At 63.9% G+C, this 57,671-nt stretch carries 44 protein-coding genes (2 of these 44 cut by a window edge); 10 read left to right on the top strand and 34 right to left on the bottom strand.

The window, feature by feature from the left end; genetic code table 11:
* On the top strand, positions 1 to 359 hold the final stretch of the coding sequence (locus JS536_RS06245) for an alpha-L-arabinofuranosidase C-terminal domain-containing protein (RefSeq protein ID WP_217625116.1). The gene continues 2,050 nt to the left of window position 1, outside the view; only the last 359 of its 2,409 coding nucleotides appear in the window; the start codon falls outside the window, past its left edge; it ends in the stop codon at positions 357 to 359.
* Positions 360 to 540: 181 nt separating this feature from the next.
* On the opposite strand, the gene JS536_RS06250 is transcribed toward JS536_RS06245, so the two are convergent.
* Positions 541 to 1,719: an anion transporter gene (locus tag JS536_RS06250; protein WP_214356246.1), complete on the bottom strand. Its 1,179-nt coding sequence runs from the start codon at positions 1,717 to 1,719 to the stop codon at positions 541 to 543.
* A gap of 756 nt (positions 1,720 to 2,475) precedes the next feature.
* Between JS536_RS06250 and JS536_RS06255 the strand changes: the two genes are divergently transcribed.
* The 4 genes from JS536_RS06255 (at position 2,476) to phnX (ending at position 8,688) form a co-directional block, all read left to right on the top strand.
* The gene (locus JS536_RS06255) at positions 2,476 to 3,312 is read left to right on the top strand and encodes an ABC transporter ATP-binding protein (RefSeq protein WP_214356247.1); all 837 of its coding nucleotides are present in this window, start codon (positions 2,476 to 2,478) and stop codon (positions 3,310 to 3,312) included.
* Position 3,313: 1 nt separating this feature from the next.
* Positions 3,314 to 6,193 (top strand): extracellular solute-binding protein, encoded by a 2,880-nt coding sequence (locus JS536_RS06260; protein ID WP_214356248.1) that lies wholly within the window; start codon positions 3,314 to 3,316, stop codon positions 6,191 to 6,193.
* 297 nt (positions 6,194 to 6,490) lie between these two features.
* Positions 6,491 to 7,699, top strand: coding sequence for a 2-aminoethylphosphonate--pyruvate transaminase (locus JS536_RS06265; RefSeq protein WP_214356249.1), 1,209 nt, complete (start codon positions 6,491 to 6,493; stop codon positions 7,697 to 7,699).
* A gap of 206 nt (positions 7,700 to 7,905) precedes the next feature.
* Positions 7,906 to 8,688: a phosphonoacetaldehyde hydrolase gene (gene phnX / locus JS536_RS06270; RefSeq protein WP_214356250.1), complete on the top strand. Its 783-nt coding sequence runs from the start codon at positions 7,906 to 7,908 to the stop codon at positions 8,686 to 8,688.
* A gap of 136 nt (positions 8,689 to 8,824) precedes the next feature.
* On the opposite strand, the gene JS536_RS06275 is transcribed toward phnX, so the two are convergent.
* From JS536_RS06275 to JS536_RS06310, 8 genes are all read right to left on the bottom strand, one after another.
* Complete coding sequence (locus JS536_RS06275; protein WP_214356251.1) at positions 8,825 to 10,543, bottom strand: PLP-dependent aminotransferase family protein; 1,719 nt, start codon at positions 10,541 to 10,543, stop codon at positions 8,825 to 8,827.
* Positions 10,544 to 10,744: 201 nt separating this feature from the next.
* A complete protein-coding gene (gene pdxT, locus JS536_RS06280) occupies positions 10,745 to 11,389 on the bottom strand; it encodes a pyridoxal 5'-phosphate synthase glutaminase subunit PdxT (protein WP_214356252.1) in 645 nt (214 codons plus the stop codon).
* A gap of 177 nt (positions 11,390 to 11,566) precedes the next feature.
* Positions 11,567 to 12,442 (bottom strand): pyridoxal 5'-phosphate synthase lyase subunit PdxS, encoded by an 876-nt coding sequence (gene pdxS, locus JS536_RS06285; protein ID WP_109057582.1) that lies wholly within the window; start codon positions 12,440 to 12,442, stop codon positions 11,567 to 11,569.
* A 246-nt stretch (positions 12,443 to 12,688) separates the two neighbouring features.
* Positions 12,689 to 12,955, bottom strand: a complete 267-nt coding sequence (locus tag JS536_RS06290) for a helix-turn-helix transcriptional regulator (RefSeq protein ID WP_346427465.1) — start codon at positions 12,953 to 12,955, stop codon at positions 12,689 to 12,691.
* The gene (locus JS536_RS06295; protein ID WP_214356253.1) at positions 12,952 to 13,599 is read right to left on the bottom strand and encodes a hypothetical protein; all 648 of its coding nucleotides are present in this window, start codon (positions 13,597 to 13,599) and stop codon (positions 12,952 to 12,954) included. Before JS536_RS06295 ends, JS536_RS06290 begins: the two co-directional genes overlap by 4 nt.
* A gap of 327 nt (positions 13,600 to 13,926) precedes the next feature.
* On the bottom strand, positions 13,927 to 16,626 hold the full coding sequence (locus JS536_RS06300) for a transglutaminase-like domain-containing protein (RefSeq protein WP_214356254.1): 2,700 nt from the start codon (positions 16,624 to 16,626) through the stop codon (positions 13,927 to 13,929).
* Positions 16,627 to 17,141: 515 nt separating this feature from the next.
* Positions 17,142 to 19,244: a DNA primase gene (gene dnaG, locus JS536_RS06305; protein WP_214356255.1), complete on the bottom strand. Its 2,103-nt coding sequence runs from the start codon at positions 19,242 to 19,244 to the stop codon at positions 17,142 to 17,144.
* Positions 19,245 to 19,480: 236 nt separating this feature from the next.
* On the bottom strand, positions 19,481 to 20,767 hold the full coding sequence (locus JS536_RS06310) for a deoxyguanosinetriphosphate triphosphohydrolase (RefSeq protein WP_214356256.1): 1,287 nt from the start codon (positions 20,765 to 20,767) through the stop codon (positions 19,481 to 19,483).
* Between the two features lie 48 nt (positions 20,768 to 20,815).
* On the opposite strand from JS536_RS06310, the gene JS536_RS06315 reads away from it, so the two are divergent.
* Entirely contained in the window at positions 20,816 to 21,001 is a 186-nt protein-coding gene (locus tag JS536_RS06315; protein ID WP_214356257.1) for a hypothetical protein, read from the top strand.
* 74 nt (positions 21,002 to 21,075) lie between these two features.
* On the opposite strand, the gene alr is transcribed toward JS536_RS06315, so the two are convergent.
* Positions 21,076 to 22,434: an alanine racemase gene (gene alr / locus JS536_RS06320; RefSeq protein WP_214356258.1), complete on the bottom strand. Its 1,359-nt coding sequence runs from the start codon at positions 22,432 to 22,434 to the stop codon at positions 21,076 to 21,078.
* A 309-nt stretch (positions 22,435 to 22,743) separates the two neighbouring features.
* On the opposite strand from alr, the gene JS536_RS06325 reads away from it, so the two are divergent.
* The gene (locus JS536_RS06325) at positions 22,744 to 24,213 is read left to right on the top strand and encodes an amino acid permease (RefSeq protein ID WP_214356259.1); all 1,470 of its coding nucleotides are present in this window, start codon (positions 22,744 to 22,746) and stop codon (positions 24,211 to 24,213) included.
* A gap of 366 nt (positions 24,214 to 24,579) precedes the next feature.
* Here JS536_RS06325 and JS536_RS06330 read toward each other — a convergent pair whose 3' ends face one another.
* The 3 genes from JS536_RS06330 to JS536_RS06340 form a co-directional block, all read right to left on the bottom strand.
* On the bottom strand, positions 24,580 to 25,065 hold the full coding sequence (locus JS536_RS06330) for a GNAT family N-acetyltransferase (RefSeq protein ID WP_214356291.1): 486 nt from the start codon (positions 25,063 to 25,065) through the stop codon (positions 24,580 to 24,582).
* 224 nt (positions 25,066 to 25,289) lie between these two features.
* Positions 25,290 to 25,796 (bottom strand): S-ribosylhomocysteine lyase, encoded by a 507-nt coding sequence (locus JS536_RS06335; protein WP_214356260.1) that lies wholly within the window; start codon positions 25,794 to 25,796, stop codon positions 25,290 to 25,292.
* 155 nt (positions 25,797 to 25,951) lie between these two features.
* Positions 25,952 to 27,610, bottom strand: a complete 1,659-nt coding sequence (locus tag JS536_RS06340; RefSeq protein WP_214356261.1) for a L,D-transpeptidase — start codon at positions 27,608 to 27,610, stop codon at positions 25,952 to 25,954.
* Between the two features lie 202 nt (positions 27,611 to 27,812).
* Here JS536_RS06340 and recQ point away from each other — a divergent pair, with 202 nt between their 5' ends.
* The gene (gene recQ, locus JS536_RS06345; RefSeq protein WP_214356262.1) at positions 27,813 to 29,744 is read left to right on the top strand and encodes a DNA helicase RecQ; all 1,932 of its coding nucleotides are present in this window, start codon (positions 27,813 to 27,815) and stop codon (positions 29,742 to 29,744) included.
* Positions 29,745 to 29,801: 57 nt separating this feature from the next.
* On the opposite strand, the gene JS536_RS06350 is transcribed toward recQ, so the two are convergent.
* From JS536_RS06350 to JS536_RS06395, 10 genes are all read right to left on the bottom strand, one after another.
* Positions 29,802 to 30,986, bottom strand: coding sequence for a cystathionine gamma-synthase (locus tag JS536_RS06350; protein WP_214356263.1), 1,185 nt, complete (start codon positions 30,984 to 30,986; stop codon positions 29,802 to 29,804).
* A gap of 126 nt (positions 30,987 to 31,112) precedes the next feature.
* Positions 31,113 to 32,135 carry a pyridoxal-phosphate dependent enzyme gene (locus JS536_RS06355; RefSeq protein WP_214356264.1) on the bottom strand — a complete coding sequence of 341 codons (1,023 nt, stop codon included), beginning with the start codon at positions 32,133 to 32,135 and terminating at the stop codon, positions 31,113 to 31,115.
* Between the two features lie 657 nt (positions 32,136 to 32,792).
* The gene (locus JS536_RS06360; protein ID WP_214356265.1) at positions 32,793 to 33,827 is read right to left on the bottom strand and encodes a twin-arginine translocation signal domain-containing protein; all 1,035 of its coding nucleotides are present in this window, start codon (positions 33,825 to 33,827) and stop codon (positions 32,793 to 32,795) included.
* A 2-nt stretch (positions 33,828 to 33,829) separates the two neighbouring features.
* Positions 33,830 to 34,771 carry an ABC transporter ATP-binding protein gene (locus JS536_RS06365; RefSeq protein ID WP_214356266.1) on the bottom strand — a complete coding sequence of 314 codons (942 nt, stop codon included), beginning with the start codon at positions 34,769 to 34,771 and terminating at the stop codon, positions 33,830 to 33,832.
* Positions 34,768 to 35,136 carry a GntR family transcriptional regulator gene (locus tag JS536_RS06370; protein ID WP_214356267.1) on the bottom strand — a complete coding sequence of 123 codons (369 nt, stop codon included), beginning with the start codon at positions 35,134 to 35,136 and terminating at the stop codon, positions 34,768 to 34,770. The genes JS536_RS06365 and JS536_RS06370 overlap by 4 nt, the downstream gene beginning before the upstream one ends.
* A gap of 156 nt (positions 35,137 to 35,292) precedes the next feature.
* Complete coding sequence (locus JS536_RS06375; protein ID WP_240544291.1) at positions 35,293 to 36,087, bottom strand: ABC transporter ATP-binding protein; 795 nt, start codon at positions 36,085 to 36,087, stop codon at positions 35,293 to 35,295.
* A 145-nt stretch (positions 36,088 to 36,232) separates the two neighbouring features.
* The gene (locus JS536_RS06380) at positions 36,233 to 37,027 is read right to left on the bottom strand and encodes an ABC transporter ATP-binding protein (protein WP_214356268.1); all 795 of its coding nucleotides are present in this window, start codon (positions 37,025 to 37,027) and stop codon (positions 36,233 to 36,235) included.
* The gene (locus JS536_RS06385; RefSeq protein WP_240544287.1) at positions 37,024 to 38,070 is read right to left on the bottom strand and encodes an ABC transporter permease; all 1,047 of its coding nucleotides are present in this window, start codon (positions 38,068 to 38,070) and stop codon (positions 37,024 to 37,026) included. Before JS536_RS06385 ends, JS536_RS06380 begins: the two co-directional genes overlap by 4 nt.
* On the bottom strand, positions 38,067 to 39,044 hold the full coding sequence (locus JS536_RS06390; protein WP_214356294.1) for an ABC transporter permease: 978 nt from the start codon (positions 39,042 to 39,044) through the stop codon (positions 38,067 to 38,069). Before JS536_RS06390 ends, JS536_RS06385 begins: the two co-directional genes overlap by 4 nt.
* A gap of 212 nt (positions 39,045 to 39,256) precedes the next feature.
* Positions 39,257 to 40,876, bottom strand: a complete 1,620-nt coding sequence (locus JS536_RS06395; protein ID WP_109057600.1) for an ABC transporter substrate-binding protein — start codon at positions 40,874 to 40,876, stop codon at positions 39,257 to 39,259.
* A gap of 152 nt (positions 40,877 to 41,028) precedes the next feature.
* Between JS536_RS06395 and JS536_RS06400 the strand changes: the two genes are divergently transcribed.
* Positions 41,029 to 41,799 carry a type III pantothenate kinase gene (locus tag JS536_RS06400; RefSeq protein ID WP_109057601.1) on the top strand — a complete coding sequence of 257 codons (771 nt, stop codon included), beginning with the start codon at positions 41,029 to 41,031 and terminating at the stop codon, positions 41,797 to 41,799.
* 245 nt (positions 41,800 to 42,044) lie between these two features.
* Here JS536_RS06400 and JS536_RS06405 read toward each other — a convergent pair whose 3' ends face one another.
* The 5 genes from JS536_RS06405 to JS536_RS06425 all read right to left on the bottom strand — a co-directional run bounded on the left by JS536_RS06405 (position 42,045) and on the right by JS536_RS06425 (position 49,643).
* Positions 42,045 to 43,466: a sugar ABC transporter substrate-binding protein gene (locus JS536_RS06405; protein ID WP_214356269.1), complete on the bottom strand. Its 1,422-nt coding sequence runs from the start codon at positions 43,464 to 43,466 to the stop codon at positions 42,045 to 42,047.
* Between the two features lie 144 nt (positions 43,467 to 43,610).
* Positions 43,611 to 44,957 (bottom strand): sugar ABC transporter substrate-binding protein, encoded by a 1,347-nt coding sequence (locus tag JS536_RS06410; protein WP_109057602.1) that lies wholly within the window; start codon positions 44,955 to 44,957, stop codon positions 43,611 to 43,613.
* Positions 44,958 to 45,288: 331 nt separating this feature from the next.
* Positions 45,289 to 47,370, bottom strand: a complete 2,082-nt coding sequence (locus JS536_RS06415; protein WP_214356270.1) for a beta-galactosidase — start codon at positions 47,368 to 47,370, stop codon at positions 45,289 to 45,291.
* A 283-nt stretch (positions 47,371 to 47,653) separates the two neighbouring features.
* A complete protein-coding gene (locus JS536_RS06420) occupies positions 47,654 to 48,652 on the bottom strand; it encodes a carbohydrate ABC transporter permease (RefSeq protein WP_214305407.1) in 999 nt (332 codons plus the stop codon).
* Between the two features lie 64 nt (positions 48,653 to 48,716).
* On the bottom strand, positions 48,717 to 49,643 hold the full coding sequence (locus JS536_RS06425) for a sugar ABC transporter permease (protein ID WP_214305406.1): 927 nt from the start codon (positions 49,641 to 49,643) through the stop codon (positions 48,717 to 48,719).
* 237 nt (positions 49,644 to 49,880) lie between these two features.
* Between JS536_RS06425 and JS536_RS06430 the strand changes: the two genes are divergently transcribed.
* Positions 49,881 to 50,867, top strand: coding sequence for a LacI family DNA-binding transcriptional regulator (locus JS536_RS06430; protein ID WP_214356295.1), 987 nt, complete (start codon positions 49,881 to 49,883; stop codon positions 50,865 to 50,867).
* Positions 50,868 to 50,871: 4 nt separating this feature from the next.
* Here the strand turns inward: JS536_RS06430 and JS536_RS06435 are convergent, their stop codons facing one another.
* From JS536_RS06435 to JS536_RS06460, 6 genes are all read right to left on the bottom strand, one after another.
* Complete coding sequence (locus JS536_RS06435; RefSeq protein ID WP_214356271.1) at positions 50,872 to 51,597, bottom strand: pseudouridine synthase; 726 nt, start codon at positions 51,595 to 51,597, stop codon at positions 50,872 to 50,874.
* A gap of 167 nt (positions 51,598 to 51,764) precedes the next feature.
* Entirely contained in the window at positions 51,765 to 53,657 is a 1,893-nt protein-coding gene (gene glmS, locus JS536_RS06440) for a glutamine--fructose-6-phosphate transaminase (isomerizing) (RefSeq protein WP_214356272.1), read from the bottom strand.
* 177 nt (positions 53,658 to 53,834) lie between these two features.
* Positions 53,835 to 54,659, bottom strand: coding sequence for an amino acid ABC transporter ATP-binding protein (locus tag JS536_RS06445; protein WP_240544288.1), 825 nt, complete (start codon positions 54,657 to 54,659; stop codon positions 53,835 to 53,837).
* Between the two features lie 20 nt (positions 54,660 to 54,679).
* Entirely contained in the window at positions 54,680 to 55,663 is a 984-nt protein-coding gene (locus JS536_RS06450) for an amino acid ABC transporter permease (RefSeq protein ID WP_214305402.1), read from the bottom strand.
* Positions 55,664 to 55,859: 196 nt separating this feature from the next.
* Positions 55,860 to 56,810 (bottom strand): ABC transporter substrate-binding protein, encoded by a 951-nt coding sequence (locus JS536_RS06455; protein WP_214305401.1) that lies wholly within the window; start codon positions 56,808 to 56,810, stop codon positions 55,860 to 55,862.
* A gap of 163 nt (positions 56,811 to 56,973) precedes the next feature.
* Positions 56,974 to 57,671: the 3' portion of an ABC transporter substrate-binding protein gene (locus JS536_RS06460; protein WP_214356273.1), read on the bottom strand. It continues 256 nt past the right edge of the window; only the last 698 of its 954 coding nucleotides appear in the window; its start codon lies off the right edge, out of view; it ends in the stop codon at positions 56,974 to 56,976.

The raw sequence follows: 57,671 nt of genomic DNA on the forward strand, positions 1-57,671 counted from the left end.
GTGACGGCGGAACCGCACACGCTTGCGCCACCGCCGCGAATATCGCCGGCAGCACCCACACGGACGCCAACGGCACGTACCGGTACATCAAAATCGTCAACACCGGCGGCGACGCGGTGGACGTGACGTTGGAGATCGCGCACGGACTCGCGGGACTGACCGCGAAACACCACGGCCCGGTGCGACTGGACGTGGAGACGCTGACCGCCGCCCCGGACGCGAAAACCGTCATCGGCTATCGCGGCGAGGCCACCGAAGTCATCGAACGCACCGCCAGAACCTATACGCTGCCTTCACCCTCGTCCCTACTGGCCATGAAAATCCGCCCCTACAGCGTCACGCTGGTCATCTCCCGATAGGAATCGGCCTGCGGCCGATGCTGGTTTTCCGCGGCCGCAGGCCGCTCCTCTACTACCCCTCAGTCGGCTACGCCGACAGCTCCCCTGACAAGGGGAGCCTAGAAAACTACATCACGCAACAGCCCGGATCGTTCCGCGCGGGACACATTGCATTGCATGAGATATGGTCAAACGTCCGCTGCTACTCGATGATCCAGCTGAGGCCTACCAGGACGATGAGGAAGAGGACGTTGACGGCGGAGTAGATGGCGAGGTAGCGGCCCTTGCGGTCCGGGTATTGGCGCACGACGTTCTTGTAGGAGATGAGCGAGGCCATCGAGGCGATGAGGGTGCCCATGCCGCCCAGATTGGTGCCGATGATGAGTTCGCGCCACTGGTCGCAGAAGCCGGAAAGCAGGATGGTGGTGGGCACATTGCTGATCACCTGGCTGGAGGCCACCGCCACCTCGAGCGGGTGGCCGCCCACCAGCGAGCGCGCCAGTTCGTAGAATTCCGGCACGCGCTTCATGTTGCCGATGAAGATGAAGAACATGCAAAACGTGAGCGGCAGACCCCAGTCCACGTAGCGGAAGACGCGACGGTCGGTGAACAGGAAGGTCACCACCACGATCACGCACATGAGCCACAGCGGGATCACGTCGGACACGGCCAGCAGGCACACGCCGAACAGTAGCGTGTAGACCACGGTGCGCCAGCCGCCGTAGCCCGCGCCGTAACCGGTGATGCGGATCTCGTCGGGCTGGTGCTTGTTGCGTTCCGGCGCCAGCACGCCGGTTTCGAGGTTGCCGAGGTTGCCGACCTCCTGCTGGCCGAACACCACGGAGATTACCACCACGAGCAGCACGGCGGCCACGCCGGAATAGGGGGCCATGATGCCGAGGAACTCCAGTGTGGGCATGCCGGTGAGGGCCTTCAAATACAGGTTGTGCGCGTTGCCGATCGGGGTGAGCATGCTGCCGACGTTCGCGCCGATGGTCATGAGCGTGACCACCAGGATCGTCTTATCGCCCTGACCGGCCATGATGAGCACGGCCACGGCGAACGGCACGAACGTGACGAGGGCCACATCGTTGGTGATGAGCATCGCGGAGAAGAACGTGAGCGCCACGAGCGTGATCACGAGCCCGCGCATGGTGCTGGTCTTCTCCAGCAGGCGGGAGCCGATGATGCGGAAGACGCCGATGCGCTGGAAGCCGCACACCACGATCATCAGGCAGATGAGCTGGCTGATGGTGCTCGCGTGGATGTAGCCCTTGTAGTCGGCGTCCGGCGGCACGATGAAGCAGGAGATCAGGGCGAGTACCGAAGCGACAATGAGAATCGTTTCACTTTTCAGCAGCTTGATCAGCATGCGCCGCATCGATTCCTCCGAGTTTTCAAGCGTTTTGCCGTGGTCAATAGTATCGGAACACGCCGCCGATTACGTAGCTTCGGCGTGCTGTTTTCCGACCGATTCCGCGGAAATCGGCCGAGACGCTTACTGCTTTCTGGGCTCCGCTCCCGACTTTTTGACCGGAGCGTGGGTTACGGAAGGATGAATGGCTGGCAAATTATGAATATATGCATGGTTGGGTTCGGTGTCGGCCGGGACCGGCCTTCGGCTGCCGTACCTGACTCCCTTCAGTCGCTACGCGACGGCTCGTCTCAGAGGGGGCTCCGAAAGCACGTCCTGCATTGGCTCTACCGCATCGAGGCATAAAACTAGGCTCTGTTAAACCAAGATTGACATGAATTCCACTGGACTACCCCTCAGTCGGCTTCGCCGACAGCTCCCCTGACAAGGGGAGCCAAGAATAAGGGGCATGTCAATCTTGGTTTAACAGAGCCTAAAACTACGCCGACTACATGTAATTCGTGTAGTTTCACTCGCTGTTCACCATCGCTTCCCCGAACTTTCCTCGATGTAAGACTCCCGTCGCCCGCCGCTGCACGACTATGGAGGTATGCGGCGTGAGGTTCAGCCGTGATAACCGAAAATCCCATAACTGAAACACATCACGATTCACAACTGAACACCGATCACGATGCCGGCGATCAGCACGGCATCACCATAACGGGCCGTCGCGCGTCCATCGCACACGCATGGCGGCCCGAACAGAAGGCAAGTTGACGAAATATGCTCGAACTCAAGAACATCACCAAGTCGTTCGGTGACACCCACGTCCTCAACGGCATCAGCCTCACGCTCGGAGAGGGCCAGATCATGTCCATCCTCGGCCCCTCCGGCGGCGGCAAGACCACGCTGCTCAACATCATCCTGGGCATCACGGACGCCACCAGCGGCCAGATCCTGTACAACGGCGAGGACCTGACCCAGGTGCCGATGGAGAAGCGCGGCTTCAACATCGTGTTCCAGGACTACGCGCTGTTCCCGAACCTGACCGCGTACGAGAACATCACCTACGGTCTGCGCAACAACCCCGGCATCTCCTCCGAGGCGGAGATCAAGGAGCTGATCTCGCTGCTCGGCCTCGAGGAGCACCTCAACAAGCGCATCGACGAGCTGTCCGGCGGCCAGAAGCAGCGCGTGGCGCTGGCCCGCACGCTGGTGATGAAGCCGAAGCTGCTGCTGCTCGACGAGCCGCTTTCCGCCCTGGACGGCGTGATCAAGGAGTCCATCAAGGCCAAGATCAAGCAGATCGTGGACCAGTACAAGCTCACCACCATCATGGTCACGCATGATCCGGAGGAGGCCTGCACGATGAGCGACCGCGTGCTCATCATCAACCACGGCAAGATCGCCCAGTACGATACGCCGGAGAACATCATCGAGCACCCGGCCTCCGACTTCGTGAAGAAGTTCATCCTGCACCAGCTCGAGGTCAAGCGCAACAACATCTACTCGCTGTTCAACGAAGCCGAGGAGGACGCGGCGAAGGCCAAGGCCGCCGAGAACGTCGCCGCCCAGTCCGAGACCGCCACCGTGCCGGCCGCCGCCGGTCAGGAGGCCTGACATGTCGGTCGAATCGATTCAGGCGGGCAAGCAGCTGCCCAACATCCGCCCGGAGATCGTCAACTACGAGCGTCGTCCCGCCAAGCCGAAGCAGACCGAACTGTGGACGCTGCTGGCGATCGTGGCATTCTGTTTCGCCGTGTTCCTGGTGGCGCCGATGCTGCTGGTCATCATCCGCTCGTTCACCACCGCATCCGGCTCGGCCACGCTCTCCAACTACGCCGCCGTGCTCTCGCGGCCCGAGTTCGTGCGCTCGATCACCAACTCGCTGGCCGTCTCCGCCACGTCCGCCCTGGTGGCCGTGCTGCTCGCGTTCCTGCTGGCGTACACCATCAACTGCACCAACGTGCCGGCCGGGTTCAAGAAGGCCGTGGGACTGCTCGCCCAGCTGCCGATGCTGCTGCCGACCATCACGTACGGCTTCGCCATCATCTACTCCTTCGGCAAGCAGGGCCTGATCACCAGGCTTTTCGGACACCAGCTGTTCGACATCTACGGCTTCAACGGCCTCTTGATGGGCTACGTGATCTACACGCTGCCCACCTGCTTCCTGCTCATCAACAACAGCTTCCAGTTCGTGGACAAGAAGTTCATCATCGTCTCCCACATCATGGGAGACAAGCCCCTGACCACGTTCCTCAACACGGTGCTGCGCCCGCTCATCGGCACGATGGCCGTGGCGTTCATCCAGTCGTTCTTCCTGGCGTTCACCGACTACGGCATCCCGACCTCGGTGGGCGGCGAGTACGACGTGCTGGCCATGACCCTGTTCAACCAGATGCTCGGCTCCATCCCGAACTTCAACCGCGGCGCCGTGATCGCCGTGTTCATGCTCATCCCCTCGATCATCTCCATCATCCTGATGACCGTGCTGGAGCGCTTCGCCATCCGCTACAAGCAGATCAGCCAGGTGGACCTGCCCAAGGGACCGCGCCGCGACTGGCTGTGCGGTATCGCGTCCGTGGTGGTGCTGGTGTGCACGCTGTCGGTGTTCGCGGTGATCCTGCTCATCCCGTTCGTCACCGAATGGCCGTTCAACGTGACGCCCACGTTCTCGCACATCGCGAACATGTTCACCGATTCCGAACTGACGCAGGTGTTCACCAACTCGCTGTACGTGGCCGTGATGACCGCCATCGTGGGCTGCCTGTTCGCCTACGCGGCGGGCCTGGTGACCTCCCGCTCCAAACTGCCGAACTGGGCCAAGCGTTCAGTGGACGCGATCAGCGCGATCATCAACACCGTGCCCGGCATGGTGCTCGGCATCGCGTTCCTGTTCGCCTTCTCCGGCTCCTCGCTGCAGAACACGTTCTGGATCCTCATCATCGCGAACATCATCCACTACTTCGCCACCCCGTACCAGATGATCAAGGACTCGCTGTCCAAGATGAACGCCGGCTGGGAGACCACGGCGAAGCTCATGGGCGACAACTGGATCAAGACCATCGTGCGCGTGGTGACGCCCAACGCCCTGCCCACCATCCTGCAGGTGTTCGGCTACTACTTCGTCAACGCGATGGTGACCATCTCCGCGGTGGTGTTCCTCACCGGCGCACGCACGCAGGTCATCACCACCAAGATCTCCGCGCTGCAGCACATCGCCAAGTTCGACGACGTGTTCGTGCTCTCGCTGCTCATCCTGGTGACGAACCTGGTGGTCAAGGGCGTGATCGCCTTCGCCACGCGCGACCGTTCCGCCGAACGCGCCAAGGCCGCCGCCCGCGTGACGGTCAGGACGCCGCAGCTGGCCGCCGCCCGCTCCACGGTCGCCGCCGATACGCGACTGACCGCCGCCGCGCAGACCGCGCACAACGGCACGCCCGACTTCCCGCTGCCGACTTCCGGCAACCGCAAGGCCTGCAACGCCTTCACCGCAGGCCTGTCCGCGGTGCTCGCCGTGCTGCTGGTCGGCTTCGGATTCGGCGCCACCGCAACCGCGAGCACCAACGGCCAGGTGGTCATCTACACCAACGCCGACGACGAGGCCGTGGTGGCCTTCCAGCATGCCCTGGACGAGAACGGCTTCAAGAACCAGTACATCATCCAGAGCTTCGGCACCTCCGAGCTTGGCGGCAAGATGCTGGCCGAAGGCAAGGCCCTCGAGGCGGACATGCTCACCATGAGCTCCTACTACGTGGATTCCGCGCAGGAGCGCAACCACATGTTCGCCGACCTGACCGACGTACGCTCCAAGCTGCTCGGCAACTCCGAGAACTCCAAGGCACCCGCATACCGCTCCCCAACCACCGCGCAGGAAGGTGCGATCATCGTGAACATCACCGCGCTCAAGGAGGCCGGCGTGCCCGAGCCGAAGAGCTTCAAGGACCTGGCCGACCCGCAGTACAAGGGCCTCATCTCCGTGCCGGACATGGAGGGCTCCTCCACCGGCTGGCTGATGATCCAGGCCATCGCGGATGCCTACGGCACCGGTGAGGAGGGCCGCGCGATCCTCACGGCGATCTACCGCAACGCCGGCCCGCACCTTGAGCAGTCCGGATCCGGGCCTTTGAAGGCTGTGCGTTCCGGCGAAGTGGCGATCGGCTTCGGCCTGCGTCACCAGGCCGTGGCGGACAAGAAGAAGGGCCTGCCCATCGACTATGTGGACCCCGAGGAGGGCAACTACTCGCTCACCGAATCGGTGGCCGTGCTGGACAAGGGCGCCAAGACCAACCCCAAGGCGCAGAAGATGGCCGGCGTGATCATCGACAAGGGCCGCGCCGAGCTGCTCAAGACCTATCCGACGCCGCTCTATCAGGGCGAGAAGGCCCCGGCCAACGCCTCCAAGCGTTCCAAGACCTTCCCCAAGCCCCTGACCGTTGACCTGCTGCAGGAGCATCAGGACTTCTCGTCCGAATGCAAGCGCCTGGCGCAGGGCGAATAGGCATGGTCCCCATTCAGCTTTGAAGTTGCGCATTGAGCAGTGTTTGGTTGGGGTGTGTGATGCCAGACCGTAAGCAGCGGAGGCGTGTGCTACGCTCCGCGAGCACGCGCCGGAGCGAGGCCGAACGGCCTTGAGTGTGTCAGGCATCACACACCCCAACCAAACACGTCAACCCCCATCACATACAGAACTACATACGACACTCCGATTGCACCTTACAAACTACGTAGAAGATTACAGAAACTACACAGCTGATTAGACTCAGCCGCAGCAACCCCAAGAAAGGAAACCGCCATCATGGCAAACGAATATAAGCTGCTGACCCCCGGCCCGCTGACCACTACCCGCACGGTCAAGGAAGAGATGCTCTTCGACCACTGCACGTGGGACGAGGACTACCAGCAGATCACCCAGAAGATCCGCCGTCAGCTGCTTGAGCTGGCCCACGTGAACGCCGACGACTACACCGCCGTGCTCATGCAGGGCTCCGGCACCTTCGGAGTGGAAAGCGTGCTGACCTCCGTGATCGGCAAGGACGAGAAGGTACTGTTGTGCACCAATGGCGCGTACGGCGACCGTCAGGCCAAGATCTGCGACCACGCCGGCATCGCCTACACGCAGTACGCCGAGCCGTACGACCGCATCCCGGACGCCGCCAAGGTCGAGGAATACCTCACCGCCGATCCGTCCATCACCCACGTCTCGATGATCCACTCCGAGACCACCTCCGGCCTCCTCAACGACATCAAGGCCGTTGCCGCCGTGGCCAAGAAGCACGGCTGCACCTTCATGGTGGACGCCATGAGCTCCTTCGGCGGCGTGGATATCCCGGTGGCCGACTGGGGCATCGACTTCCTGGTCTCCTCCGCCAACAAGTGCATCCAGGGCGTGCCCGGATTCAGCTTCATCATCTGCAACAAGGCCAAGCTCGAGGCCTCCAAGGGCAAGGCTCGCTCCCTCTCCTTGGACCTGTGGGACCAGTGGAACACCCTCGAGAAGGCCAACGGCAAGTGGCGCTACACCTCCCCCACCCACGTGGTGCTCGCATTCTCCAAGGCGCTGGACGAGATGTTTGCCGAGGGCGGCATCCCGGCCCGCTCCGCCCGCTACGCGCTCAACAACCACCTGCTCATCGCCCGTATGAAGGCGCTCGGCTTCCGCGTGTTCCTCAAGGACCATCAGGGCTCGATCATCACCACGTTCCTCTACCCGGAGGGCACCACGTTCGACTTCCACGACATGTACGAGTTCATCAAGGAGCGCGGCTACGCCATCTACCCCGGCAAGCTCACCAACGAGGACACCTTCCGTCTGGGCAACATCGGCGAGATCTACACCGACGACATCGAGAAGGTGACCGAGCTGCTGGCCCTGTACATGGGCGAGCGCGGACTGCTCAAGGCCGCCACCGGCTCCGATTCCGTGCCGGCCGCCATCGCCGCGATGGACGAGGCGGGCGCCCCGATCAAGGCCGCCGCCCCCGCCGGAGTCAAGCTCGTCGCCTGAGCTCTGTCGGCTTGGCGGTGCAATCATACGAGCCCTTACTTGGCTCCCCTCTCTGAGGGGAGCTGGCCGCGAAGCGGGCTGAGGGGAGTTACACGTCGCACTCCCCTCAGCCTCACTACGTCCGGCAGCTCCCCTCAGAGAGGGGAGCCAAAATCCGCAAAAACACAATAACATCGACCTCGATTTCACAGAATCCAGGAAATACAATGACCAACCGTTTTGAAGCTGTTATTTTCGATTGGGCCGGCACCACCGTGGATTACGGCTGCTTCGCGCCGGTGCGCGCCTTCCAGGAGGCGTTCAAGGAGTTCGGCGTCACGCCCACCATGGACGAGACCCGCAAGCCGATGGGCATGCTCAAGCACGACCACATCAACACCATGCTGCACATGAACCGCATCGCCCGCGCCTGGGAGGACGCCCACGGCGCCGCCCCCACCGACGCTGACGTGGATGCGGTCTACAGCCACTTCGAGCCGAAGCTGCTGTCCATCCTCGACAATTACGCCGATCCGAAGCCGGGCGTGGTCGAGGCCGTGGCCGCCCTGCGCGAGGCGGGCATCAAGATCGGCTCCACCACCGGCTACACGGACAAGATGATGGAGATCGTGGTGCCCAAGGCCGCCGAGAACGGCTACTCCCCCGACTTCTGGATCAGCCCGGACGGCACCAACGGCTTCGGCCGCCCCTACCCGTACATGGTGTTCAAGAACCTTGAGAAGCTGGGCGTGACCGACGTGCGCCGCGCCGCCAAGGTGGGCGACACCCTTTCCGACATCCGCGAGGGCAAGAACGCCGGCGTGTTCACCATCGGCGTGACCGAGGGCAGCTCGCAGATGGCGCTGAGCCAGGACGAGTTCGAGGCGTTGGACGAGGCCGGCAAGGCACAGGCCCGCGCCGCCGCCCGCACCGCGTTCGTGAACGCCGGGGCCGACGCCGTCATCGACACGATGGCCGAGCTGCCGACGCTGCTTGCGCAGCTCGCCTGAGCATCAGTAGCTCCGCGATAGGAGACCCATTTCCGCCTGCCGGGAAGTTTCATCCGCGCTATAAGGGATCCTTCCAAACGACAATGCCGGGTATGAGCACTGCGATCACAGCGTTCATACCCGGCATTTCTTATTTTCAGAGCTCCGCCACCGTCTCGCCGATGATTCGGATGCCTCGCTCGATGTCCGCGGCGGCCGGACGCACGAAGTTGAGGCGGATGTGGGAGTCATCCATCTCATCGACGTCGAAGACGCTGCCCGGCATAAAGGTGACGCCCTTCGCACGGCAGGCGTCCAGCACATCCAGCGAGCGCACGCCTTGGGGCAACGCGGCCCACAGGTAGTATCCGCCCTCCGGTACGGTCCAGCGCATGCCGGCCGGGGCGAACCGCTCCAATGCCGCGACCGCCGCATCACGCCTCTCCCGATATGAGGCCGTCAACGTGCGGACATGCTCGGCGATGCGGCCTTCCTTGAGCAGTTCCAGGCAGATGCGCTGCGAGGATGTGCTCGTATGCTGGTCCACCATGCGTCTCAGGCCCGCCAGACGGTTGATCACATGCGGATCCGCCACGATCCAACCGGTCCGCAGGCCCGAGGTCACGGTCTTCGAGAACGTGGACAGATACATCACGTATCCGGCGTTCTCCATGCCTTTGAGCGGTATCGGGCGCCGTTCTTTCCCCGCGGCGGCGATATGGCCGACGCCTCCGCGCGGAGCGGCTTCGACTTCGGCGATATCCTCGTCGGTTCGGTCGGCGGTTTGGAAATCACGCGAATCCGCCATCGCTGGCCCGTACCACAGGTCGCCGTAGGCGTCGTCCTCGATGATGAGGCATTGGTAACGACGCGCCACATCGATGAGTTCGCTGCGGCGTTCGGCCGGCATCGTGGTACCGGTGGGGTTCTGGAAGGTGGGGATGGTGTAGATGAGCTTGGGGTGGAATCGCGCGCAGTAACCGTCCAACAGGTCGGTGCGCATGCCGTGCTCGTCCATGGGCACGCCAATGATGCGCGCGTCGGCGGAGCGGAAGGCCTGCAGCGCCGGGAAGAACGTGGATTGTTCGACCAGCACGCAGTCGCCGGGGTTGACGAACGCGCGCACGCACAGGTCGATGCCCTGTTCGGAGCCGGAGAGCACCATCACGTTGCGTACGTCGCACTGCACGCCACGGTCGCGCATGTGTTCGGCGAGCAGGTCACGCAGTTCCGCAAAGCCTTCTATGGGCGATTCGGGCTGGCCGTCGAATTCGTGCGAGGCGAACGCCTCGATGCTCACCGCGCGCAGGAGGTCGTCCGGGATGTCGGCCGGGTTGGGCGAGCCGGTGGCGAAGTCGATCACCGTGTCGCCGCGTTGCGCACGTTCGGCGGAGGCGATGTCGTGATAGGTGAACCGGTTGGAGTAGTCGGAGAACAATACGGACCACGGCGGGCGCGCCACGGTCGGTTCAGTAGTCTCCGGAAGCTCGTGCCGTGCCAGTCGTACGGGAGATTGCGTGGATTGCGATGCATCCGAACGCGACGATGCCGATGATGCCGTCGATTGCGGCGATGGTGCCGTCATCGGCGCCGATGACGTTGCCGTGGGACGCGATGCCGCTGAGGTCGGCACCTCGCCGCGCGGTAGTACGAAGGTGCCTTTGCCGACCTTGGAGGCGATGAGGCCTTCGTCCTTCAACTGCTGATAGGCCTGCAAGATGGTGGTGCGGTTGACTTCGAGGCGTGCGGCGAGCTCGCGCTCGGGCGGCAGCCGGTATCCTTCGGCGAGTGTGCCGGAGATAATCTGTTCACGCAGTTCGGCGGCCAGTTGCCGGTACATCGGCATGCTGCTGTGCCGATTGAGTTCCAGTCGCATGTCCGCCGCCTTCCTTTTGTGTCATGGGCCGTCGCCGCACCCTGTGGACCATGATATGCGGCGCGGCAAGTGCCCATGGTGTAGGGAAGTTCCCATGATGTAGGGAGCGGTTTTAGGGAAATGGCGGAATTCCGCCGTTTTACATCCCTACATCATGCGGGAATCCCTACACCATGGGATTTCCCCTACATCATGGGGTTCCTACAGCGAAAGGAACAGCTCGTGGATGCGGGTGTCGTCCGTGAGCTCCGGGTGGAACGCGGTGGCGAGGATGTTGCCCTGACGCAGGGCCACCGGATGGCCGTCCACCTCGGTCTCCACGGTGGCGTCCGGCCCTACGGAGACCACGTACGGCCCGCGGATGAACACCAGCGGGAAATCGGCGATGTACGCCTTGCCGCCGTCGACGGACTTGCCGAAGTCGGCGGTGGCGGCGAAGCTGCCGAGCTGGCGGCCGTAGGCGTTGCGGCGCACCACGGCGTCGAGCGCGCCGAAGTACACGTTCGGGTCGTTGTCGAGCTTCTTGGCGAGCAGGATCATACCGGCGCAGGTGCCGAACACCGGCTTGCCGGCCTTGATGTGCGCGTCGATCTTCTCGAACAGACCGGTGGAACGCAGCAGCTTGCCCTGCGTGGTGGACTCGCCGCCGGGCAGGATCACGCGGTCGATGGACTCGTCGAAGTCCTCGGCGGCGCGCAGCAGCTTCCACGGCGCACCCAGCTTGTCCAGCACGGCCGCGTGTTCGGCGAACGCGCCCTGGACGGCCAGGATGCCGGTCACGCCGTGCTTCGCGGTTTCGGCGTCGTCGGATTCTTCCTTGGATATGTATTCAACAGCTACAACCATTGTTACCTCTTTGCATGCCGCTCCCCTCAGTCGGCAAAGCCGACAGCTCGTCCTGCAATTACGGACGAACTTCGTTCGCGTTGTGTTGGCTCGACTGTCGTCTCGCACATTGCCTACAAACAGCTCCGCTGTTTGCTTCACGGCAATGTCCTCACAGAGGAGACCGGGAAAGAACCGTCACTCGCCGCGGGCGGCCATGATGGTCTTGATCTCGTCCTCGTTGATGCCGACCATGGCCTCGCCCAGGTTCTCGGAGAGCTTGGCGAGCAGGTCGGCGTCCTGCCAGTTGGCGGTGGCCTTGACGATGGCGGCGGCGCGCTTGGCCGGGTCGCCGGACTTGAAGATGCCGGAGCCCACGAACACGCCTTCGGCGCCGAGCTCCATCATCAGGGCGGCGTCGGCCGGGGTGGCCACACCGCCAGCGGCGAAGTTGACGACCGGCAGACGGCCGTTGTCGTGCACGTACTTGGCCAGGTCGTACGGCACGGCGAGCTGCTTGGCGGCCTCGTAGACCTCGTCGTCGCGCAGGGAAACGAGCTCGTGGATCTGCTTGTTCATCGTGCGCATATGACGCACGGCCTGGATCACGTCGCCGGTGCCGGGCTCGCCCTTGGTGCGGATCATGGCCGCGCCCTCGGCTATGCGGCGCAGGGCCTCGCCCAGGTTCTTCGCGCCGCACACGAACGGCACGTCGAACTGGTTCTTATCGATGTGGTAGACGTCGTCGGCGGGCGAAAGCACCTCGGACTCGTCGATGTAATCGATGTCGATGGCCTGCAGGATGCGGGCCTCGGCGATGTGGCCGATGCGCACCTTGGCCATGACCGGGATGGACACGGCCTCCTGGATTCCTTTGATCATGGCCGGGTCGGACATGCGGGAGACACCGCCGGCCGCGCGGATGTCGGCGGGGATGCGCTCCAGGGCCATCACGGCGCATGCGCCGGCGTCCTGGGCGATCTTCGCCTGCTCGGGCGTGGTCACGTCCATGATCACGCCGCCCTTGAGCATCTGGGCCAGATTACGGTTGAGTTCCGCACGATTCTGCGTCATTATTGTCCCCTTGTGTGCGATGTTGAACGGTTATCGACCTGCCTATTATCAGACGCGCACACGCGGCGCATACCAAACCAGTCCAATTTGGATGGGGCCAATCCGGTGTTTCTTGACCCATCCAATTTGCGGCGATACCAATGCCAACATTGGCATGACATCTCGTAGGACTACTCTTCAGTCGCCTTCAGTGACAGCTTGTCCTGCGGAGAACCGGAGAAAACCCGCAAGGCCCGGCCAGCCGGCTCACTCCTTGATGTACTCGAGGATGTCGCCGGGCTGGCAGTCGAGGGCCTCGCAGATGGCGGCGAGGGTCGAGAATCGGATGGCTGAGACGCGGTTGTTCTTGATCTTCGAAAGGTTGACGTTGGTGATGCCCACCTGCTCGGCCAGCCAGTTCAGGGAACGCCCGCGCTCGACCATGATGCGGTCAAGTCGCAGGACGATGTGGCCGTCCGTCTCAGCCCCGTCCCGCGACGCATCCGGGCCATCGATGCCACGCGCCTCGCTCACAGCAGTCCGTCCACTTCCCGCTCCAGCGACATGCCGTAGTCGAAGATGCGCGCGAGCAGCAGCAACATGATGCCGATCATCACCAGCAAGCCGCTCATCCACAGGCTTGCGCTGCCGGATGCGCCGGCGATCGAGCAGACGATGTAGTTGACCAGCGCGACGACTGGCGCGGCGATGAGATACCAACCCATACGGGAGAGCCGCTCCGCGATCACGGCGCGGAACGGCGAGGGAGAGGCCGGGTCGGCGTGCTCCACCCAGGTTTTCAGTTCGTCGCACAACGCGGCGATCTGGCCGAACGCCAGCGCCAGCAGGGCGTAGACGGCCGTCCGCGCGAGGCCGGTGGCGATGACGGCCACCGTGTTGATCGGGGCGTCGTCGTACGGCTGCAGGAAGATCGAATAGTCCAGCACCTGCCCGGTGAGGCTGATGTTGAATACGCCTCCGACGCTGAGATCCAGCCGATTGTAGCCGGCGGTCAGTGCTCCGGATGCCACGATGAAAGCCACCAGCACGATGGCGGTCGCCGCGGCGGCGATCCAGAGGAACACCGTGCCGATGCGTGCGATGATAAGGGCCGCGGCGCCCGCGCGGCCCAGCAGATCGGCCTGCCTCGAGACCGGGCGACTGGTTTTCGTTGCCATGATGGACCTCCTTTTGGATGCTGGCCGACATTCCTTCTTGGAAGGGCACGGCTTGCGCTCCCATCAGAGAAGGAAGCCAAGGTGGTTCCATTATAGCATTTTTATCGTTTGTCGTTAAATAATTAACGACAAACGACTATTACAAAGTTGGAATCAAGAAAGAACCCCAACTCATTCGCCACCAGCGACCGAAAACCATTGGCTCTGCTAAACCACGATTGACATGAATCCATGTCTGACTACTCCTCAGTCGGCTTCGCCGACAGCTCCCCTGACAAGGGGAGCCGAGAATAAGGTCCATGTCAATCTTGGTTTAACTGAGCCAAATCATTTGTAGCGGGAGACCTGGGAGGCGAGGGTCCAGCGGTCCCAGCCGGTGAAGTGGTCGGTCACTTCGGACTGGGGTTTGAGCTGGTAGCGGTCGGACGCGGTGGTTCCGTCATCATCCCACGTGGAGTCCATGACCAGCCATTGGCCGTCGATGTTCACGAAGTTCCAAGCATGACCGGCGCTGGACCCGCTCACATTGCCCGTCACCACGCGCGTGTCCAGCCCGGAGGCCTTGGCGAGCGCCTGGAACGCATAGGCATAGGCCATGCACACGCCCTTGCCGTTGACCACGCCGAACGAGCTCCACGCATCGGGATATTCCTTGCCGGAACCGGCGTTGTCGAACGAGCTGCCCCGGCCGAAGCCGACGGCGGCATAGGCGTCGTAGTCGTAGGTGATATGCGCGGCGAGGAACTGGTCGATGGCGATGGCCTTGTCCCGGTCGCTGCCCTGGAACTGCCCGACGGCCGACTTGACGAACTGGTCAAGCTGCTGTTGACGGGACTGGTAGTCATCCGCGTACTTGACCCACATCACCAGCTTGTCGCCCTTCTTGCGCACGGTGTATTGCACGGCGTCCGTGCTCACGCGCAGGTACGGGTTCTGGTAGATCACCTCGTCCATCACGTCCTCGGTGCTGGACTGGTATTCGTCGGTGGCGTATTTGCTGATGTCGATGACCTGGTGGCCGTTGAGGATGTTGTTGGCCAGGTACTTGCCGTAGTCGTTCGAGGCGAACGTGAAGTACGGCGATTCCTTGGTGTCCGAGTCGATCTTCTTGTCGTCGTATCCGGTCCAGTCCACGTCGCCGCTGGCGGCCCGCTGTCGGTCGAGCAGGCCGCCGGCCTTCGGCAGCGATTGGAGGGCGGTCTGCGTCACCTGCGGGAACACGGCGTTGAGGTCGCCTTCGTACCATACGCTGCCGGTGTCGCTCAGGAGCGTTCCGGGCGCGCTGTACGTGAACTCCCAGCTGCCGTCGCTGCCGTCCTTGCGATGCAGATCACTGAATTCGCTCGGAACCGGCACGGTGGCGCCGTTGGCCATCTGCACGAAGGTGTAGACGTAGGCCTCCATGTCCTGTTCGACGGTGTTGTCCTCGCCGAAAACGCCCCTGAGGTTGTACGACCATTGGTTTATCTGCGCCTGTCCAGCCACCCTGATGGGGATGGACGGCACCAGATCGTTGGCGTCCACGGCGTACCAGCGTCCTTCATGCCCGTCCGCGTCCACGGCGGTGACCACGAAGTAGAGCCTTCCGGCCGAATCCGCATCCCATGACCCGCCGGCGCGCTGCAGCAGGTCGGCGCAGTATTCGTCCGAATCCTGCTGGCATCGGTCGATGCTGTCCTGGCTTTCGACCATCAACGATTGGAACGCCTCGTTCTGCCCGATGACCGCGGGGCCCACGATGTCCGAATCGCGTTCCTCCGGCTTGTCATAGTCCTTGGAGAGCAGTTGCGTGGTCTTGGAGGTGCCGAGCTTCTTGATGGCGCCGTGTTCCTCCGAGTAGAAGGATTCCCCCGGCTGGCCCACCTGCGGGTAGATGATGTAGGTGTAGACGTTGTACGACTGCGCGCCGTCCACCTTGTTCCAGGAGATGTCCACGCCGCCGTTCTCGTTGACGACGGACTGGATGTTGCGCACGACGGGCAGTCGTTCGATATCCGTGTGCTCCTTGACACGGAAGAACTGGACGATGGGCTTGGCGAGCTTCTTGCCGTCCTCGCCGAGATATTGCACATAGTAGTAGCCGTCCGAGGGCAGGAATCCGCGGTCCTTGCCGATGCTGTCGCCGTGCTGCATGTCCTCGGGGATGTCCATGCTGCCGTCGATGTCGATGGTGCCGGTGCCTTCCTTGTCGCCGATGGGTGTGCCGGCGAAGGCGTATGTGGGAATGGGCACCGACAGCGAGGAGTCCTGGAAGACGCGGGCGCTTTCCTCCGCGGACAGTTCCGCGCCCTTGAGTTCGAATCCCATGCCGTCGCCGGCCACCACTTTGGCCGGATTCTTCAGGATGATGCGGAATTTGTAGTACGTATCCACGGCGATGGGATCGCGCAGGTCGTACTGGTCAGCGGGCATGCCGGCGTAGGCCTGCTCCTTGGTGGGCAGGGTGGAGTCCGCCATGATGCCGTCCATGGCGCCGTCCGCCTTGAGCAGGAAGTAGCTCACGGTGAACACCGAGGAGAAGACAAGGACGATTGCGGCGAGGATGGCGACGGGGATGAGCCAAGGCTTGCGTTTGGTGAGGCTGAGCGTGGGACCGCCGGGATATGCGGCGGCGTTGCCGCGTCTGTTCGATTTGCGGGTTGTGTTGGCGTGGGTTTTGTGCGAGGCTCGGTTCCGTCCGGCGACGTTACCGGTGGAGAAAGAAGCGGACGGATCCACGGGAGGTGTCGTCTGCCGGGGCATTGCGGACTGGCCGGGCATGGGCTGCCATTGTTGCGGCGGCTGTTGTCCGATGGATGGTTGCTGGCCGGGGGCCGGTTGCTGGGGATATTGATATTGCGGCCATGCGGCCGGTTGCTGCTGCGGGTATTGGTATTGCGAACCGGAAGCCGGCTGCGCGAATGGTTGCTGGGACTGCGGCTGGCCTTGCGGCCCCCAAGGTGACGACTGCTGAGGTTGGGGCGGCGGCACCTGCTGCGCGGACCACGGTTGCGTCGACTGCTGCTGCGGGTAGGGCGCGCCCGTCATCGGCGGCTGTGGTTGAGGAGATTGCGGGGGCTGTTGGTGCGGGTACTGCCGAGGCTGCTGCGACGCCGGCCATTGCCGGGCTGGATTCGCCATGGGTTGGTTCGGACCGCCTTGGCCGGCCGGCTGGAATTGGTTCTGATTCGGCTGGTTTTGGTTCTGGTTATGGCTGTCTTGCTGCGGATCCGCCATGGATTCCCCTTCTCACCCGCCCGGGCCGGCTGCTTGCCGGTTCCGGGCACCCCATTGTTTGCGACCCTGCAGGACTACCCCTCAGTCGGCTTCGCCGCCAGCTCCCCTGACAAGGGGAGCCAAGAGAAGTCATTCCACGGCTAATCCAACAGAGTCATGTTCGCGTTCCACTCCACTCCTGTGTTGGGCACGAGCTTAGCACTCGGATGTTGCCTTGTCAGGAGGGTGCTGTCGCTTTCCCACGTTGACAAGATCAATCGGCGTTATAGCCCTCCCCAGTTGGCCTACGCCGAAGGCCCCTCTCCTAGGGAGCCGAGACCAACCTCTTATCCGATGGTGTTGCCGTAGACCTGGGCTTGGAGGTCCTTGCGGGCGGTCTCCATGCGGGCGATCTGGCCGAGGAGGGCGATTTTCTCCTCGCCGTCCGGCAATTGGGCCATGCGGCGCTTCGCCAGACCGATCTGGCGCATGAAGCCCATGTCCAGCAGGCGGGTGAGCAGTTCGGCGGCGTACCGCTGCTCCTCTTTGGTGGCCGGGCGCAGCTGCACGGCAGCCGCCCCTCCCGGCATGCCCTGCGCGTTCGGCTGGGGTGGTTGGGCGCCCGTACCCTTGTCGTCGCCGGGCAACGGCAACGGCATCACGGCCAGTTCGTTGATCACCTGGTTGAGCATCGGCCCGCCGGCCTTGGTGAGGTTGTGCATCCACAGGCCCTGCGGGGTGTCGTCGGACGGCAGTCCCCCGGCCGCCGCGATGGCCTGGAACAGCGTGCGGAACACCGGGCTCATGAAATGGTCCAAGGTGAGCTGGCCGAACATGGTGCGGTCGATGGCGCGCGGCACCTGGATGAGCGTGGCCATGAACTGCTGTTCGGCGATGAACACGGCATCATCGATCTTGAAATACGCCTGTTCGGCGGCGTCACGGCGTTCCAGCGCCTTGCGCGCGGCCGGATTGGCGTATGGGTTGGTGCCCGGCTCCATGCGCGGCTCGTCCTCGCGGGCGAACCGGCGGCGCGAGGCGTAGGCATCCTCATCCCTCACATGCAGCTGGCGACGCGCGGACATGACCTCGCGGCGCATCACTTCCAGATCCACGCCGATGCGGCCGGCGGCTTTGCGCGCGTAGGCATCCCACAGGGAACGGTCGCGAATCTGAGCCACCAGCGGAGCCACGGCCTTCATGGCACCCACCTGACCAGGCGTGTAGGTCAAGTCGAAACGGTTGATGGCCGCGTCGATCACGAAGTCATAGAGCGGCTTGGCCCGTGCGATCAGCGAGCGCACGGCCTCGTTGCCCCGTTCGATTCGCAGGTCGCACGGGTCGAGGTTGTCGTCCGCCACGGCCACGAAGGTCTGCGAAAGAAACGCGGAATCAAGCCCGAAGGCGTGCAGTGCGGCCTTCTGGCCGGCCGCGTCGCCGTCGAACGTGAACACGATGCGCGAGCTCAACGGCTGGTCCTTGACCTTGAGCGGCCCGACCAGCTGGACCGCGCCGAGCGAGTCGTCGGCGATGAGTCGGCGCACGATCTTGGCGTGTTCGGCACCGAACGCCGTGCCGCAGGTGGCGATGGCCGTGTCGATGCCGGCCAGATGCATGGCCATCACGTCCGTGTATCCCTCGACGATGACCACCTGGCGCTTCTTGACGATGGCGGACTTGGCCAGATCGATGCCGTAGAGCACCTGGGTCTTGCGATAGAGCTGCGTGTCCGGCGTGTTGATGTACTTGGCGGCGATCTGGTCGTCCTCATACAGCTTGCGCGCGCCGAAGCCGAGCGTACGGCCGGTCGAATCGCGGATGGGCCAGGTCACGCGGCCGCGGAAGTAGTCGTAGATGCCGCGCTGGCCCTGACGCGCAAGGCCGGCGTCCAGGATTTCCTTCTGCGTGAAGCCCTTGGAGGACAGGTGACGCACGAGGTTGTCCCAGCCTTGGGGCGCGTAGCCGCAGCCGAATCGCTCGCAGTCGGCCTGGGAGAAGTTGCGCCCGCCGAGGAGCTTGCGTGCGGGAAGGGCCTCCTTGGTGAGGATCTGCGAGACGAAGAAGCGCTGCGCCTCCTCGCAGGCCTCCAGCAGGCGGGTGCGTTTGGAACCGGTGCCGTCCGGCTGTCCGGGCGTCTTGCCGGAGTTCTCGTAATGCAGTTCGATGTGGTATTTGTCCGCGAGCAGTTCCACGGCCTCACGGAAGTCGATGTTCTCGGCCTGCTCCACGAATTTGAACACGTCGCCGCCCAAACCGCAGCCGAAGCAATGCCAGACTCCGAGCGAGGGACGCACGTTGAAACTGCCGGTCTTCTCGTCATGGAAGGGGCACAGGCCCACGAACGTGCCGGTGCCCGAAGGCTTGAGCGTTACGGTCGCGGATACGATGTCATACAGGTCCGCGGCGGCGCGCACCTTCTCAACGTCTTCCTTCTTAATCATCCCGACCATAGTTCTCTAGAGTACCGCCTGGTTCGGGACACGGTAAAATTTTACCGACTCTTCTTCGGCTCCCTTTCCTGAGAGGCGCAGTTCACCTACAGGGACTCCCCTCAGTCTCGCTTCGCGAGCCAGCTCCCCTCAGAGAGGGGAGCCTTTGCGGCACAGCCGCTCACCTCGCCTACGGAAAGTCCACCGGACTTCACGTTTCACGGCCCAGCCCTAGGAAAGAGGCACCAAGGAGCGTATCAGCACAAAATGGAGTGCAGGGCGAGGGCGGAGTTGTCGGTCAGGGTGGCGACCTGGTCGACGGCCACGCGCAGGCGTTCGTCGTCGTTGGTGGATTCGTACCAGTCGTCCAGGAACTGGTCCTCCAGCGCATCGGATGGCTTGGGCGAGCCGGCCATGAGCACGTCGATCAGGTCCTCCACGATCTTCAGCTCCTGCTCGTGGAACGGCTCGCGTTCCTTCGGTGCCATCACGAAGTACACGGCGATGCCCTTCAACGCCACGATCTCGTACGAGGTATCTTCCGGGATCACGATGTTCGCGGAGTACCGGGTCAGCGGGCCCGTACCGTACGTATCGCGGGTGGCGGTCTCGACGGCCCAGCAGAACCGGCCGATGAGGTCGGAAGTGATGTTCTTCAGTTCCGCGAGCGCCCTGCGTGATCCGTTGAAATGCGACGGGAACAGCTGCTCGCGGCGCAGACGGCGGTAGGCGCCGATCAGTCTGTCCGGATCCCATTGGGGACCGTACCAGGCGCGCGTGGCCTCGACGATGCGGTCCAGCATGCGCGAATCGGTGAGCACTATTGGGTCGAACGCGCCGGTGGCGATGGAATCCTCAACGTCGTGCACGGAGTAGGCGATGTCGTCCGAGAGGTCCATGATCTGGCATTCCATCGGCTTGGTTGCCGCGGGCGCTCCGGTCTTGAGCCAACGGAACACCGGTTCGTCATCCGGGTAGACGCAGAATTTCTTGGAACGTTCGCCCTTGGGATGCCGATCCGCCTCGGCAAGCGTCCAGGGGTATTTGACGGCGGCGTCAAGGGCCGCACGGGTCAGGTTCACGCCGGCGGAGCGGCCGTCCGGGTGGAACACCTTGGGTTCCAGACGGGTCAGGATGCGCATGGTCTGCGCGTTGCCTTCGAATCCGCCGATGTTGCGAGCGATGTTCGCAAGCGCGCGCTCCCCGTTGTGGCCGAACGGCGGATGGCCGAGGTCGTGGGCCAGGCAGGCGCAGTCCACCACGTCCGGGTCGCAGCCGAGCATCGCGCCGATCTGCCGGCCGATCTGGGCGACTTCCAGCGTGTGGGTGAGACGGGTGCGGGCGAAGTCATCGGTGCCGGCCACGAGGATCTGGCTTTTCGCGCCGAGCCTGCGCAGGGCCGAGGAGTGGATGAGCCGGGCCCGGTCGCGTTCGAAGGCGGTGCGGGACTTGGATTTCGGGGGTTCCGGAGCCCAGCGCTCCTCGTCGAAGGCGTTGTAGCCTTCGTCGCTCAGCACCGGCTCCCCGTCCCGCGTCGTTTCCATGGTTCCAGCATAAACAGATGCCCCGGCATTGCCGGGATTGACGGAATCATGACGCGAATCGCGCCGCGCGGCGGCGTTCCGGCCGCACACGGCGGAAACCATCCCGAATCGGCCTCAATCGATCCCATTTGCGTTACTTCTTTCGAGATTCAGGCACACTTCGTGAAAAAGGAACGCTCAGATGCGGTCAGCGTTCCTTTTTCACGAAGTATGGGCGTATTGCGAAAAAAGTAACGCGATACGCCCATCAATCACGGCAACGACACATGCCACCGCGCCAACGGCAGGGCAAAGCCCGCCTATCGGCACTACAGCAGCGAAGCCGGGTCGAGCTTGGCCAGGTCTTCGGCCGGCAGCACCTCGGCGGCGTGCTCGTAGAGGCGCGGGATGCGGTTGCGCAGGCAGGTGAAAATCTCGTAGCTGATGGTTTCGGCGGCGCGGGCCCAGTCATCGGCGGTCGGCTCGGCGTAGTCCTCGCCACGGCCCGGACCGAACAGTTCGACCGTATCGCCCTCGTGCACGCCGAGTTCGGCGGCGGAGCCGTGCAGGTCCACGATGAACTGGTCCATGCACACGCGGCCGCACACGCGCAGCAGGCGCGGGCCGGCGTTGGTCATGATGCGCACCGGGCCGCCCTCCTTCTCCACATGCTTGGCGCCCTCCATGTCGAAGCCGGAGGCGGAGCGGTGGATGCCGTCGGCGTAGCCCAGCGGCACGATGGCGGTGGAGGTGTTGTCCGGCGTGAGGTACGTGCGGCCGTAGGAGATGCCATGGCCGGCCTCCACGTCCTTGACCGTGCCGAGCTGGGCCTGCAGACGCATGGCCGGGGTCAGGTGCCAGTCGCGCGGGGTACCCATGGCCGGGTCCGGCTCGTAGCCGTACAGGCCGATGCCGGGGCGGGTGAGTTCGAAGTGAATCTCCGGGCGGTCCAGCGTGGCCGCGGTGTTGGCCAGATGGCGGATCTCCGGCGGGATGCCGGCGGCCTCCATGCGGCGCGTGAAGTCCTTGAACGTTTCGATCTGACGGTCGGTGGAAGCCACGAATTCGGGCACGTCGGGCGAATCGGCCACCGCAAGATGGCTCCACTGGCCCACGATGTGCAGCACGCCCTCCTTGGCGAGCGGCACCAGCTTGGCGAGGGCCGCGTCGAAGCCGGCGGGAGTGAAGCCGTTGCGGCCGAATCCGGAATCGACCTTGACGTGCACACGGGCGGTCTTGCCGATCTTGCGGGCGGCGGCGGCCACGGCGTCGATGCCCGGCAGGGAGCCCACGGACACATCGATGTCGGCGGCGATCAGCTCGTCGAACGGGACTTGGGTGCCGTTGTAGACCCAGGTCAGGATGTGGCAGCGGTCGGGGCCGATGCCGAGCTTACGCAACAGCAGCGCCTCATGCGACTGGGCGGTGCCGAGCCAGGTGGCGCCGCCGGCGAGCGCGGCCAAGGCGGAGGGCAGCAGTCCGTGGCCGTAGGCGTCCGCCTTGACCACGCCCATCACCGCGGTGCCTGAGCCCGCGCCGCCCACCATGGAGACCAGGTGCGCCATGTTGTCCCGCATGGCTTTGAGGTCCACGATGGCCTGTGCGGGGTACTGCCGGAGGGCGGCCGCGTAATTGGCCTTGCCCTGCTCGGACGAGAATGCGATTTCGGGTGCTGCGTTCATGCTCATAGGCACCTATTGTTGCGCGACAATGTGACGTGTCCGTGGAGACGCCCGCGGCACCCGCTCGTGGTCAACCCCGAATCCAGCCAAAATCCAGCGGATATCAACGGAATAGTAACCCAAACGTTACACATGGACGCCCTGTATTACGGAATCGAAACGATGTTGTCCGCGTGTGCGGCGTAGACTGTCACAACTATACGGTTCACCGCATGATTATGCGCACCCGTTGTTGATTCCCGGCGTTGAGGCGTGCCGGGATCCCGGAAATCCGTCCGGTTTAGCCCCATAACCCAAGTTCACGAGAGAAGAACTATGGATCTCTTCCGTAAGAAAAACGTGGATCAGCTCGTATCCGAATCCACACCGCTCAAGCGCACCATGCACACGTTCGATCTGACGATGCTCGGCATCGGCGCGATCATCGGCACCGGTATCTTCGTGCTTACCGGCAAGGGCGCGCTCACCGCGGGCCCGGCGCTGTCCGTCTCATTCCTGCTGGCCGCCATCTGCTGCGGTTTCGCGGGCCTGTGCTACGCCGAATTCGCTTCCATGGCCCCGGTCTCCGGTTCGGCCTACTCCTACGCCTACCTGGCCTTCGGCGAGCTTATCGCCTTCATCATCGGCTGGGACCTCATCCTGGAATACGCCCTGCAGGCGGCCACCGTGTCCGCCGGCTGGTCCGGGTACTTCAACAAACTGCTTGAAGGCTTCGGCCTGCATCTGCCCGTGGAGCTCACCGCCGCATACGGCACCACTCCGGGCGTGACCACCTACTTCAACCTGCCCGGCTTCGTGATCGTGCTGCTGATTACGTGGGTGCTGTCCATCGGCATCAACCAGACCAAGCGCACCAACGACATCATGGTGATGATCAAGCTCGTCATCATCGTGCTGTTCATCATCTGCACCGTGTGGTTCGTGAACCCGGCCAACTGGCACCCGTTCTCCCCGTACGGCATCTACACGTTCCAGCCTGGCTCCACGCAGCCGTACGGCATCGTGCCGGCCGCCTCCATCGTGTTCTTCAGCTTCATCGGCTTCGACGCCGTCTCCTCCTCCGCCGAGGAGACCGTGAACCCGAACAAGACGCTGCCGAAGGGCATTCTGCTCTCCCTGGCCATCTCCACCGTGCTGTACATCGTGATGACGCTCATCATGACCGGCGTGGTGCCGTACAAGGAGTTCGCCAACTTCATCGACGCCCCGGTGGCGGGCGTGATCCTGGCGACCGGCCTCAACTGGCTGGCCGTGATCGTGAACCTCGGCGCCCTCATCGGCATGACCACGGTGATGCTCGTGCAGCTGTACGGCCAGTCCCGCATCTGCTACGCCATGAGCCGCGACGGCCTGTTCCCGGAGTTCTTCGGCCATGTGCACGAGAAGTACCGCACCCCGTTCAAGGGCACCTGGTTCTTCGGCATCCTGACCGCGATCGCCGGCGGCTTCATCAACATCAACGTGCTGTTCGAGCTGGTAAACATCGGCACGCTGACCGCGTTCATCATCGTGTCCGCCGGCATCCTGTGGATGCGCAAGACGCAGCCGGACGCGCACCGTGGCTTCAAGGCCCCGCTCGTGCCGTTCACCCCGATCGTCTCCATCGTGTTCTGCTTCGTGCTCATCGCCGGCCTGAACTGGGAGACCTGGGTGCGATTCGCCGTGTGGTTCGGCCTGGGTCTGATCGTGTACTTCGCGTACAGCCGCAAGCGTTCCAAGCTTGATCCGGCGAACGCCAAGGCCGAGGTCAAGGAAATCAAGGCCAAGGCCACTGCCGAAGCCTGATTCCGGCGATTCCTGCCGAAATAACGAGAAAAGCTCCTCTTCGTGAGGAGCTTTTCTGATGTTATGGCACATACCAGCAACCTTGTTCTTCAGGCTACTTCACCCAATGACTACCCTTCAGTCGGCTTCGCCTCCAGCTCGTCCTGCAATTAAGGACGAACTTCGTTCGCAGTCCACTGGCTCGACTGCCGTCTCGCACATCGCCTACAAACAGCTCCGCTGTTTGCCTCACGGCGATGTCCTGCAATTAAGGACGAACTTCGTTCGTAGTTCACTGGCTTGACTGCCGTCTCGCACATCGCCTACAAACAGCTCCGCTGTTTGCCTCACGGCGATGTCCTGACAAGGGGAGCCAAGGGAAGGGTCTCACCACTCGTGGCGCTGGTAGGCGATTCTGGTGGTGTCGGTGGGGCGGTCGAGCAGCTGGATGAGGCCGCAGCGGGCGAAACCGGAGCTTTCGAATACATGCTGCATGGCCTTGTTGTTGGGGTGAGTGTCGGCACGCACGTTGCCGTAATGCTTCAAGGCCCACTTGATGCAGTCTCGGGCCGCGTGACGGACCAGACCGGCTGAAGCGATGCGGTGTATGGTCACATAAGCGTCGTTGTCCAGCCAGGCGCCGTCGATATTGACGTACGTGGGATCCTCGCCCGTGCACAGCGCGAACTGGGCGAGAATGCGTTCATGACCGTTGCATTCGTCCACCAGCAGCATGGCACGCTGGTTGGCGATGTCGTCCAGAATCACGGATTCGCGCGGGAACTGTGTACCCCACTGCGTTGGATTGCCGTTGGCCGCCATCAGGGCACGCGCACGCGCATAGTTTTTCTGCATCTGGGGGAGGTCGCGCATGGTGGCGTGACGGAATCTGCGCGGCGACGGCTGGGCATCTGTAGTCGGCCTGGTGTTCGGTGTGGTGTTCGGCTGAGTCACTCTTCGCCTTTCGGACGTACTCGTTCCGGTAGCCGCGTATCAGGCGGCACACAATAACTGACGGCCAACCTACCATGCCATAGGCACAAGAAACCCCGTCCGCGTTACATGGCGGACGGGGTTCGGCCGGTTGACGGACAGGCTCAGACGACCTTGCGTTCGAACGGGTCGGAGCTGATGCCCTCCTCGAGGATCTGCTTGCACCATTCCTTGGCGGTGAACAGGCTGTGATCGCGGTAGTTGCCGCAGCTCTTCTCGGTGGTGGCGGGCACGTCATCCCACGTGGCCTCGTAGGCGATGAACTCCAGCGATTCCTTCAGGGCCTTGGCCACCTCCTCGGTGGGGTGCTCGCCCCAGGTCAGCAGGTGGAAGCCGGTGCGGCAGCCGAACGGCGAGCAGTCGATATAGCCCGGAATGCGCTCGCGCAGCAGCACGGCGATGGTGTGCTCGATGGTGTGCAGGCCGCCGGTGGGGATGGCCTGCTTGTTCGGCTGGGTCAGGCGTAGGTCGTAATTGGAGATCACGTCGCCGTGCGGGCCCTTCTCGGTGTCGATGTAACGCACGTACGGCGCCTTGACCTTGGTGTGATCCAGCTGGAAGCTCTCCACCACCGGCTTCTCGGCCGGCTGCGCGTTCGTCTCGTCCGTCATTCCGTTCCCCTTTCCGCATCGATGGCCGATGCGATTGCAGGTATTGTGCATACGTCTGCAATCGTAGTCGCGATCGGCTGCTTGCGGCAGCCGCTTCGCTATAGGAATTGGTTAGGATGCGCTGATACCGGCTTCAGTTTCGGCGATTGCACCGATCAGTTGCCCCGCCAGCCGGTGGCGTCAGCTCCGGCGGCGCGGATGGCCTGGCCGGAGGTCGGCGTCACGCCGTCCACCACGACCTTGGTGCCGATGGTGGCGAAATCGTACATCCACTTGGCATCGGCCACCTGCATGTTGATGCAGCCGTGCGAGCCGGGGATGCCCTGCTGCACGTAGATCGGGTGCTCGCCCCACATGTAGGCCGGGACGCCGTGCAGGGCCTCGCCGCCGTTGTAGTAGGAGACCCACGGCGTGTTCGGCTGGTTGTAGCCTTCGCCGGACATGGTCTGGGACTCGTACTTGAGGTACACGTAGAACGTGCCGGTGTCGGAGAGCATGGAGCCGTCGGCAGTGGGCTTGCCGGAGGCGATGAGGAAGGTCTTGACGGGGGTGGTGCCCTGGTAGGCGGTGGCGGTCTGGTTCGTCAGATCCACGTGGACCCACTTGTCGCCGTTGGCCACGTCGAAGTTGTGCGGCACCTCCACTTCCTTGACCTCGTACGGGCTGTCCGTGACGGCCACGGTCGAGTCGGTGGACTGGTTCTGCTCGATGGCGGTGGCCAACTTGGCGGGCGCGTCGCCCACGCCGGTCACCTTGATGCCGTCCACGCCCAGCGTCTTGTCGGCACCGATGCGCACGCCACCCTCGGACTTCGGGGTGATGTAGACCTCACGATCCACCTTCTCCACGGTCAGTTCCTTGGTCACGGCGGCGCTGGACACGTAGGAGTTGATGGCGTCGCGGTCGACGATCAGGCTCATCGTGCCGGTCTTGAGGTCGGTGGTGGGCTTGAGGAACTTGGCGATCTGCTCCACCGGAATCGTGATGCTCTTGTTCACGCCGTTGTCCACGGTCAGGTTCAGCCCCAGACGCGCGTTGGCGTCGGCCGCGACCTGTTGGGCGCTGGCGGAATCGATCGGATTGGTGCCGGACTCCAGCTTGACCGCCACCGTGGTGTTGGTGCCGGGCGTGGCGACGGCCTGCTTGACGGCGGCCGTGACGGCCTGCATCTGCGGGGCCTTGCCGTCGTGTCCCTCGTCGAACACGAACTGCTTGGCATCCTTGTCGTAGGAGACGGTCGTGATCTTCACGCGATCGGACTCATCCACCAAGTTGTCGGTCACGTACTGCTCGGCCTTGGTGTCGTTCGTGGTGGCGGAGAGCGGGACATGTACCTGGTTGAGGATGTTGAGCTTGGCGAAGTCGCCGGTCTTGGCGTTCATCAGCGCGTCCACGGTCTTGTCCGCGTCCGCGGTCACGCCCATATCGGCCAGCGAGGCCTCGGCGCTCTTGCCGTCGGCGGTGAAGGTCACGGTGGTGGTCTTCAGCTGCTGCTTGACGGTGTCCTTCAGTTCGTCACGGGTCTGGCCCATCACGGAGACATCGCCCAGATACACGCCGGGCGCGGCCTTGTCCTGGAAGTACCAGCGGCCGACGAAGAAGTATGCGATGAACGCGGCCAGAATCACCGCGAACACGGAAGCCAACACCACGATCCAAGCCTTGCCGTGGCGCTTCGCGTGGGCCATATGCCCACCTGCCTTGACCGCGTCATCGGCGGCGGCCATCTTGGGCATGCCGTCGAAGCCCACGGGGCGCAGCACGGCGGTCTGCTCGTCGTCCGGCCGCGGGAATGAAGTTGTTACGTCGGTCATATCCACCTTATTCTCTGAACAGCGTTCCTCGAAAAAGACGTATAATATATCTTTTCCCTAGTCGCGATAGTAATACGGGCACGCTACCAGCCGGTTGCCACGCATGGAAATATGAGCCCGAAGCGCAACCGTTGTGAGCAAAGTCACGCGCGCGAAGGCGCCGCAACCCGCCCGCGCAAACCGAACGCTACACTGGTCAACTATGGCAGCACAGGACGCCTTGGGGGCACTCAACCAGTATTTCGGCTACGATTCGTTCCGTCCCGGCCAGCAGGGAATCGTCGAATCGCTGCTCGCCGGGCGCGACGTGCTCGGCGTGATGCCCACCGGCGCCGGCAAATCCGTGTGCTATCAGGTGCCCGCCGCACTCATGCCCGGCGTGACGCTGGTGATTTCGCCGCTGATCTCCCTGATGCGCGACCAGGTGGACGCCCTGAACGACCTGGGCCTTGCCGCCGCGTTCGTCAACACCACGCAGACCCCGGACGAACAGTCGATGGTGCTCGCGCAGGCAGCCGCCGGCCAGGTGAAACTGCTGTACGTGGCCCCGGAACGCCTGGAAACCGGCCGGTTCCGTGATTTCGCCGCCCGCACGCCGATTTCGCTCATCGCCGTGGACGAGGCCCACTGCGTCTCCCAATGGGGACAGGATTTCCGCTCGTCCTACCTTGGCATCGGCGATTTCATCGCCTCGCTGCCGGTCCGCCCGCCGGTCGGTGCGTTCACCGCCACCGCCACCGAGCGCGTGCGCCGGGACATCGTCTCTATTCTGGGTCTGCGCGATCCGGCCGTGACCGTGACCGGCTTCGACCGGCCGAACCTGTACTTCGGCGTGGTCAAGCTGGAGACCAAGTACAAGGCCGCATGGGTGGCCAGCTACGTGGCCGACCATCCGGACGAGTCCGGCATCGTCTACTGCGCCACGCGCAAGGAGACCGAGGCGCTTGCCGCCACCCTGAACCAGATGGGGCATCCGGCCGTGGCCTACCACGGCGGTATGGCGCCGAACGTGCGCGAACGGGCCCAGCGCGACTTCATCACCGACCAGGTGCCCGTGGTGGTGGCCACGAACGCCTTCGGCATGGGCATCGACAAGTCCAACGTGCGGTTCGTGATCCACCACAACATGCCCGAATCCATCGAGGCCTACTATCAGGAGGCCGGCCGCGCGGGCCGTGACGGCGAGCCCAGCCGTTGCACGTTGCTGTGGAACGAATCGGACATCGTGACCCGACGCCGGCTGCTGGACAGCGATTACGAGAACGAGCGTCTGACCCCTCAGGAGCAGGAGATCGTACGTCAGTCCAAACGCCGCCTGCTTGACGGCATGGTGGGCTATTGCCGTACCACGGACTGCCTGCACCGGTATATGACGCGGTATTTCGGGCAGGAGATCGGGACCGATTCGCCGGGCGAGGCCGGTGGCCCCCATCGTTGCGGTGCCTGTTCGAACTGCGAAAGCACGTTCGAGACCATCGATGTGACCCGTGTGGCCCAGGCCATCAGCCGCTGCGTGCATGACGTGAACCAGCGCGTGGGCTCGGGCAAGATCGTCAAGATCCTGCGCGGCTCCAAGGCGCAGGACCTCGCGTGGCTGAACCCGGAGCAGATGCCCACCTTCGGCATGCTCAAGGACGTGAACGAGGCCCGCATCCGCGACGTGCTGAGCCAGATGGCCACGGACGGCTACCTGTTCATCGCCGAGGGACGCCTGCCCATCGTGATGTTCGGCAAACGCGCCGCGGAGACCGCCGCGCCCGACTTCCACTACGAGATCAAGCGGGTGGAACGCAAGTCGGCGGCCGCCGGAGGTACGGGTTTCGGTCGAAGCCGCAACGCCGCCTCCGCCGTGTCCGGCAGCTCCGCGACCGGCCCGGCGCTCGGCTCGTACATCCCGGACGATGACGAGGAGGCGCTGTTCCAGAAGCTGCGCGAACTGCGCCGCACCATCGCCCAAGAGATCGGCAAGCCGCCGTACATCGTCTTCTCGGACAAGACCCTGCGCGACATGGCCCGTATCAGACCGGTCACCAACGCGCAGTTCCTGGCCGTCAACGGCGTGGGCCAGCACAAGCTCGACCTGTATGGCCAGCGCTTCATGCAGGCCATCGCCTCGTTCAACACGGGAGTCTGAGGAGGACGTGGCCGCCGCCGTTCTGCTGACAGCGGCAACAGCCACGTCCTGTAGTCGTTACAGACGCTCCAGCGCCTGCTTGAGGTCGGCGATGAGGTCGTCCGCATTCTCGATGCCCACGGAGATGCGCACCAGGTTGGCGGGCACCTGCAGCGTGGTGCCGGACACGGAGGCGTGGGTCATGGCGGCCGGCACCTCGATGAGGCTTTCCACGCCGCCCAGCGACTCGGCCAGCGTGAAGATCTCGGTGTGGTCCACGAACCGCTTGGCCGCCTCGGCGCCCGCGGCGAGCTGCACGGACACGATGCCGCCGAAGCCGCCGTGCATCTGGCGGGCGGCGATCTCATGGCCCGGGTGGGATTCGAGGCCCGGGTACCAGACGCGCTCGATCACGTCGGACGGCTGGGATTCCAGCCACTGGGCCACCTTGAGGGCATTGGCGCTGTGGCGCTTGACGCGCAGGTCCAGGGTCTTGAGGCCGCGGATGTCCAGCCAGGAATCGAACGGGGAGGGCACGGCGCCGGCGGCGTTCTGCAGGAAGGCCACCTTCTCGCGGGTCTCCTCGTCGTTCAGAACCACGGCGCCGCCCACCACGTCGGAGTGGCCGCCGATATACTTGGTGGTGGAGTAGACCACCGCGTCCGCGCCGTCGTCCAGCGGGTGCTGCAGGGCCGGCGAGGCGAAGGTGTTGTCCACCACCACCTTGGTGCCGTACTTGTGCGCCACTTCGGCGGTGGCGGCGATGTCCGTGATGTTGAGCAGCGGGTTGGACGGCGTCTCCACCCACACGTACTTGTACTGCTTGGAGGCCAGCGCCTGCTCCACGGCGGACAGATCGGTGATGTCCACCACGTCCAGGCCGATACCCCACGGCACGAACACCTTGGCGAGCAGACGGTAGGTGCCGCCGTACACGTCGTTGCCGAGCAGGATGTTGTCGCCGGGCAGGATGGTGGAGCGCAGCAGCACGTCGATGGCGGCGAGGCCCGAGGAGAAGCTCAGCGCGTACTTGGCGCCCTCCACGGCGGCGAGCTGCTCGTCGAAGCTGGTGCGCGTGGGGTTGATGGAACGCGAGTAGTCGTGACCGCCCCTGAGGCCCAGCACGCCGTCCTGCTTGAAGGTGGAGGTGGCGAAGATCGGCGTCACCACGGCACCGGTGGTGGGGTCGGGCTCCTGACCGGCGTGGATGGCACGGGTGGCGAGGGCGGTATCGGCGAACTTGGCGTTGTATTCGGCGGACATGTTGGTTTTCCTTCTTATATCGATGAGTCTGTGAACGGGTTGGTTTGGATGCTGATGATGATTGACGGGCAGTCGTGAGGACTGCTGTGAGGGCCGTCGTAAGGTCTGCTGTGCAGCGGCGGCGATTTACAGGTACTGTTCGGCCAGCGAGGGCTTGGTGGTGCGGTCCACGATGTCGCCGTAGCCGTTGGCGCGCATCCAGTCGTCGTTGAAGATCTTCTCCAGGTAGCTGCGGCCGGAGTCCGGGGCGAGCACCACCACGAGCTGGTTCTCGTCCAGATCGTTGGCGAGCGCGTACTTGATGGCGCTGGCCACGGCCATGCCGGAGGAGCCGCCCACGAGCAGCGCCTCCTCGCCGGCGAGCCGGCGGGTCATCTCGAAGGCCTCGGCGTCACCCACCTTGACGATGTCGTCGGTGATGTTGCGGTCGAAGGCCTTGGGATAGAAGTCCTCCCCCACACCCTCGATGTCGTACTGATGGACGTCGGCCAGCGAGTCGGCGGAGTAGATGGAGCCTTCCGGATCGGAACCGATCACCTTGACCGCGCCGTTCGAGGCTTCCTTGAGGTACTTGCCGGTGCCGGAGATGGTGCCGCCGGTGCCGATGCCGGCCACGAAATGCGTGACCTTGTGGTCCGTGGCCTCCCAGATCTCCGGGCCGGTGGTGTAGTAGTGGCTTTCCGGGCCGTTCGGGTTGTCGTACTGGTTCGGACGGAAGCCGCCGGGGATCTCGTTGGCGAGTCGTTCGGCCACCTGGTAGTAGGAGCGCGGGTCGTCCGGGCCGGCGTCGGTGGGGGTCACGATGACTTCGGCGCCGTACGCGCGCAGCACGGCGCGCTTGGATTCGGAGACCTTGTCCGGCAGGGTGAAGATCGTGCGGTAGCCGCGCTGCTGGGCCACGAGAGCAAGGCCGACGCCGGTGTTGCCGGAGGTGGGTTCGACGATCACGCCGCCGGGCTTGAGCTGTCCGGAACGCTCGGCCGCGTCGATGATGCGCTCGGCGATGCGGTCCTTGGAGGAGCCGCCGGGGTTGAAGTATTCGACCTTGACGGCGATGGTGGCCTTGACGCCGGCCGCCTGGGGGATGTGGTTGAGCTTGACGAGCGGGGTGTTGCCGATGAGTTCCGCGAGGCTGTTGTGAACGGTCATGTTGGGGTCCTTTGTCCGGTTTGTCTGGGGTTGACGATGATGCGGTCTGCTGTTTTCGTGAACCGACGTTCCCGGACGGGCGGCCATTGACTGGTGATTGATCGGAGCATCCGCCCTTCTCGCATAAGGGGTATGCCGTGCTTCCATGTGTTACGAACAATCCGATGGAGCCGTATTGCGCATTATGCAAACCACTGCAACCACGCCAATTTTGCGGTATTCGGATTCATGGAAGATGCGCGGCGAACCTGCCGCGATTCGAATGCTCGTTCTCAAGTTATGCGTCACTGACCGTGCGCCCGGGGGCGTCGGTTAGCGACAACAACATGAGAAAATCTGCATGCCTCATACCATAGCACGCCTGCGGACATCCGCGTGTCGCATGCGTTCATATGCCGGAAGATGCGGCAGCCGGATCCCGTTCCTGAGCCGATCCGATTCGCTTTCTCGGATATAGCCGCCACGGACGGCCGAAGAAACCGATTTCTGTGCATATACCCACCAGATATTCTGGGCATAAGGCCACCATAAAGCAGGTTCTGGGCATATACCCACCATGAGGAGACATGAATCAGCCGCTTCGTGGTACGGATATGCCCAGAACGGAAATCAGGGCCGGGTCCATGGTGGGCATATGCCCAGAATCCCAATGAACCGTCAGAGGATACGCTGGCGGGCGGGATGGATTTCACGGCGGGCAGTCATCAGATAGACAATCCACACGCACAGCGCGAACAGCACCAGCGATTCGACGAGCGGGATCCACACCACGTACGTGCCGAATTCCACGCCGGCGGACGGATGGCTGATGATGCGGCCGCTGGCGGCCTGAACGAGCCAGTTGCCCAGCGTGCCGGCGGAGGTGAATCGTCCGAGCCATTCGTTGGTCCACAGTATCGAATTGCTTCCGAGCAGCTGGGATGCGAGGCAGACCACGAACAATGCGGCGACGATGCCCCACGTGCCCTTGCCCGCCGCCCAGGCCAGCACGGCACCGAGCACCGTGCCCACCGCCACGTAGGCAAGCATCAGCGAAAGGAACTTGAGGAACATGAAGAGCGCGCCACCCACAAGCATCGGCGAGAAGGTCGGCGCCGAAGCGTCGCCCGTATACGACACCCGCTGCCAGGCGTACAGGAACTGCTCCGAGCGCGGCAGGTCGAACGGCTCACCGAGGAAGCAGCCCCTGATGCCGGCGAAACAGGTACCGCCCCGGCCACTGATGATGAGCACGTAGCGCGACACGACCATCACCACGGACACCGCGAGCGCCATTATGGCCCCTCCGATCGCGGATGCCTTGACGAACGTGCGCCGTGAGACGCCGTGGCAGATGGCGGTGTCGAAGAACAGCCATTGCCAGACGGCCGCCGTGAGCAGGAGGATCGGGAACCAGTACCGTTCGGCGTCGATGCTGGACGACAGTCCGCCCGGCTCGTATCGCAGCGCCTGCAACCGTTGGTAGCAGAGCGCCACGAACACCAGCAGGCCCAGCAGAAGCACCACGCCGTATGCCGCGAGGTTGCGGCGTAGCGTCAACCGGCACTGGCGGCTCATGCCGAGGAAGTCGTCGCCGCGCATCATGCCGCGGCCACCACGGACCGATGCTTCCGATACGCCTGCGGCGGCATTTGCCGTACCGTGCGCGGATTCGCGTACGTTGTCATTCGTCGTCACAACCTTGCCGTTCATCGTTACTCCCCTTTGCTGCTCGATACGGCACCGGTCTCATCGCCGGCCTCTTGATGATCGGAGATATCCGGCATGTCGGGGCCGACCGTCCCGGACGTGACGCGGATGACGTAATCCTGCAATCCGAGTGCGCTGGCGGCGATGCCGGAGGGCAGGTCGGCCGCCTCCACGGGCCCGCGCACGATGACGGTGGTCAGTCGTCCCATCGTCTCGCGGGAGATGACCTGCAATCCGTAGTCCTCCACGAACGACCCGACGCACGCCGACTCCCCCGTAAGCACGGTGGCGCGGGAACCCACGGATTCGGCGTCGAATGCATCGATGATGCGGCCGTGGTCGATGATGGCCGCGCGTTCCACGATGTGCGCGATCTCGTCGATGATGTGGGTGGAGATCACGATGATGCGGGGACGTTCGCCGTAGGATTCGAGCAGGAACCGGTAGAACAGGTCGCGGTTCACGGCGTCGAGGCCGAGCACCGGCTCGTCCAGGAGCAGCACGTCCGCCGGCACGCACAGGGCGGCGACCAGCCGCACGATCATACGTTGGCCGAGTGAGAGATGGCCGTATGCCCTGCCCGGTTCGATGCCGAACGCGGCGAGCATACGGGCGCTGAACGGCCAGTCGAAGCCACCGTAGTAGCGTTCCTCCCGTTTGAAGACGGTGCTGATACGCGCGCCGAGCAGGAACGGCAGCGTTTCGTTGACCAGGTAGATGCGCGATTGCGCGGATTCGTTCTCGCGAACGTTCGCACCGTCCAGTTCGACCGTGCCGCCGTCCGGCAGCAGTCGGTTGGCGATGACGCCGAGCAGGGTGGATTTGCCGGCGCCGTTGCGTCCGAACAGGCCGTGGATGGCGGGCTGGAGCGCGAGGTTCACGCCGTCCAGCGCCACGGTCGAACCGTACCGTTTGCTGAGGTCGGTGATGGTCAAGTTCGCATTCATGATGCGTACTCCTTCTCGATCAGCTCGGTCAGTTCCTTGGGGCCGAAGCCGAGTCGTCGCGCTTCGGCGATGAACTGCGGAAGACGGTTGTCCAGGAACTCATCTCGTTTGGTATCCCGTGCTCGGGCCGCGGCTCCGGGGGCCACGAACATGCCCAGTCCGCGGCGCTTTTCAAGCAGCCCGCGCTCCACGAGCAGGTTCATGCCTTTGAGCACGGTGGCGGGATTGATGCGGTATGTGGTCGATATTTCGGTGGTGCTGGGCACTTGTTCGCCCTCCCGATACAGGCCCGACACGATCGCTTCGTTGAGCTGGTCGGCCACCTGCCTGAACAGCGGCTCGCCACTGGAATCATCGAAGTGCAAGGCTTGGCTCACCTCCTTGGGCCGGAACCGTCTTGGATGTGGATGGGCGGAGAAGCAGCGGTTTCACCAACCTCATTGGTTAGTTACTTATGTAACTAACCATATAACCAAAAGCTTCCGCCGTCAACACCACCAGCCAAGCCGCGCGGAAAAGCGCTACAGCGATGCGGCGGCGATGAGCTGGCGGGTGTAATCGGACCGGGGGTTGCCGAGCACGGCGTCGGTGGGACCGGATTCGACCACGTGCCCCTCGCGGAGCACCAGGATGCGGTCGGCGATGTGCTGGACCACGCCGAGGTCATGGGAGACCATGATGATGGCGGGCCGGATCGGCTGGCCGGTGGCGGTATCGACGGCGCCCGAGCCCTCGCCGGAAAGGATCGACTGGAAGGTTTCGAGGATCTGCACGCGGGCGGCCACATCGATGGCGCTCATCGGCTCGTCGGCCAGAATGAGCCGCGGGTTGGCCACGATGGCGCGGGCGATGGCCACGCGCTGCGCCTGGCCACCGGACAGGTCGCACGGGTACCGGCCAAGGAACACGCGCGGGTCGAGTCCCACGCGGGCGAGCGCCTGCGCGGCCTTGCCCTCCACCTCATCCACGGCGAACCCGAGGGCACGCCGACGCAGCCACAACGGTTCGGACACCGAACGTTCCACGGTCCAGCGCGGGTCGAGCGAGCCGAACGGATCCTGGAACACGATGGACGATTCGGCGCGCAGCGCGCGGCTGCCGGCCGAACCGCGGCCGACCTCCTCGCCGCGGTATTCGATGCTGCCGGAATCGGCGGCGGCCAGGCCCAGCATGATGCGGGTGAGCGTGGTCTTGCCGGAGCCGGAAGCACCGATCACGGCCAGGCACTCCCCCGCATGCACTTCGGCGGAGACGCCGAACAGCACCTGACGTCGGGAGGCATGGGGCCGGCCGAAGCCAAACAGGCCGCGATGCATGGCACGGTCGGCGAACGAGGCGTTGATGTCATGTGCGACGAGTAACGGTTCGGCCGCCCCGGTATCACGGCGTTCCGTCATGGCAGTCTCTCCCCCGGTCAGCCTACGGCCGTCAGCAGTCTCGACGGAAGCGGTCAAAGCACGGTCAGTCATGGGATTCCCCCTTCCCGCCGGCACGGAGGGTGAGCAGACGGGCCGCGGAGACGAGCTCGCGGGCCTGTGCGGTCGCGGGCGAGGCCAGCAGTTCCGCGGTCGGCCCGGATTCCACGATGCGTCCGGCGTCCAGCACGTAGCAGCGTGTGGTGGCGCGGGCGAGCACAGAGAAGTCGTGCGTGATGAACAGCATCGAGGCGCCGGCGTCGTCTACCAGCGAGGTCAGCAGGTCCACGATCTGGCGTTGCGTGACGGAATCGAGCGCGGTGGTAGGTTCATCGGCGATGATGAACCGGGGCGAGGTGATCAGGGCGGTGGCGATGCCGACGCGCTGCTGCTGTCCGCCGGACAGTTCATGCGGGTATTTGCTCGTCACCTCCCCGTCAAGGCCGACCTTGGCGAGCATCGCGGCCACGCGATCGGCCCGTTCGGCCTTGGTGAGGTCGTAGTGGAGCTTCAGCGGCAGCGCGATCTGCTGGCCCACGGTCATCACCGGGTTCAGCGAGGCGGCCGGATTCTGGAACACCGTGCCCACATACCGGCCACGGAGGTCGGCAAGCGCGCGTTCGCGCAGACCGATCACGTCGGTGCCTCCCATGACGATGGAGCCGGATGCCGCGGCGTTCCGCGGCAGCAGTCCCAGCATCGCCTTGGAGATCATGGATTTGCCGGAACCGGACGAGCCGATGAGGCCCACCCGCTCGCCGTCCGCGATGTCGAGATCCGCGCCGGAGACGATGGACTTGCCACCGATGGTGATGGTCAGGTCACGTACTTGGATGCTCATCGTTCGGCTCCCTCCCCATCATCTTCAGCAATTTCCGCGACGCCCGTATTCCGTGCAACCGGCACGGCGGACGGATCGGCGATCGCATTGTCCGCTGCACCGGCGGACTGCGCGACGGCCTGACGCAGCGCGGGATTGGCCACCGGATCGACGGCGTCGCGCAGCACGTCGCCGAACACGTTGAGGGCCACGACCACCACGGTGACGATGAGGCCCGGCCACAGCACGGTCAGGGGGAACACGTTGATGAGCTTGACGGACGTGGCCAGCGAATGCCCCCAGCTCGGCACGCCGGAGGGCACGCCGATGCCGAGGTAGGTCAGGCCCGATTCGGCCAATACCGCCGTTCCCGCGGACAGCGAAAGCTGCACGGCCAGCACGGGCAGGATGTTGGGAATGATGTGGCTGACAAGTACGCGCCAGCCGCTCGCACCATTGGCCCTCGCCGATTCCACGTACGCCGAGCGGGCGGCGAGCAGGGCGGCCGGACGCGCCACGCGGGCCAGGTTGAGCCCGTAGCCGAAGCCGCAGGCCACCACGATCACGGCGATGGATGCGCCCAGCGGCACGGCCAGAATCAGGGCGATGAGCACGGTGGGGATGGAGATGAGCGCGTCGACCACCACCACGGACGTGCCGGCGAGCGCGGGGGTGCGGGCCACCATCGCGGCGACCAGGGCCAGTCCCCATACGGCGGACAGCGCCACGGTGAGCACCACGATGAGCAGGTTGGTGCGCGAGCCGGCCATGAGCCAGCTGAACACGTCGGCGCCGGTGCCGTCGGTGCCGAGCCAGTGCGAGGCGGAGGGCTTGGCCCACACATGGTATCCGTCCGTAGTCCATAGGGATTGCGGGGTCCAGACGAGGGAGACCAGCGCCACGGCGAGCCACAACGCCAGCACGATAAGCGTGAATTTGCCTTCGCCGCGCCGCCAGATGGACTGCAGAACGATGGAGAAACGACGCAGGGGCTTGTGCGTAACGGTGTGCGCAGCGGTTTCGCCGGCACCGGGCGAGCGGACTTTCCGCATGGTGTTGCTCATGCGGCCACCTCCGATACGGTATCCGCGGATTTGAGCCGCGGGTCGAGGATGCGGTGCAGCACGTCCACCACAAGGCCCACGCCCAGGAAGAACGCGGCGAGCAGGAACAGCTCGCTTTGCACGGCGATGAGGTCGCGGTTGCCCACGTCGGTCACGAGCCCGTTGCCGATGCCGGGCAGGGCGAACAGGTTCTCGATGACCATGACCCCGGTGATCATCGAGGCGAAGGTCAGGCCGATCACCGAGACGAGCTGCGGGGTGGCGAGCCGCAATCCAACGCGCAGCACGGCCTGGGTGCGGGTCATGCCGCAGGAACGCGCCATGTCGATGTACCCGGAGTCCGCCAGGTCGCCCAGCGCCGAACGGGTGTACCGCATGAGGGATGCGCCCACGATGATGCCGACCGAGAGGCCCGGCAGGATCAACGCGAGCAGCGCCCGGCCAGGCGTGGCCCAGCCATCCATCGGGAATCCCTGCGAGGGCAGGATGCCGACGAGACCCGTTCCTTTGCCGAACAGGAGGATGAGCAGCAGTCCGCTCCAGAGCGCGGGCACGGCGCCGCCGATGATGGCGAGTACGTGGAACGCCGCGCGCACGCGGGCCGAGCGGGCCAGCACGGCCGCGCATCCGAGCGGCAGGCCGATGGCGAGGGCGATGAGCAGGCCGAGGATGATCAGGGGGAAGGTGATGGAGGCGCGGGAGGCGACCAGCGAGGTCACGGAGCGGCCGGTCAGGATCGACGTGCCGAAGTCGCCGTGCAGGAGCGCGCCCATCCAGTCGAGGTACTGGAGGGCGAGCGGACGGTTGAGTCCCAGTTGTTCGCGCAGTTGGGCCGCCTTCTCGGGCGGGGCGTTCACGCCGGCCATGATGGAGGCCACGTCGCCGGGCAGGACGCGCAGCGCCGCGAACACCGCGACGGACAGGCCGAACAGCGCCACCACAAACAGCAGCAGTCGGCGGACGACGAATCGCATTGCCATGCTTCCTTTCTATTGGGCTTGCCAGTCGCCGATAACCTCGGCTCCCCTTGGAGTACGCTTTTTGCTCCCCTCAGTCCACTGTCGTGGACAGCTCCCCTCGGAGAGGGGAGCCAGAGAAGTTTTTCGGCTCCCCTCTCCGAGGGGAGCTGTCGCCGTAGGCGACTGAGGGGAGTCAAAAGGAGCCAGAGAGAGCCGAGAACGATGGCCTACTTCGTATACGTCACGTTATACAGCGGCAGGACGGTCTGGTTGAGGCTGAACGGGAAGCCCTTCACGCCCTTGGCCGTGGCGGTGGTGATGCGGTAGTTGAACAGCCAGTCGGCCGGCGCGTCCTCGGAGATGAGCTTGGCGGCCTCGGCGAACTTGGCGTCGCGCTCCTCGTCCGTGGTGGCGGCGATACCCTCGGCGTACAGCTTCTGCACGTCCTTGTTGTCGTACCCGAAGTAGTAGGTCGGGTCGGTCCAGGTGTAGAAGTCGTGGCTTTCGTTGTGGTCCACGAGCGAGAGGTCGAAGTCGTGGTTGGTGTACACGTCCTGCAGCCAGGTGGAGAACTCCACCACATTGACCTTGAGGTCGATGCCGATGGGCTTCAACTGCGAGCGCAGCTGGTCGCCGAGTTCGGTGCCGTAGATGTTGGCGTAGGTCAGGGTGAGCTGGAGCGGCTTGTCCTCGGAGTAGCCGGCCTCGGCCATGAGCGACTTGGCCTTGGCCTGGTCGTACGGGTACAGGCCGGTCAGGTCCTCGTAGCCGGGGTCGAGGGACGGGATCGGGCCGCCGAGGGCCTTGTCCGCGCCGCCGCGGGAGGCGATGAGCTCGTCATGGTTGATGGCGTAGCGGATGGCCTGGCGGATGCGCTTGTCCGCGAGCTTGGAGCCGGAGGCGTTGTTGAAGCCGAGCACGTACTTGTCGGTGCCGTCGCCGGCCTTGACCACGTACTTGGACGGGTCGGAGGTGAACGGTTCGGCCAGGTTCTCGGTGATCGGGGCGAGCACCTGCACGTCGCCGGACTTCAGCGCGTTGACCGCCGCGTTGTCGTCGGCCAGGTACTTGACCACGATGGTCGGGGTCTTGGCCTTGTTCTTGCCCCAGTACTTCGCGTTGGCCTTGAGGGTGATGGAGTCGTTCTCGACGAACTTGGCCACGGTGTACGGGCCGGAGCCCACGGCCTCGGTCTTGAGGTCGTACTTGGCGTCCTTGTCGAACACCAGACCCGCACGGCCGGTGAGGGTCCACAGGAGGTTCGAGTTCGGGGTCTTCAGGGTGATGACCACGGTGGAGGCGTCCTTGGCCTCGACCTTGCTGACGGATTCGAGCGCGTCGGCGTCGTGGTACTGCTTGGCGATGAGTTCGTTGATGGACCAGACCACGTCCTCGGCATCGAGCGTGTCGCCGTTGGAGAAGACCATGTTCTTGTTGAGGTGGAAGGTGTAGGTCAGGCCGTCCTTGGATTCCTCCCAGCTGGAGGCGATGGCCGGAGCCACCTGGTTCTTGGAGTCGCGGGCCACGATGCCTTCGTACACGTTGCCGATCAGGACCTGATCGAGCGCGGAGCCCGCGGTGTTGCGGATGTCGAGGTTGGTGGGGGCCAGTTTGAGGCCGATGGTGACGGTGCTGGCCGTTGCGGAACCGTCCGCCGACGTGCCGGCGTCGTCCTTCTTCGCGTAGGCCAGGGTGACGCCGATGACGACGGCGACCGCCACGATCACGGCGATCAGCGAGATCAGCCACCACTTCGGGCCGTTCTTCTTCGGCTGCTTCGCGCGCGATGCCAGGCTTGCGTCCGTGGTTGCGCCGTTTTCGACGTGCGCACCATTGTCTTGAGACATGATTCTTCCTCTTCGATTGTCGGTAAATGCGGTTGGCCGCCCGCACGGGTCGACCACCGGAGCCCCATCATAGACGCGGGACTGTAATTCACGAATACGGATCGGGGCGGTAGGATGGCCCGTGAAATCCATCTCGAAGCTGGAGGGTTATCATGCTGGTCGCCGTTGACATCGGCAATACGAACATCGTGCTTGGTTTTCTGGACGAGGGCCGCATCGCCGGCACCTACCGCATCACCACCAAGGCGAACCATACTTCGGACGAATACGGGCTGTTCCTGACCGAATTCCTCAGGATGAGCGGCTTCCGGCCGGCGGACGTGGATGACGTGATCATCTGTTCGGTGGTGCCGAAGGTCATGCATTCGTTCCGTTCGTCGATCGTCAAGTTCCTGGACATCGATCCGATGGTGGTGGGGCCCGGTATCAAGACCGGCATGAACGTGCGCATCGACGACCCGAAGTCGCTCGGCGCGGACATCCTGGCCGATTGCGCCGGTGCGTACTATTCGTACGACGGTCCGGCGCTGGTGGCCGATTTCGGCACGGCCACCACGTTCACGCATGTGAGCGGCGACGGCGTGATCGACGCGGGCATCATCACCACCGGCATCCGTGCGGGCGCCGCGGCCCTGTGGGGCGACACGGCCCAGCTGCCCGAGGTGGAGATCACACGGCCGGACACGATTCTGGGCACGAACACGAAGACGTGCATGCAGGCCGGTCTGTATTACACGTTCCTGGGCGGCGTGGAGCGCACGATCACGCAGTTCCGCAAGGAGCTCGGCGGCGAGGACTTCAGGGTGATCGCCACCGGCGGTCTGGGGCGCGTGTTCGCCAACGACACGGATCTCATCGACGTGTACGACCCGGACCTGATCTTCAAGGGCATGGCGCATATTTACGCAAGGAATGTGAAGTAGCGTAGCGGAATCGGCTTGATGGCCGATGCTGTTTTCCCGCAGTCCTTTCGGACTGCTCCCCTACTACCCCTCAGTCTCGCTTCGCGAGCCAGCTCCCCTGGCAAGGGGAGCCAAGACTTTTTTCTAAAAAACTTGGCTCCCCTTGCGAGGGGAGCTGTCACCGTAGGTGACTGAGGGGTAGTAGGGAAGCGGCGGAAGCCGCGGGAAGCACAGCATCGGCCCGCGAAGCGGTGCCGATTCCGTTGCTACTGAATCGTGAAGCCCTGGTTGAAGCCGTATTCCTTGAGGTCCTTCTGCCAGGCGGACAGCCCGTCGCTCAGGCTGACCTTTTTGCCGGGGTCGGCCTTGGGCTTGAGCGGGTTGCCGTCGGCGTCCGTCTGTCCCAGTTCGATGGCCTCCTGCCGTTTCAGATACGACTGGAATGACGAGGCCCATTTGTACGCCTTGCCCACGGTGGTCTTGAAGTCGCTGCGCGCGTACACCTCGAACGGCAGGTACTGGTATCCCACGGACACGTCCTCGGCCGCCTCCGAAAGCACGCGGTTGAACTTCTGGCCGCCGAAGTACGGGATCTCCAGGCCGGATTCGTTGGTGACGGTGGTTTTGTCCAGGAAGTCCTGCGAGTTGAGGGTCGCGTAGTCCGCGGGGAACGCGCCGCCGTCTACACGGGCGGCGATGCCCTGCTTGTCATGGGTCACGAAGTCCACGAACCGGTAGGCCGCGTCCGGCTTGCGCGTGAGCTGCAGTACGGCGAGCGCCGACCCGCCGCTTTCGGCGTTGGTGGGCAGGCCGTCGTAGGTGGGCATGGTGGTCACGCGCCACAGGCCGGCCGCGCCGGGCACGTTGGCGAGCAGCAGCGAGGGCATCCACGCGCCGGAGAACACGGATGCGATGGTGCCGGTGCCCACCCTGCGCTTCCACCGGCCGGACCAGGTGGCCGATGTGGTGTCTATGAGACCCTCGTCGATCATCTTCTGCCAGAATTCGGTGAAGCGCTGCGTGCCGGAGTCCTTGTCGAGGTCGATGGTCACGGTCTTGCCGTCGCGCGAGGTATGGAAGGGCTGGCCGCCGGCGAGCCAGATCATCGCGTCGTAGAAGCTGCCGTCGCCCGAATCGGCGGCGATGTACGCGCCGATGTTCTTGAGTTTCTTGGCGGCCTCGTAGTAGTCGTCCCAGGTCTTGATCTGAGTGGCGTCAATGCCGGCCTGTTCGAACACGTCGGCGTTGTAGAAGAATCCCATGGGACCCGAGTCCATCGGCAGGCCGTAGGTGCGGCCGGCGAGCTGCACGGAGGACCAGGTGCCGAGGGTGAAGAAGTTCTGGTAGTCGGAGCCGATGCGGTCGGTCAGGTCGAGGAGCTGCCCGGAGACGGCGTACTGCATGAGCGCGTAGTACTCGATCTGCGCTACATCCGGGGTGCCGTAGCCGTCCTGGATGGCGGTGTTGAGGTTGTCGTATCCGGAGATGTTGGTCCATTCGACGCGGATGTCCGGATTGGCCTGTTCGAATCGCTGGATGACCTTGCCCATGCTCGGCTCCCAGCTCCATACGCTGATGACGGTGCGGTTGTCCTCGGTGGCCTGCCCGCAGGAGGCCAGCGCCACGGTGAGTATGGCGGCCAGTGCCGCGGTCGCCGTTCGCCTGATTCGCCGTCCGATCATACGCATGGTGACGAGTGTACTATTCGCCGGGTATTGGAGGCGATGCCCGGCGAAACGGCGGAACCCCGCCCGCAACGGTGTGCGGACGGGGTTCCGGTAGGGAGGGTGTTCGGGAATCGCTATATTGCGCAATCTCCGTGGAATCACGGCTTACTTGACGGTGAAGCCCTGATCCTTGCCGTAGTCCTGCAGGGCCTTCTGCCAAGCGGCGATGCCGTCGCTCAGCTTCTGGTCACCGGTGTAGGACTTGCCGACGTAGTCGCCGAAGATGGTGCGGGCCTTGACCTCGAAGGGCAGGAACTGGTAGTCGGAGGACACGTTCTCGGCGGCCTGGGCCAGGACCTCGTTATACTTCTGACCACCGAAGTAGTCCACGTCCTCGCCGTCGGCGTTCTTGACGGTGGTGGCGTTCTTGAAGGAGTCGGACTCAAGGGATGCCTTGTCGGCCGGGAAGGCGCCGCCGGCCACACGGGTGGCCACGCCGTCGCCGTGGTTGGCGTACTCGATGAACTGGTACGCGGCATCGGCCTTCTTGGAGGAGGCGAGCACGGCCAGCGAGGAGCCGCCGTTCTCGGAGTTGGTGGCGGAGCCGTCGGCGGTCGGCATCTGGGTCACGCGCCACTTGCCGGCGCCGTCGGCGGCGGAGTTGGCCAGGTTGGCGGGCATCCAGGCACCGGTGAGCAGGGAGGCGATGGTGCCGTCGACCATGCCCTTGAACCAATCCTCGGACCAGCCGGCGGTCTTGGTGTCGAGCAGGCCCTCGTCCAGCATCTTCTGCCAGAACTCATTGAACTTCTGGACGTTCTCGTCACCGGTCAGGTTGATGGTGACTTCGGAACCGTCGGAGGAGGTCTTGAACGGCTGACCACCGGCGAGCCAGGTCATGGAGTCGTAGAAGCCGGCGTCGCCCGTATCGGAGGTGATGTAGTAGTTATCGCCAAGGGCGTGGATCTTCTTGGCGGCCTCGTAGTAGTCGTCCCAGGTCTTGATCTGGGTGGCGTCAACGCCGGCCTTGTCGAAGACCTCCTTGTTGTAGAAGAAGGCCATGGGGCCGGAATCCATCGGCAGGCCGTAGACCTTGCCGGCGAACTGCACGGAGGCCCACGGGCCGGGGGTGTAGAAGTCGGAGTAACCGGAGGTCTTGTCGGTGATGTCCAGCAGGTTCTGCTTGATGGCGTACTGCGGGATGGCGTAGTACTCGATCTGGGCCACATCCGGAGCGCCGTTGCCGGCCTCGATGGCGTTGTCGAGCTGGGTGTATTCCTTGGTGTTGGTACCGACATTCTTGAGGTCGACCTTGATGCCGGTCTTCTTCGTGAAGTCCTTGGCGACCTGGGTCAGCGTGGGTTCCCAGGCCCAGACGGTGATCTCCTGCACGTCCTTCTCCTGTGCAGGCTGGCTGCTGGAGTTGCTGTCGGAACCGCAGGCGGCAACGGAAACCAGCATGGCGACGGCGCCGGTGAGGGCGACGGCCTTCTTGGCGGTGGTGAACTTCATCGTTCTGTTCTCCTTCCTCGAATCGTCCAGAACGATTCAAACTTATTTTTGTCGCTCGTAACCATAGACGTTTGCCGGGGCTAAACTCCTCATTTCACCTCGACGTTGAGAATCGGCTTACTGTTGCCGATTGCTAATGTATGGTTGCGATAACATCTTCTAGTATACACACGGTTTCCGCGAGCGCAAACGGAAACCGTCGGCGTGTTATCGCAAACACTGTGTATTCGGGCGGTTCCGCTTCGGCCCGGCAAAGACGTAAAAATGCCCGGAACCATGCGCGGTTCCGGGCATTGCAATCCTTGGGACGTACGGGCTGTTCGGCTTACGCCTACAGCTTCACGACGAGGACGCCGTTGGGCTGGATGGCGGCGGTGTGTTCGGACTCGTTGACCTGGGCCAGCGAGGCGACCAGCGGCTCGCCCTCCACGTCCACCACGGCCACATCGTGCGTGCGGTTGAACAGGAACACGAAGTGGTTCTCGTCGGTGGCGTCCGCGCGCTCCACGCGCAGCACCTCGCCGCGATCGTCCTCGGCTGACGTTTCGATGCCCAGTTCCTCAAGCATCGCGGGCAGGCTCTTGGCCAGCCCCTCGCGGCCGAGTCGGGCACCCACGTACGCGGCCTTGCCGTCGCCGAAATCGTTGACGGTGATGGCCGGCGCGCCGTTAAGGCCAGTCCACTTGTCCGCCTTGAAGGAGGCAACCACGTGGGCGGTGTCCGCCACGGAGGTGATCACGTCGGCGAAGTCGTGCGCCACGGCGCCGTTGGTGAGGTCGAGGTGGTCCATCGCGCCCGGGAAGTCGTTGCCCATCGGGGCGAACTCCTCCACGCGCACGCCCACCACGTCGCGGATGGAACCGGGGTAGCCGCCAAGCCAGACGTGGTCCTTCTCGTCCACCAGACCGGTGTAGTAGGTCACGAACAGCTTGCCGCCGTTGGCCACGTACTCGCGCACGCGGCGGGAGGTCTCCTCGGAGAGGATGGCCAGGCTCGGCAGCACCACGGCCTCGTACTGGTCCCAGGGACCACGGACGGGCACCACGTCGGCGGTGAGACCGTTGTCCGCCAGCGCGCGGAACCACGCGAGCGGCTCAGTCCAATGGCGTACCTCCTGAGTGGGCGTGGCGGTGTGTTCCGTGGCCCACTGGGACTCGTAGTCGAACACGACGGCGACCTTGGACTTGACCAGCTTGGTCTTCAGCAGGCCCTCGTCGGCGAGTTTGTTGAGGTCGGCACCCAGCTCGCACACGTCGCGGAAGATCTGGGAGTCCGGCCCCGCGTGCGGCACCATCGAGGAGTGCCACTTCTCGGCGCCGGCCTTGGACTGGCGCCACTGGAAGTAGCAGATGGCGTCGGAGCCCATGGCCAGGTGGGCCAGGGAGTCGCGCACCAGTTCGCCGGGCTCCACGCGGTAGTTGATCGGGCGCCAGTTGACGGCGGACGTGGAGTGCTCCATGAGGAACCACGGGTTCTTGCGGGCGATGCCGTCGCACAGGGAGGCCGAGTAGGCCAGCTCGTCGAGGTGCGCCTCGCCGGGCGTGAAATAGTGGTCGTTGGACACGAAGTCCACGTCATAGCCCCATTTGTCGTAGTCGAGGCCGGTGCCGCCGGCGGAGACCATGAAGTTGGTGGTCTGCGGCTTGCCGGGGGTGATTTCGAGCAGGGCGTCGCGTTCGGCCTTGTAGAAGTCGAGCAGGGCGTCGGAGCTGAAGCGCTTCCAGTCGAGCAGCTTGCCGGGGTTCATGAAGTTGCCGTCGCCGATGAAGCGCGGCGGGATGATCTCGGAGAAGTCGTTCATGCGCTGCGCCCAGAAGGCGGTGCCCCAGGCGTCGTTGACGGCGTCGATGGTGCCGTACTTCCTCTCGCACCACTGCTGGAAGGCGCGCTCGGCGTCCTCGGAGTAGTCGAAGCGGTTGTGGCAGCCGTACTCGTTGCTCACATGCCAGGAGACCACGTACGGGTTGTCCTTGTAGTGTTCGGCCATCTTGCGGCAGAGCTTCAGGGCGTAGTCAAGGAAGACCGGGCTGGTGGCGCGCCAGTGCTGGCGGGCGCCGGGCTGGCAGACGTCGCCGCGGTAGTCCACCCACAGGATCTCCGGGTGGGCCTGGGTCATCCACATGGGCGGCGAGGCGGTTCCGGAGGCGAGGTCGACGGCGATGCCGGCCTTGCCGAGCTTGTCGATGACGCGGTCGAGCCAGTCGAAGTCGTAGACGCCTTCCTCGGGCTCGAGCTTGGCCCAGGAGAAGATGGCCACGGAGACCAGGTTCACGCCGGCCTGCTTCATCAGCTCGACGTCCTCGTCCCAGACTTCTTCGGGCCACTGGTCGGGGTTGTAGTCGCCGCCGTACCAGATGCGGGGCTTGTTGCCCGCAAGCGGCTGCGGCCATTTGAATGGACGATGTTCGGTCATGGTTGTCGATCCTTGTACAACGTTGTTTATGAGGATTCTCGGGGTGGAGGAGGTATCGGCCGGTGGCCGATGCTGGTGTTCCGCAGGCCTTGCGGCCTGCTCTTCTACTACCCCTCAGTCCGCTTCGCGGCCAGCTCCCCTGACAAGGGGAGCCAAGGCCTTACACGTGTAGGGCTTGGCTCCCTCTGACGAGGGAGCTGTCGAACGAAGTGAGACTGAGGGAGAGAAGCGGAGCAGGCGGAAGCCTGCGGGAAACACGGCATCGGCCGCAAGGCCGATCCCGCTACTCCTTGACGGCGCCGGCGGCGAGGCCGGACTGCCAGTACTTCTGCAGGCACAGGAACGCGATCACCAGCGGGATGATCGTGATCAAGGAGCCCGTGATCACCAGGTTCTGGATGGCCTGGCCACCGGCGGTCGAGGCCTGGTCCTTCCACTGGTTCAAGCCGATCGTCAACGGATACCAGTCGGCGTCCTTCAACATGATCAACGGCAGGAAGTAGTTGTTCCACGTCGCCACAATCGTGAACAAAGCGGTCGTCACGATGCCGGGGGCCAGCAGGGGCAGGCTGATGGTCCAGAACGTGCGGAACTCGCTCGCGCCGTCCACGCGGGCGGCCTCCAGCAATTCGGTGGGGACCGCCTGCTCGCTGAAGATCCACATCAGGTACAGGCCGAACGGGCTGATCAGGCTCGGGATGATCATGGCCCACGGGGTGTTGGTCAGGCTCAGCTTGGCGAACAGCAGGAACTGCGGCACCGCGAGGGCGATGCCCGGCACCGAGATGGAACCGATGATCACCGCGAACACGGCCTTACGACCCGGGAAACGGAACTTCGCGAGCGCGTAGCCGCCCATGATCGCCAGCAGGGTCGCGCCGCCCGCGCCCACGACCACGTACAGGAGCGTGTTGACCAGCCAACGGCCGAAGATGCCGTCCTGATACGTGAACACCGTCACGATGTTGTCCCACAAGGCGAAGCTCTTGCCGAAACCGAGACCGAACGTACTCGTGAAGTCCGCCTGCGTCTTCGTGGCGTTGATCGCCAGGTACACGAACGGGAACAGGCAGTACACCGCGAAGATCGCGCACAATACGGTCATCAGCGTCGAACGCCTCGGGTTGTTCACGTTCGCGAAACCGGCCTTCTCGCTCCTCTTGCGCTCCGCGGCCTCATCACGCGCGATACGCTTCTGGCGCTCCTTCTCGGCCTTCTTCGCGGCCCGCTCCTGGGCCCTCAGCTCCGCATCCGTCAGACGGGCACTCGTCGCCGCACTCATCACGCACGCTCCTTCACAATCACAGTCACATCCACATTCATCATCGAAACCAGCATCAGGCGCATCACTTCATCTGCTCCTTCATGCTGTTCAACTGCACGGCGTAGGCGATGGCCATCGTGATCACGGCCATCACGATCGCCAGGGCGGCCGCGTAGTTGGACTGGTTGCCGGAGAACGACAGGTTGTAGGCGTACATGTTCGGCGTGTAGTACGTCGTGATCGCGTTGCCCGGCACCATGTTCTGCAAAATCGAAGGCTCGTTGAACAGTTGGAACGAACCGATGATCGAGAAGATCACCGTGATGGCCAGCGAGCCCTTGAGCTCGGGCAGCTTGATGGACTTGACGATCTGCCACTCGCTCGCGCCATCAATGGAGGCGGCCTCATACAGGGAGTGCGGGATCGTGGACAGGCTGGAGTAGAAGATCAGCATGTTGTAGCCGGTGAACTCCCACGTGTTGATGTTGCCGATCGCGGCCAGCAGCACCGAAGGCTTCAGGACATCGATGTTCGTACCGAAGAAGTCGTTGAACGAGCCAACCAGGCCGTACTTCGCGCCGTACACGAAGCCCCAGATCAACGTGGACACCACGGCCGGCACCGCGTAGGGCAGGAACGTGGAGATGCGGAAGAACTTGGTGCCGTGCAGCTTCATCGAATCGATCGCCAACGCCATCGCCGCGGCAAGGAACAGCATGATCGGCACCTGCACCACCGTGAACAGCGCCACGCGACCCACGGACGACCAGAACTGCGCGTCCTGCAGCAGACGCGCGTAGTTCTCAAGCCCCACGAACTTGGTGCCACCGATCATCTGCTTCTTGAAGAAGCTGATGTAGATGGCGTACACGATCGGGATGATGAACACGAACACGAACACCACCGCGAACGGCCACATGAACTTCCATCCACGCCAATCCGCCTTATGCTTATTGACGCGCACCTGATCCGCTCCCACGGATCCTGCGGCGACCTCGGTTGAAGACATTTCCAACCCCTCTCCTTCGAAGGCTGACTAAAATGTTTGCGTTATCATCATAACACGATTCCAAACATTGTCCACTCGCCGATAATACAGTGTTTTAGGCACTTCTGCTACAATGGTCACGAAAACAATGATGTTATCGTTACCGCGACAAACGTACAATGGCAGTCGTTGTTATCGAATCGTTGTAATTTCAGGCAATCGAAGGGGTTCACGATGTCCAGGCCGACGCAGGTATCAATGCAGGATGTGGCCAAGGAAGCCGGAGTCTCCCCGCAAACCGTCTCCCGAGTGGCCAACGGCAGCGACGCCGTCAAACCCGAGACACGCCAGAAGGTCGAAGCGGCCATGCAGAAGCTCGGCTATCGGCCCAACTATGCGGCCCGCGCCCTGAAGCGCGGCCGTTTCCAAGATATCGGCGTGGTCATGTTCAATACCGCCAGCTTCGGCAACTCCCGCATCCTCGACTCCATCATCTCCAGCGCCGCGCAGGACGACTACTCCGTGACCATCCAGACCATGCGCCACGGTGCCGAGCGCACGCTGGCCTCCGCCGTCGAACGTATGCAGCGTCAGCCGGTGGACGGCGTGATCGTGGTGCTCGAGGAACGCATCTCCGACTTCGTGGGATACAAGCCTCCCAAGGAACTGCCTGTCGTACTCATCTGCGAGGGCGCCGCCGACCACTGCCCCACCGTGGATGCCGACCAGTACGGATGTTCCACCGCCATCGTGGACTATCTCATGAGCAAGGGGCACAAGACCGTCTACCACATCGCCGGCCCCGCCACCTCCCGCGCCGCCGAAAGCCGCGCCCGCGGCTGGCGTGAGGCGCTGGAACAGATGGGCGCGCCGGTGCCGAGCATGTACATCGGCGACTGGTGCGCGGATTCCGGCTATCAGGCAGGAGTGGCGTTGGCGCATGACCCGAACTGCACGGCCATCTACGCGGCCAACGACCAGATGGCGTACGGCGCCATCCTCGGCCTGCAATCGGCCGGCAAGCGCGTGCCCGAGGACGTAAGCGTGGTGGGCGTGGACGATTCGCTCGTGGACATGGTCCCCCGACTGAACCTGACCACCATGCGCATGCGGTTCGGCGACATCGGCGCCACCGCCTTCTCCATGGTCCGCCGCCAGTGCGAGGGCGACCGTGTGCCGGTGGGCGTCAAGACCGTGATTCCCACCGAGTTGGTTGAACGCGGTTCCGTACGCGACATCAGCTGAACGGTCACAGGGCGATACGGGAGGTGAACTCGCGCGGCTCGCCGGTGATGGGGTCGTCGAAACGCAGTGTGCGTGCCACCAACGCAAGCGGCTGGGAAAAATCATCGTAGGGACGGGTTTCGATATGAGGGTAGAAATCGTCGCCCACAATCGGCAGCCCCAACGAGTTCATATGGACGCGCAGCTGGTGCGTCTTGCCGGTGCGCGGGTGCAGGGTGTAGCGGCAGACCATGTCCCGATGAGGCGGGAATCCGGCCGGTACGGACAACTCACCACGCTCGATGACCGTTTCGGCATTCACCACGCCGGGCTCCTCGTAGGCCGTCATCACGCCACGCACCTTGGTGATGTGCGAGCGACGCAGCAACGGGAAGGGCCTCGGCGATTCCAGCGGAGCGACCGTGCCGTACTGCGGGCGTGTGATCGGCCGGCACGGCGCCAGGCATTCGTACACCTTGACCGCGCGCTTCTCCTGGAACAGCGTCTGGTATGCGCCACGGCACGATTTGTCCCGTACGAAGACCAATACACCGGCCGTCAGCCGGTCGAGACGGTGGGCCGGTGTGATGTCCGGCTCGCCGAGCCGTTCGCGCAGTCGCATGAGCGCCGTGGAGCGGTACCACATGCCGCGCGGCATCGTGGGCAGGAAATGCGGCTTGTCCACCACGATGATGCGTTCGTCCTCATACAGCACGTCAAGGTCGAACGGAATCTCCGGCTCATCAATCACGTAACGGTGGGGTCGCTGAATCCGGCTCCCCTCCTTGAGGGGAGCTGTCCATGAAACGGACTGAGGGGAGTTCGTCACGCTATAGGCCTCCCCTCAGTCACCTACGGCGACAGCTCCCCTCCAGAGGGGAGCCGAGAAAAACCGCATCCGAATAATCCGCACCCACGTCACTCCACGGTCACGGACTTGGCGAGGTTGCGGGGCTTGTCCACGTCGTAGCCCTTGAGCTTGGCCATGTCCATGGCGAACAGCTGCAGCGGCACCACGTCCACGAGCGGGCTCATCAGCGTGGGGCACTGCGGACGCCAGAACACCACGTCCGCGTACCGTTCCACGTCGGGGTCGCCCTGCTCGGCCACGGCGATGATGTACGCGCCACGCGCCTTGACCTCCTCGATGCCGGAGATCACCTTGGCGTGCAGCACGTTGCGGCCGCGTTCCGGCGGCACGATGAACACCACCGGCTCACCTTCGTCCACCAGCGCGATCGGGCCGTGCTTGAGCTCGCCCGCCGCGAAGCCCTCGGTGAAGGTGTACGCGATCTCCTTGAGCTTGAGCGCGCCTTCCAACGCCACCGGGTAGCCCACGTGACGGCCGAGGAACAGGAAGGAATTGGCGTTGACCATGTGCTCGGCCGCCGCCTGGATGGCCTTGGGCTGGGTGTCGAGCACCCACTGGATCTTGCGCGGCATGTCCTTCAGGGAGTCGAGCACCTGATGGATCTCGTCGCGGAACATCGCGCCCTTGACCTGCGCGAGGTACAGGCCGAGCAGGTAGGCGGCGGTGATCTGCGCCACGAATGCCTTGGTGGAGGCCACGGCCACTTCCGGGCCGGCGTGCGTATACAGCACGGCATCGGATTCGCGCGGGATGGAGGCGCCCTGCGTGTTGCAGATGGCGAGTACCTTGGAGCCCTGTTCGCGCGCGTGACGTAGGGCCATGAGCGTGTCCATGGTCTCGCCGGACTGGGAGATGGCCACCACGAGCGTGCGCGGGGTCAGAATCGGGTCGCGGTAGCGGAACTCGTGCGCCAGCTCAATCTCCACGGGGATGCGCACCCAGTGCTCGATGGCGTACTTGGCCACCTGGCCGGCGTAGCTTGCGGTGCCGCAGGCCACCACGATGATCTTGTCGATGGCCTTGAAGTCGTGTTCGTCGATGCGCACCTCGTCGAGCGTGATGTCGCCCTTGGCATCGAAACGACCCAGAAGCGTGCGCTGCACGGCTGCCGGGTCCTCGTGAATCTCCTTGTCCATGAAGGAATCCCAGCCGCCCTTCTCGGCGGCGGAGGCGTCCCAGTCCACGGTGTAGGTCTTGGGGTCGGGCACCACGTTGCCGTCGAAGTCGGTGACGACCACGGAATCGGCGGAGACGCACACGGCCTGGTCCTGGTCCACCTCCATCGCGCGCTTGGTGTACGCCACGAACGCGGCCACGTCGGAGCCGAGGAAGTTCTCCCCATCGCCGAGGCCCACCACGAGCGGGGAATCATGACGGGCACCCACCACGATGTCCGGCTGGCGGCAGTCGGTGGCGAGGATGGTGAACGCGCCGGCCAGCATGCGGGCCATGCGGCGCACGGCCTCGAACAGATCAGGGTGGCCCTTCTCCTCGATGACCTTGTCCACGATCTTGCCGAGCAGCTTGGCGGCCACCTCGGTGTCCGTGGCGGAGGCGAAGCGGTAGCCTTCGGCCTGCAGGTCGAGGCGCAGCTGGGAGGCGTTCTCGATGATGCCGTTGTGGATGATCGCCACCTTGCCGTCCATGCTGGTGTGCGGGTGGGCGTTCACGTCGCTCGGCTCGCCGTTGGTGGCCCAGCGCGTGTGGCCGATGCCCACGGTGGCGTCCGGCATCGGAGTGCGTTCGATGCTCTCCACGAGGTTCTTGAGGCGGCCGGCCTTCTTACGCACGGCCACCTTGTCCATGCCGGGGGCGGTCAGCGCCACGCCGGCCGAGTCATAGCCGCGGTATTCCAGGCGCTCCAGGCCCTGCAGGCAGACCTCAAGGGGCTTGCCGCACGCGGTGTCAACATTTCCTGCATATCCAACGATTCCACACATAGCTCACCAGCCTACCAATAACAAGTAACGCCCCACAACGTACGGTTGTGGGGCGTCTGAATCACACGGAATGATTACAAAACGTGCTGGAGACGGAGCCGTCAAACGGACAGTCCGGTGGACTGTACGTAGGCGACGCTGAAGCACGACAGTGCTGAGGTAATACGAACAGCCTTCCTACAGCACGTGCTGGAGGAAGTCCTTGAACCTCGGCTCGGTGGGGTGGTCGATGATGTCGGGGCCGCCCTTCTCCACCACGACGCCGCCGTCCATGAAGACCACCTGATCGGCGACCTCGCGGGCGAAGCCGATCTCGTGGGTCACGCACACCATGGTCATGCCCTCCTTGGCGAGGGAACGCATGACGTTGAGCACCTCACCCACGAGCTCGGGGTCAAGCGCGGAGGTGGGCTCGTCGAAGAGCATGATCTCGGGCTTCATGGCCAGGGCGCGGGCGATGGCCACACGCTGCTGCTGGCCACCGGAGAGCTGCGAGGGGTAGTAGTCGAGTCGGTCGCCCAGTCCCACGCGCTCCAGCTCGGCCACGGCCAGCTCGCGCGCCTCCTTCTTGGCGACGTGCTTGACATGCACCGGCGCCTCCATGACGTTCTCCAGCGCGGTCATGTGCGGGAACAGGTTGAAGCGCTGGAACACCATGCCCAAGCGGGAACGCTGTGCGGCGATCTCCTTGTCGTCCAGGGTCTGCAGGACGTCCTGTCCGTCCTTGGTGACGTGCTTGAAGCCGATGAGCTTGCCGTCCACCTCGATGGAGCCGCCGGTCAGGGTCTCCAACTGGTTGATCAGACGCAGGAACGTGGACTTGCCGGAGCCGGAGGGGCCCAGAATCACGGTCACGGTGCCGGGCATGACGGTCAGGTCCACGCCCTTGAGCACGTGCAGGGAGCCGAAGGCCTTGTGCACCTGCGTGGCCTTGATGGCCGGCACAGTGCCAGTCGGCGTGACGGTGCCGGCGGAAGCGGCGGTATTGGTGGTATCAGTCATAATGTTCGCCTCTCCCCCACTCACGCGGTCATGCCGGTGAATGCGGCCTCGTTGAGCTTGTTCACGTCGTCCTTGGGCTCGCCCTCGGTCTTGCCGGGCAGCGGCGGCTGCTTGCCTCGGGTGCCCATGGCGCGGGCGTCGAAGCCCTTGCCGAAGTGCTTCTCCAGACGGGACTGGATCACCATGAGGATGGAGGTGATGAGCAGGTACCAGAAGCAGGCCACCAGCAGCAGCGGAATCGGCTTGTAGATGCGGTTGGCGATGGCGTTCGTGGCGAACTGCAGTTCGAGGGTGAACGGCACGGCCGTGACCAGGGACGTGGTCTTCAACATGCCGATGGTCTCGTTGCCGGTGGGCGGGATGATGATGCGCATAGCCTGCGGCAGGATGATGCGGCGCATGATGAGCGTTCGTCCCATGCCCAAGGCCTGTGCGGCCTCGGTCTGGCCCGGATCCACGGCTTCAAGGCCGGCGCGCACGATTTCGGACAGGTATGCGGCCTCGTTCAGGGCCAGGCCGATCCACGCGGCGTTGAAGGCGGTGACCACCACGGAGGAGTCGATGCTCCAGAACTCCACGGAGGTGAACGGGATGCCCAGGCTCAGCTTCGGGATGAGCACGGAGAACAGGCCCCAGAAGATGAGCTGCGTATACACAGGGGTGCCACGGAAGAACCAGATGAAGAACCAGCTCACGCCACGCAGCACCGGATTGATGGATTTGCGCATGATGGCGAGGATGACCGAGAGGATGATCGCCACCACCATGGAGATCACGGTGAGCTCCAGCGTGTATCGGATGCCTTCGAGCACGTTCTCGTTGAACAGGTACTTCCAGACGGTGGGCCAGTCGAGCCTCGGGTTGGTGATCATGCCCTGGATGAGCATCGCGGCGAGCAGCGCCACGATCACGGCGGCCACGATGGGGCCGGGGCGCTTGACCGGCAGCGCCTTGATGCGGTTGGGGATGTCCAGTCCCTCGCCGTCGACTTCTTTCTTCGCCATATTCTTCCTTTTGGTTAGGCTCTGTCGAACCAAAATTGGTACGAATCCGATGGAACTACCCCTCAGTCGGCTTCGCCGCCAGCTCCCCTGACAAGGGGAGCCAAGAATAAGGGACATGTCATCTTGGTTCAACAGAGCCTTTGGTTATCTGCTATTGATCCTGGCTCCTCTCTTTGAAGGGAGCCGGGCTTATATGTCAGGCGACGTTCGGGTTGATTTCGGCCTTGGTCAGGGCACCGGACTCGACGCCCCAGTGCTTGAGGATCTTGCCGTAGGTGCCGTCGTCCATGAGCTTCTGCATAGCCTTCTGCACGGCCTCGGTGGTGCCGGTCTCGCCCTTCTTGATGGCGATGGCGTTCGGCACGGAGTCGAAGTCCTTGCCCAGCTGCTCGAGCTGGCCGTCGGTCTGGGCGATGGCGTAACCGACCACCGGGGAGTCGGCGAAGAACACGTCGGCCTTGCCGGTCACCACTGCGGTGGTGGCGTCGGTCTGCTGCTTGGAGGACTGGATCTCGATGTCCTTCTTGCCGTCGGCCTTGCACTGCTTGGCGGTCTCGTTGATGGCCTCCTCCTCGACGGTGCCGGTCTCCACGGCCACCTTGAGACCGCACAGGTCGTTCTCGTCGACCTTGTTCGGGTTGCCGGTCTTGACCGCGTAGGCCATGCCGGCGGTGAAGTAGGAGACGAAATCGACGGACTTCATACGCTCGGGGGTGATGGTGAAGGCCGCGATGCCGAGGTCGTATTTGGAACCGATGGCCGGGATGATGGTATCGAAGTTGGAGGAGACGATTTCGGTGTCGAGGCCGAAGATGTTGCCCAGCGCGCGGGCGAGGTCCATGTCGTAGCCGATCTGGGTCTTGCCGTCGGAGTCCAGGAACTCGGCCGGGGCGTAGGACGGGTTGGTGCCGATGGTGAGCTTGCCGTCCTTGGTCACGGAGTCGGGCAGGAGGGCGGCAATCTCGTCGTCCTTCTTGACGGAGCTGACGTCGTAGCTGGTGATGGTGGCGGAGTCGGTGGAGCCGGACTTGCCGGAATCGCCGGAGCCGGAGGTGGCTTCGTCGGTGGTGCCGCAGGCGGCGGTGGAGATCAGCATGGCGGCGCTCAGCAGCAGCGCGGCACCTGCCTTCAGGTTCTTGAATGACATGGGATGATCCTCTCTTGGTTCTTCCTCTTTGGGTGCATTGAGCACGGGAAAACTTGGTTCTCCGACAATTCACCCAATATACAGGTAAGGACCATAGACCCGCGATGCTACGAGCGCGTTAAGGCCGCCTTGGCTCCCTCGGAGAGGAGAGCCAAGGTAGGGGTCACACGGCGGGGTTGATTTCGGCCTTGTCGATGGCGCCGGAGGAGACGCCCCAGGTGTCGAGGATCTTCTGGTACGTGCCGTCGTCCATGAGCTTCTGGATGGCCTTCTGCACGGCTTCGGCGGTGGCGGAATCGCCCTTCTTGATGGCCACGGCCTCGGGGGTCACGCCGGTGTCGTCGCCGAGGGCGGCGAGCGTGTCACCGGTCTGTTCGATGGCGTAGCCGGCCACCGGGGAGTCGGCATAGAAGATGGACGCCTTGCCGGAGGCCACGGCGGTGGTCACGTCGGTCTGCAGCTTGGAGGACTGGATGTCGATGGCCTCCTTGCCGTCCGCCTTGCACTTCTCGTTGGCGGCGTTGACCTCTTCCTCCTGCGTGGTGCCCGTCTGCACGGCCACCTTCACGCCGCACAGGTTGGAGGTGTCCACGTTGTCCGGGTTGCCCTTCTTGGTGACCCACGTGGAGCCGGCCTTGAAGTAAGTCACGAAGTCCACGGCGTCAAGGCGTTCCTTGGTCACGGTGAAAGAGGAGATGCCGATGTCGTACTTGGAACCGACGGACGGGATGATGGAATCGAACGTGGAGGAGACGGTCTCCTCCTTGAGGCCGAACACGGCGGCCAGGGCCTTGGAGAGGTCCACGTCGAAGCCGACCGGGGTCTTGCCGTCCTCGGCCAGGAACTCGGCCGGGGCGTAGG

Origin of the sequence: Bifidobacterium sp. SO4 (assembly GCF_018555355.1) — a bacterium.
GTDB classification, from domain to species: Bacteria; Actinomycetota; Actinomycetes; order Actinomycetales; family Bifidobacteriaceae; genus Bifidobacterium; species Bifidobacterium miconisargentati.

Bases quoted from the DNA above. Each gene is read 5' to 3' on its own strand.
- JS536_RS06250 (WP_214356246.1), bottom strand. From the start codon at position 1,719: ATGCGGCGCATGCTGATCAAGCTGCTGAAAAGTGAAACGATTCTCATT.
- JS536_RS06255 (WP_214356247.1), top strand. From the start codon at position 2,476: ATGCTCGAACTCAAGAACATCACCAAGTCGTTCGGTGACACCCACGTC.
- JS536_RS06260 (WP_214356248.1), top strand. From the start codon at position 3,314: ATGTCGGTCGAATCGATTCAGGCGGGCAAGCAGCTGCCCAACATCCGC.
- JS536_RS06265 (WP_214356249.1), top strand. From the start codon at position 6,491: ATGGCAAACGAATATAAGCTGCTGACCCCCGGCCCGCTGACCACTACC.
- phnX (WP_214356250.1), top strand. From the start codon at position 7,906: ATGACCAACCGTTTTGAAGCTGTTATTTTCGATTGGGCCGGCACCACC.
- JS536_RS06275 (WP_214356251.1), bottom strand. From the start codon at position 10,543: ATGCGACTGGAACTCAATCGGCACAGCAGCATGCCGATGTACCGGCAA.
- pdxT (WP_214356252.1), bottom strand. From the start codon at position 11,389: ATGGTTGTAGCTGTTGAATACATATCCAAGGAAGAATCCGACGACGCC.
- pdxS (WP_109057582.1), bottom strand. From the start codon at position 12,442: ATGACGCAGAATCGTGCGGAACTCAACCGTAATCTGGCCCAGATGCTC.
- JS536_RS06295 (WP_214356253.1), bottom strand. From the start codon at position 13,599: ATGGCAACGAAAACCAGTCGCCCGGTCTCGAGGCAGGCCGATCTGCTG.
- JS536_RS06300 (WP_214356254.1), bottom strand. From the start codon at position 16,626: ATGACGGGCGCGCCCTACCCGCAGCAGCAGTCGACGCAACCGTGGTCC.
- dnaG (WP_214356255.1), bottom strand. From the start codon at position 19,244: ATGGTCGGGATGATTAAGAAGGAAGACGTTGAGAAGGTGCGCGCCGCC.
- JS536_RS06310 (WP_214356256.1), bottom strand. From the start codon at position 20,767: ATGGAAACGACGCGGGACGGGGAGCCGGTGCTGAGCGACGAAGGCTAC.
- JS536_RS06315 (WP_214356257.1), top strand. From the start codon at position 20,816: ATGACGCGAATCGCGCCGCGCGGCGGCGTTCCGGCCGCACACGGCGGA.
- alr (WP_214356258.1), bottom strand. From the start codon at position 22,434: ATGAGCATGAACGCAGCACCCGAAATCGCATTCTCGTCCGAGCAGGGC.
- JS536_RS06325 (WP_214356259.1), top strand. From the start codon at position 22,744: ATGGATCTCTTCCGTAAGAAAAACGTGGATCAGCTCGTATCCGAATCC.
- JS536_RS06330 (WP_214356291.1), bottom strand. From the start codon at position 25,065: ATGCGCGACCTCCCCCAGATGCAGAAAAACTATGCGCGTGCGCGTGCC.
- JS536_RS06335 (WP_214356260.1), bottom strand. From the start codon at position 25,796: ATGACGGACGAGACGAACGCGCAGCCGGCCGAGAAGCCGGTGGTGGAG.
- JS536_RS06340 (WP_214356261.1), bottom strand. From the start codon at position 27,610: ATGACCGACGTAACAACTTCATTCCCGCGGCCGGACGACGAGCAGACC.
- recQ (WP_214356262.1), top strand. From the start codon at position 27,813: ATGGCAGCACAGGACGCCTTGGGGGCACTCAACCAGTATTTCGGCTAC.
- JS536_RS06350 (WP_214356263.1), bottom strand. From the start codon at position 30,986: ATGTCCGCCGAATACAACGCCAAGTTCGCCGATACCGCCCTCGCCACC.
- JS536_RS06355 (WP_214356264.1), bottom strand. From the start codon at position 32,135: ATGACCGTTCACAACAGCCTCGCGGAACTCATCGGCAACACCCCGCTC.
- JS536_RS06360 (WP_214356265.1), bottom strand. From the start codon at position 33,827: ATGAACGGCAAGGTTGTGACGACGAATGACAACGTACGCGAATCCGCG.
- JS536_RS06365 (WP_214356266.1), bottom strand. From the start codon at position 34,771: ATGAATGCGAACTTGACCATCACCGACCTCAGCAAACGGTACGGTTCG.
- JS536_RS06375 (WP_240544291.1), bottom strand. From the start codon at position 36,087: ATGCATCGCGGCCTGTTTGGCTTCGGCCGGCCCCATGCCTCCCGACGT.
- JS536_RS06380 (WP_214356268.1), bottom strand. From the start codon at position 37,027: ATGAGCATCCAAGTACGTGACCTGACCATCACCATCGGTGGCAAGTCC.
- JS536_RS06385 (WP_240544287.1), bottom strand. From the start codon at position 38,070: ATGAGCAACACCATGCGGAAAGTCCGCTCGCCCGGTGCCGGCGAAACC.
- JS536_RS06390 (WP_214356294.1), bottom strand. From the start codon at position 39,044: ATGCGATTCGTCGTCCGCCGACTGCTGCTGTTTGTGGTGGCGCTGTTC.
- JS536_RS06395 (WP_109057600.1), bottom strand. From the start codon at position 40,876: ATGTCTCAAGACAATGGTGCGCACGTCGAAAACGGCGCAACCACGGAC.
- JS536_RS06400 (WP_109057601.1), top strand. From the start codon at position 41,029: ATGCTGGTCGCCGTTGACATCGGCAATACGAACATCGTGCTTGGTTTT.
- JS536_RS06405 (WP_214356269.1), bottom strand. From the start codon at position 43,466: ATGCGTATGATCGGACGGCGAATCAGGCGAACGGCGACCGCGGCACTG.
- JS536_RS06410 (WP_109057602.1), bottom strand. From the start codon at position 44,957: ATGAAGTTCACCACCGCCAAGAAGGCCGTCGCCCTCACCGGCGCCGTC.
- JS536_RS06415 (WP_214356270.1), bottom strand. From the start codon at position 47,370: ATGACCGAACATCGTCCATTCAAATGGCCGCAGCCGCTTGCGGGCAAC.
- JS536_RS06420 (WP_214305407.1), bottom strand. From the start codon at position 48,652: ATGAGTGCGGCGACGAGTGCCCGTCTGACGGATGCGGAGCTGAGGGCC.
- JS536_RS06425 (WP_214305406.1), bottom strand. From the start codon at position 49,643: ATGTCTTCAACCGAGGTCGCCGCAGGATCCGTGGGAGCGGATCAGGTG.
- JS536_RS06430 (WP_214356295.1), top strand. From the start codon at position 49,881: ATGCAGGATGTGGCCAAGGAAGCCGGAGTCTCCCCGCAAACCGTCTCC.
- glmS (WP_214356272.1), bottom strand. From the start codon at position 53,657: ATGTGTGGAATCGTTGGATATGCAGGAAATGTTGACACCGCGTGCGGC.
- JS536_RS06445 (WP_240544288.1), bottom strand. From the start codon at position 54,659: ATGACTGATACCACCAATACCGCCGCTTCCGCCGGCACCGTCACGCCG.
- JS536_RS06450 (WP_214305402.1), bottom strand. From the start codon at position 55,663: ATGGCGAAGAAAGAAGTCGACGGCGAGGGACTGGACATCCCCAACCGC.
- JS536_RS06455 (WP_214305401.1), bottom strand. From the start codon at position 56,810: ATGTCATTCAAGAACCTGAAGGCAGGTGCCGCGCTGCTGCTGAGCGCC.